The sequence below is a fragment of the Hyphobacterium vulgare genome (assembly GCF_042643335.1).
GTDB lineage: Bacteria > Pseudomonadota > Alphaproteobacteria > Caulobacterales > Maricaulaceae > Hyphobacterium > Hyphobacterium vulgare.
Map to the genome: position 1 here is coordinate 167,120 of NZ_JBHRSV010000028.1, position 54,738 is coordinate 221,857.

The window sequence follows — 54,738 nt, forward strand, 5'->3', positions numbered from 1 at the left end:
GCTATGCCGAGCTCATGGAAGGGCTTGCACTACGCCTGTTGCGGATCCTGCGGACGGAACCGCTCGCACTGCAGTCCACCCTGTGGGAACTCACGGATACGTCAGGGCTGGCCAGAACCGTGTCCCAAGCGCGGGGTCAGGCGCTCGGTGCCTGGATGGCGTCGGTGAGGGGGAGCTTGCAGCCCCCGCCCGGCATTGATGCACCGGCGGTCAATGCCCTGATCGTGGCGTCGGTCAGCTATCTCGTTCTGGCGAGCCGGACGTCCGACAATGTGATCGGCCTTCCGACAGCCGATCCGGCCACGTGGGACCGCATTGAGCGAACCCTGGTCCGTGTCGTGCGGGATGCCTATCGCTCCGCCTAGACCGTGCCGACTGTCACAACGTCCTCCGGTCACCGGGCCTCGATATGGCCGCGTCGCACGCGGCGGCGCTGTCCGCCGACCGCCGGGCTTGACGCTGACCGGGCGGCCGGTGCTATATGTCACCGCACGGTGAATTATGCTTTCGCCGTGTGGCGGCCGATAGGCCGGCCCGCTCCCCATCAAGCGCTGGAAACCGGAATGCGGATTGCGACGAAATCGGGCATGGGTGCGTTGCCGACCGGGGCCACACGATGACCCGGATTACGATCAACGGGGCCGACCTGTTCGTCTCGGACTCGGGCGGGAGCGGTACGCCGATCCTGTTCATCCACGGTCTGATGCTGGCCAGTCAGTCCTGGGAGGCGCAGATCGCACGGTTTTCCGCGGCGCATCGCGTGGTCGCGTTCGACCTGCGCGGGCAGGGACAATCCGAGAAGACCCGGGACCGGTTGGACCTCGACTCGCTCGCCGAGGACGCCGGGGCCGTGATCGACCGCCTGAAACTTGGCCGGGTCCATGTGGTGGCCTTCTCCATGGGCACGTTCATAGCCCTGCGGCTCGCGGCCTGGCGCCCTGAAATCGTCCGCTCCCTGACCCTGATCGGGCCAAGCGCCGACGCGGAGGAACCCGCCAATCTGCCCCGCTACCGCCTTCTGATCGCACTGGTCCGGATGTTCGGAACGCGGGTGGCCATTGGCCCGATGATGAAAATCCTGTTCGGAGATACCTATCTCGCCAATGCGGCTGCGAAGCCGGCCCGGGAGCGCTGGCGAAGGGAATTGCTCAGCCTGCCCCGGTCGCTGCATCGCGCGGCCGCGGCATCGGCAAGCCGGGAGGCGGTGGATCATCTTTTGTCGTCGATCCGTATGCCGACCCTGATTGTGTCGGGAGACGAGGATCGCCCAATCTCGCCGGAACGGGCATTCCGGGTTCACCAGGGGATTGCCGGGTCGCGCTTCGTGCCGGTTGCGCGGGCGGGCCACGCGGTGATGATCGAACACGCCGAGGCGTTCAACGGCATCCTCGAAGACTTCCTCGCCGAGGTTGAGGCTCTGGATGCCGACACTGAAGGACCGGCATTGCCTCGCATACCGTGACCCGATGACCGTACGGCATTGCCTGTTACGGCCCGGGCCTCAACGCTGGCCGGGCAGGGCGGCGCGCTCGACATAGCCTTGGCTTTCCAGCGTCCCGAGCAGCTGTTGCAGATGCTCGGGTGCGGCCTGCGGGAAGCGGGCGATCAATTCCTCCTCGGAAAATTGCCGCTGGCGCAGCAGCCAGTCGACCGCCCGGTGCGCCGCGCCGAGCGCGATCTCGCCGCCGGGTCCGACAAGGACATAGCCCGCGTCGCGCCGCGACATCTCGCAGGCGAGCCCGGCCACGGCGTAGAAATGCGGCGCGCGGGTTTCCGGCAGGCCGTATCCGGCGAGACCGATCCGCTTCTCGCGTTGTTTGCCGGCGATCTCCTCGGCGATCAGCGGCGAGGCGGCAATTTCGCGGATCCGGTCGGCGAGGCGTTCGAGATGCGCGCGCATCGCGCCGCCATGGTCGACGTCGTGGCTGGGGATGTAGTCGCGGAACAGCGCGTCATGTCGCGCTTCCTCCTTCAGCATGTCGAACAACACGAAACCCGTCAGCGGGGCGATGGAAAAGGTGACGTGCAGCGTTGCCCCGTCTTCCGCCAGCGCGTCGTGATACTGGCCGCGCGGCAGGTAGAGCACGTCGCCGGGCTTCATCCGGATCTGCCACATCAGCGAGCCACGCTGGCGCATCAGATAGGCCGCGCCGGCGTCGCCGGGCCCGACATGGCTGATCGGCCGGTCCTCGCGGCCGGTCCAGATATTCCAGGTCTTTTCGCCTTCGACCTGCACCACGAAGACGTCGTGAAGGTCGTAATGGCTCTGAAAGGCCTGCACGCCCTTGAAACTGCAATACACATTCGCCGCGATCGCGGCCTGCGTCCGGTCGTGGATCGCCTTCGCGGCGCGGCGCACGCCGGGACTGACTTCGTGAATGCGATTGGCGACGAGGGTTGCGCCGACACCGACAAGCGCCTTCACGCGCGCCGGGTCGGCGCGGTTGATCGTGTGGCCTTCCAGTGTTTCCACCGGCGTGCAGAAACTCTCCGGCGGGGCCGGGTGATTGTTGAAGGCGATGCGCAGCGACTGGTCGGTCCAGAACGGCGTCTGTTCCAGCGCGTCGTTGAAACTGTCCCAGGTCAGGATGGACGACACGTCAGCGCCCGGCCGCTGAATGTGCAGCGGCTTCTTGCCGTAATACTCGGCGAAGAATTCGTCTTCACTGAACGGCGCGATGAGGTCGGCAAACTGGCTCATGACGAAAGGCTTACCATGCCCGGTGCGGGCGGCAAGCGCGGCCCGGTGACACCCCTCCGGACGGTGTAGGAAAACCGTAACGCTCGCTGCGCTATCCTGCACGCATGGAAACCCTGATTCACAACGGCCCGGCTCCGGTCTTCGACCGCGATCACCTGGCGCAATACACGTCCGGCGACGCCGCGCTCGAGGCGGAATTGTTCGGCCTCCTGAAGGATCAGGCCGAGCGCTGTCTCGGCGCTCTTCAGGCTGCGAACGACGCCAATGCCTGGCGCGCCGCTGCCCACACGCTGAAAGGCGCATCGCGAGGCGTTGGGGCTTTCGAACTGGCCGAGGCCTGCGAGCGCGCCGAAGATGCCACCGAAGCCAGCTGGCCCGCCGCCGTCGCCAACGTTCGCGCCGCCGCGAACCGCGCCTTTGCGGAGATGAAGCGGGTATTGGGCTGAACCTGAATTGCCGACTTGGTACCTCCCTTCTCCCCTTTTTGAAGGGGAGAAGGTGCCCGTCAGGGCGGATGAGGGGTTCTGCTCCGTAATCGCGGTGAGGCGTTTGCCCCCTCACCCGGTCCTTCGGACCACCCTCTCCCCCAAATGGGGGCGAGGGGAGTAACGATCGGAAGTTCACACCCGCGTGCGGTCCCAGACCTCGAATTCGTACTGGATCGAACGCTCGACCAGTTCGCGCCACACGGGCTCGGCGATCGAGACCGGCAGACCCGCTTTTGCCGCTTCCGCCTTCACCTTGGTCAGCACGTCATTGACGCGCCAGTCGTCGCGCACCGTGTCGCGTCCCGGCTTGATCCGCGCGGCGGCTTCCATGTAGCGCGCGCGTTCGGCGATCAGGGCCACCAGCTGGCGGTCGAGCGCATCGACCCCGTCTCTCACCTCGGCCATGGTCTGACAGTCTTCGGGCGCTACGGGCATGTCGGTTCGAACTCCGGCAATGTGACTCGGGTGTTGCCTTATAGGCGTCCCGGACCGCTTCGCCCAAGGACGAGCTGCCGCACCCGCCTTCGTGTTGGGATTGTACCGGCGGCAGCCTAGACTGCGGGCAGGCGATTCCACGGGAGAGACGGGCATGACGACGGCACCGGTGACGATCTATGGCGACTCCCGCAGTGGCAATTGCTGGAAGGTCCGCTGGGTGGCCGAACGGCTCGGCGTGCCGTTCGATTGGCGCGAGGTCGACGTGACTTCCGGCTTCACCCGTACCGAGGAGTTTCTCTCGATCAACCCGGCGGGCCAGGTGCCCTGCCTGGTGCGAGAGGACGGGCGCATCCTCGCCCAGTCGGCGGCCATCATGCTCTACCTCGCTGAAGGCTCCGACCTGATCCCGGACGATGCGTTCGACCGCGCGAAGATGATGGAGTGGCTATTCTGGGAACAATACAGCCACGAACCGGCCATCGCCGTACGCCGCTTCCAGAAGGCTTTTCTCAAGAAGCGCGAAGAGGAAATCGATCCCTTCCTGATGAACAAGGGCCGCCGCGCGCTGGGCGTCATGGAACTTCGCCTCGTTGCGCGCGATTACTTCGTCACGGACCAACTCACCCTCGCCGACATCGCGCTTTATGCCTACACGCATGTCGCGGACGAGGGCGGGTTCGACCTCGACGATTTCCCGGCGGTGCGGTCCTGGCTCCACCGTGTGGAACGGGACCTCGCCGCGCTTTAGCCCCGCCCGCGGGGAGACAGCCGAGAGAGCACATGCCCGCCCCGACCGGCATCCCCACCTTTGGTGAGAAACAGCCCGAACTGAGTTACGCCGAACGCCCCTGCGCCTTCGGCGTTGCGGCCGGTCCCGACGGCCGGATCCTCTGCGTGCGCGTCAGCCGCGCCGGACAGACCTGGACCGACCTGCCCGGCGGCCGGATCGAAACCGGCGAGACCGAGACCGGCGCCCTGATCCGCGAATTCGAGGAGGAGACCGGCTCGACCTGCCAGCCCGACCGCCTTCTGGTGCGGACGAGGCAGTATCTCGTCACGGCGAAGGGCGAGCCGCGGCTCAACCAATCGGCCTATTACGCGGTCGAAACCACTGGCCCGGCCCGCCGTGACATCGATCCGGACCACCGGCCCGTGTGGCTGACACCCGAAGTCGCGATTGTCGAACTTCGAGACGAGGCAGCCGCGCTCGCAGTCATGCTGTGGATGCGGCGGCCGGACGCTTCGGCCGGCTGATCGGGCGGTGTGCGCGGACGCAGTCCCTCTTGGCCGCACGCAGGAGCAGTCTATTTTGTCTCGTCGGACCGGCAGGGGGCAGCGATGAAACACGCGTTTTTGGCGGCAGCGATCGCCGCGTTCAGCGGATCCGCCTGGGCGGATGGCGCGATCGAATTGCGAACCGCGCCCGGCGCATTTGCATCCGATGCCGCCGCCCGGCAACACATCGAGCAAACCCTGCGCGGTGCGGATGCCGATATCGAATTCGTCGACGCCGCCAACGGCGTCGTCCGGCTCGAGGGCGGTGAGGCCGCGGCGCGCGCGCTGCGCGCCGACCCGGTCTTTGTCTCGGTCCGTCATGACGGCGAAGCAGACCGGCAGACCCGCCTCTTCTCCGTCCTGCTGTCGGACGAAGGCATGCAGGTGGGCGTGGAGCCTGGGGGGCGCGGCGACCGGATCGAGGATGTCCCGCTGGGTTGGCCCGGCGAGTTCGTCCAGGTCATCGCCCGTGACGCATCCGGCACCGTGATTGCCGAGGGCTATGTCCGCGACCATCGCTTCATTCGCTATGAAGGCTGGAATGAGGATGGCACCCACCGGGCCGGATCCAATTATTCCGACGTCGATGAAACCCAACCGCTCGACATCTGGCTCGAACTCCCCGCCGCGACCGCGCGACTGGAGGTGATTGCGCCGGCCCGGCCGGCCGAAAACCTGCCGGAGCGCACACTCGGTGTGGCGGCGATCAATGCGGGAGAGGCACAATGATCCGCGCCCTGCTCGCCGCAGGTGCGGCCCTGTTCGGCGCGGCCTCTGCCTCCGCACAGACCCTCGTTCCGATCCACCTGACCGGCGACCCGGACACGCGGATCAATTATGTCATCATGGCCGACGGGTTTACCGCCGGCGAGATGGACGCCTTCCGCACAGCCGCGGACGGGTTTCGCGACTTCCTGCTCGGCGGTGCGCCCTATGTGCGTTACGCGGACCATTTCAACGTCTACCGGCTGGAGATCGCGTCGAACCAGAGCGGGGTCAGTCGTCCCGGCAATCCGGTCGACACTGCGCTCGGATCGGAACTTGGCTGCTTCAATATCGACCGGTTGCTGTGCGCCAATAACCAGCTCGCCAACGCCGCTCTGCAGGCTGCCGATCCGACCATCAGCTTCCACATCCGTCTGATCGTCGTGAATACGACGGACTATGGCGGTGGCGGCGGGTTCTATGCCACGACGACGCTCAACCAGTTCGCGCCGTCGGTTTTCCAGCACGAGATCGGCCACTCCTTCGCGAACCTCGACGACGAATATGTCGACGCCAATATCTGCGCCCAGCAACCCGGCCTTTACGGCCCGCCAGGCGAGATCAACACCACGGCGCAGTCGACGCGCGAAGCCTCGCCCTGGTCGGTGTGGATCGATGCGGCGACGCCGGTCCCGACAACCGGGGCGGCCGATGCGCTGCCCGGCATGTATCAAGGCGGTCATTATTGCCCGACCGAGGTCTGGCGGCCGACATTCAACTCGCTGATGAATTCGCTCAACCGCCCGATGGAGCAGATCAACACCGAGCAGTTCGTGCGGGTGTTCAACCGCACCGCTCCCGGAATCGACGGAGCCAATCCGGCACCGGGCGCGGTTTCGATGACGCGCAATGGCCGCATCCGCTTCAGCGTGATCCCGAAAACGATCGATGATCAGGCCTATGGCGTGACCTGGCGGGTTGACGGCAATGTGGTTCAGGTCCCCACGGCGGCCGATGACGGGATCGGCTTCGCCGCAGACGGGTCGCGCTACACCTTCCACGGCGTCAATTTCGCCCCCGGCACCTATCAGGTCACGGCAACGGTCCGCGACGTGACCGAACTGGTCCGCAATGATCCGGCATCCGATCTGACCCACGAGACGAGCTGGACGGTGACGGTCGAGGACCGGGACACGCCTTCTGCGGTGCTCGGCGGGGCGGTTCTGCCCTTTGCCCGCTCGGTGACGACCGGGACGGCTGCGACCGCCTTCGCCAGCTTCATCAATTCCGGCAGTACTGAAGCCACGAATTGCTCCATCACGCTGCAGCAGGGTGATGGCAGTGCGTCTCCGGCTGGCTTTGGCTACCAGGCCACGAATCCGGCCACGAACCTGCCTGTGGGCGGCATGAATCCGGTCTTCTCCATTCCGGCGGGACAGTTGGCGACTTTCGTGTTCTCGGTCGATTTCGCCGCGGCGACCGACAGTGCCGAAGTGTTTGCCGTGGCCGACTGCGACAATTCCGATCCGGCGCCGCGCGGCTCGGGTGTCAACTCGATGATCGTCTCGTCCTCGGCGACGGCGCAACCGGACATCGTTTCGATCGCCGCGACGATCACCACGCCCGGTGTCGCCGACATGCCGTCCAACGGTGCCCGCACGGCGGTGGCTCTGTCCGCGATCAATATCGGCACCGCGGGCGACGTGACGCTGCGGGCCGATCTCGGCGCGGGCAACCTCCCCGTGGAGGTCGAGATGTGCGAGACCAATCCGGCAACCGGTGTCTGTCTCACAGCGCGCACGCCTTTCGTCACGGTGAATTTCGCGCAGAACCAGACGCGGACCTTTGCGGTCTTCCTGCGCGCCCACGGGCCGGTCCAGTTCGCACCGGAGCGCTTCCGGACCTTCTTCGTCTTCGAGGATGCGGGGCGGGTCCGGCGCGGCGGAACGAACGTGGCGGTCAGGACGGTGCAATAGCGCTAGCGCGCCAGCTCCTTCATCGCCGCGTCGACGCCTTCCAGCGTTAGCGGGAACATGCGGTGCGCGCCGACGATTTCCTGCACCAGCCGGATCGAATAGGTGTGCTGCCACCACTTCTTCGGTTCCGGATTGATCCAGACCAGATCGGGCCATGTGTCGACCAGGCGTTTCAGCCAGACCGCGCCGGCTTCCTCGTTCCAGCCCTCCACCGACCCGCCGGCATGGGTGATCTCGTAGGGTGCCATGGCGGCGTCCCCGACAATGATCACCTTCCAGTCGCGCGGGTATTTGTGGATCAGGTCCATCGTCGGCACGGTCTCGGCGCGCCGGCGCAGGTTTGACCGCCACACGCCCTCATAGGGGCAGTTGTGGAAGTAGAAATATTCGAGATTCTTGAACGTGCCGCGCGCCGCGGAGAACAGCTCCTCGCAGGTCCGCACATGCGGGTCCATTGATCCGCCGACATCGAACAGGCACAGCACCTTGATCGCGTTGCGCCGTTCCGGGCGCATGCGCACATCGAGCCAGCCCTGCCGCGCCGTGGCGTCGATCGTGCTGGACAGGTCAAGTTCTTCCTGCGCGCTGTCGCGGGCGAATTTCCGGAGACGGCGGAGCGCGACCTTCAGATTGCGCGTGCCGAGTTCGCGCTCGCCATCGAGATCCTTGTAACGGCGTTCCTCCCAGACCTTCGCCGCCTTCTTGTGGCGCGACTGGCCGCCGATCCGAACACCGGACGGGTTGTATCCCGAATGACCGAAGGGCGAGGTGCCGCCCGTGCCGATCCATTTCGACCCGCCCTCATGGCGCTTTTCCTGTTCCTCGAGCCGCTTCTTCAGCGTCTCCATCAGCTCCTCGAAGGATAACGCCTCGATCGCCGCGCGCTCTTCCTCCGTAAGAAGACGCTCGATCATCGCCTGCAGCCACTCGTCCGGGATTTCCTTCTCCTCGAACAGCGCGCCAAGCGTCTCCACGCCCTGGAACACATGGCCGAACACCGCGTCGAACTTGTCGAAATTCTTCTCGTCCTTCACCAGGACGGCGCGGCTGACCGAATAGAAATGGTCGATGTCGGGATCAATCGCACCCTTCTCCAGCGCTTCGAGCAGGGTGAGATATTCCCGCGTCGTGACGGGGATCTTGGCGGCGCGAAGCTCTGAAAAGAAGCGGTGCAGCATGGCCTGGAGGATAGTGTGCACCGCGGAAAAGAAAACGGGCGCTGCCATCTCCGGCAACGCCCGCTTCTCGTGCGCGAACATGTGGCGACGGTCTAGCCGTCCACGCGCTCCAGCGCCGGAACCACGACCTTCTTGCGGGCGTCGAACCGTTCGCCCAGCTTTTCGGCCTCTTCCTTGGAAAATTCCTTGCGGCCGAGGGCGAAGAATTCCTCTTCCTCCTCGTCCATGTGGTGCTCGATCAGCTCGCACATGGCGTGGAATTTCTGGCCCCACTCCTGGGTGTCCTTGGCCATCGTATCGAGCTCTTCCAGCATGGAATTGACCATGTGGTGCTCGTTCTTGGCCTCCAGGGATTCGTCGCGCTCACCCTTGGTTTCAAGCTTGGTGTAGAAGGTCGCCTCCTCGATCTTGTGGTGCGCCCACAGGTCGAGCTTGAACGCCTCGAACAATTCCGCGCGCGTCTTGGCGGCGCGGCCGGTCGTGTCCTTGATCTGCTGCATCAGGTCGCGGGCGGTGTCGTGGTCCTGTTTGATGCGGGTGAAAATGTCGGTCATTGCGGGGCTCCTCGTGTTTCGGGGATTCCCGGAATGAACGCCGGCCGCAGCGACCGGTTCCGCAAAAGAAACGGGGGCCGCACTGCCGCCCGGAGGGATCGGAAAGTGCGGCCCCCGCCAGACAGCCCTTCAGGGGGATGAGGGGTTCGAGGGACATCGAAGGGCTGTTATTCCGTCAGTTCATTCACACGCCATGCAGCGGGAATTTCAGGTTGGACCGGCGCAGCTTGCGGCGGACCCGGCTGCGTGCGGCGAGGACCAGCTCGTCCTTTACCGCGAGCTTTTCCTTCTTCATCCGGGTCAGGGTCACCGTGTCCGGCGCGGGCCGGGCCTGTTCGGTTTCCACCGCCGCGTCGAGCGCGGCATGCCGGCGTCGCAGGGAGAGAAATCGGTTCAGCATTTGATCGGCGTCCTTTCAGTTGGGAGGGCCTTGTTTTTGTGTTTGGCCTCAATCGACATCCCCGATATGGGGCCCGGCTTGAATTCGGTCCAATCGAATTATATTGGGAGTTAGTTCGGAAAAATGGATTGAAACGCCCATGGCCCAACCCACGCTGAAGCAACTGGAAGCCTTCATCGCCGTGGCCGATACCGGCCTGTTCCGGCTCGCCTCCGAGAAGCTCAATCTCAGCCAGCCGGCATTGTCGGAACAGATCGCCCAGCTGGAATACCGGCTCGGCGCCCGCCTGCTCGACCGCGACCGGCGCGGCGCGCGGCTGACCCCGGTGGGGGCACGCGTCGCCGAACGGGCCCGGCGCATCCTCGCCGATGTGCGCGGCCTCGACGCCATCGTGCGGTCCGCGGCGGGTAATCTCGGCGGGTTGGTGCGTTTGGGCGCGCTTCCCACGCTCGGTCCCTATCTCATGCCGCACGTCGTACCGGTACTGCACAAGCGCTATCCGGAGCTTCGCCTCTATGTTCGCGAAGGCGCGGGCGAGGCGCTGGAAGAGGGGGTGCGGTCGGGCCAGTACGATGTCGCCCTGTCGGTGAAGCCCTACCGGCCGGAAGGCCTCCACGTCCTGCCGCTCATCGAGGAGCGGCTGTTTCTCGGCGTGGCGCGTGACGACCCGGCGTCGGGGCAGGGCGCAATCGGCCCGGACGCCCTGGCGGGACGGGATGTGCTGACGCTGGAGCACGGCCATCGCCTGTCAGAGCTTGTGCGGACCTTCGCGCGCGATGCCGGCGCGCGTCTGCTCGAGGACTATCAGGGCACGTCGCTTGACGGTCTCCGCCAGATGGTCGGCATGGGGGTGGGGGTGTCGCTTTTCCCGGCGCTCTATGTGCGTTCGGAAATCCGCAATGACCGCGCCGTCACAGCCTTGGCGCTCGACAATGCCGATGCGCGCCGCCAGATCGTGCTGCTGTGGCGCGAGGGCAGCCCGCGCGAAGGCGATTACCACGAACTGGCCGGCATCATCCGCGACCGCGCCGAAGCGCTGTTGAAGGATATGGGTTAGGGCCTACTCGGCCGCCCCGGTCCGGCAAGCCGGATTGTAAGCGACTCGATAGGGCTCGCCGAAACAGTTCAGCAAGCCGGTCAGGACGTCGCGGTTGGTGTGGGGGCCAGACGGAAGCGAATTTCGAGCCAATTCCAGAGCTTGGCGGTCGTTCACAAAAAACGCGATCGTGCCATCGACATAGCGATTCCAGATTTCAGCGGGCATTCCGGTCTCGTCGCCGTCGCGATAGGAAAGCTGCAACTGCGCCACGGCCCGCTCGCCTTCGCCAGCCATCCCGAACATCTGCCCGGCATGCCAATGGGCGAGGTAGCCGCGCTCAAGCGCACCATTGTGCCGAGCGACATAGTCGAGGATCAGTTCGGCCGCCGCGACCATGCATTCCCCGTCATGCCGCCCGGCGATCATGCGCCACCCGCCCTCCATGTCCTGATCGAAGGCGTCCTCATCGAGTTGCAAGAGCGCTTCGGCCTCGTTCCGGCTGTGGAAGCACGCCGGGGCAGGGGGATCGGTTGCGATCAGGGCAAGCGCGAAGCCGAGCAACTCAGACCGCTCCCGGGCCTGCCCCCGGTCCGCCGCTGCGGCGGGCCATGAAGGCCAGCTTCTCGAACAGCATCACGTCCTGCTCGTTCTTCAACAGAGCGCCGTGCAGCGGCGGGATCAGCTTGCGCGGATCGCGTTCGGCCAGCACCGCCGGGTCGATGTCTTCCACCAGCAGCAGCTTCAGCCAGTCGAGCAATTCGCTGGTCGAGGGCTTCTTCTTCACGCCCGGCACAGCGCGGATCTCGTAGAACAGCTTCAGCGCCTCGGCGAGCAGGCGGCTTTTGAGGTTCGGGAAGTGAACCTCGACGATGGCCCGCATCGTCGCCTCGTCCGGGAAGGCGATGTAATGGAAGAAGCAGCGCCTGAGGAAGGCGTCCGGCAATTCCTTCTCATTGTTCGAGGTGATGATGACGATCGGCCGCTGTTTCGCGGTGATCGTCTCGCCGGTCTCGTAGACATGGAATTCCATCCGGTCGATCTCATGCAGGAGATCGTTCGGAAACTCGATATCGGCCTTGTCGATCTCGTCGATCAGCAGCACCGGGCGCTCGGCGCTGGTGAACGCCTCCCATAGCTTGCCCTTGCGGATGTAGTTGGAGATGTCGTGAACGCGGTCGTCACCCAGCTGGCTGTCGCGCAGGCGCGCCACGGCGTCGTACTCATAGAGGCCCTGATGGGCCTTGGTGGTCGACTTGATATGCCATTCCAGCATCGGGGCACCGAGCGCCGCCGCGACCTGGCGCGCCAGCTCGGTCTTGCCGGTGCCCGGCTCGCCCTTCACCAGCAGCGGCCGCTCCAGCGCGATCGCGGCATTGACCGCCGCCTGGAGCTCATTGTCGGCGACATAGTGCTTTGTGCCCTCGAAACGCATGCGCGACCTCCTGATGCTGCGATGCAGGATAGGGCGGTTCGGGGCGGGGTAAAGCCGCCCTCGTGCACAGCTTCCACTCCAGACACGACGAGGACGGGTTGATCTCGATTACTTCTGTAGAATACAGACTAAAGGTCATATCGAACGACAATAAAGCGAACTGAATCGCTGAATCTCATACCAATCATTTGATATGTGCGATGAATGGATTTGAAGAAACAGTATCGAAAGCCTTGATTGTCAAAGCATTCAAATGCGGACTCATCGTCGGCATCATCGAAGATATCGAAGTTTTCTCGCCCATCGAAAGCGATTTCGAGGCGGTATGGTGTCGCTTGCGACCAGCGGCCCGTCACGACGATCTCTATATCGAACAACGAGCGCCAGTGCGCGCGCCTGGAATCGGCGGGAATGTCTAGAAAGTCGATTCGCGGTCTATCGCCGCCAGTTTCCGGAACAACAAGATACTGACAGCTACCCGGACGCAACTCGCCGGCTGAGGGGTCATAGTAAAACCCGCCGGATCCTGCGATGGAGTTGACGACAATGAGGAACACCTGGCCTTGATGTTCGACCCGCTCGACGCGATTGAGACTGTTCTGGAATGCGCGAGCGGTTCTCGTGATACCGCTTCCGCTTATCTCGACATCAGCGCGACAAAACGTGTCGGAGTCATTTGGGTTCGGTCGGTCGCGAAAAATCGCGATGACCCGGTCTTCGAGTTCGATTCTTCCATGGCCTTGGCTGAGCAGACGCGTTTGCGGAACATTGAGGATATACGCTTCGCCCGAACCGGCCAGAGCAGAAGCAAGGGTGCGCGGTGGGTCGGCTACGAGCTGCAGAGCGAATGCCGCCAATACGATCATAAGCCAGATCGCCTTTCTGCAAGTATTCTCCGTAACTTGCCATACCGCTACCAAGTCAGCAACCGAAAGCAGATCAAAGCTCGAAACACATGCGCGACCTCCTGATGCTGCGATGCAGGATAGGGCGGTTCGGGGCGGGGTAAAGCACCGGGCGGCAGGACATTTATCCCTCCCCCACTGGGGGAGGAGAAAAGGTTGGAGCGCCAGTGAGGGGTAAAGCCGCCACTACTTCTCATTCTCTGACGTTTCCCGGACGGCGACCCCCGCATTCACGGGGGCAGGAGCCGATCCGGGATCCAGATCTGCGTGATCGTTTAGACCCCGGTCTTCGTTTCCCCGCAAATGCGGGGACCCCGAAACCGGTACGCGACAGGAAAGCGCGAACCGTTTTCCTCCCCCGTTTACGGGGGAGGTGTCAGCGAAGCTGACGGAGGGGGGAATGCCGGTCTTCGCGACGCGATACCGGGGAGCGTGAAGGAAAACGGAACCCCGGGGTTCCCGCGAAATCGGGAATCCGAATTTGAGTGCGAAAGTCAGGCCCCCATTTTCATGGGGACCCCATGGAAGTGTTTTAAGCCGCCTTCTTTTCCTTCACCCGTTCGGCCAGCGCCGCCGCTACGTCCGCCATGATCGCCGTCCAGTTGGCGAAGCCTTCCGAGGTGAACAGGCGCGAGGTCGGATACCACGGGCTGCGCCCCGTCCCGAGCAGCGTCCAGTTGCGGTGCTGGCCGGCGATGATCCAGCCTTCACCGCCGACCGCGCAGGCGAGGTTCAGCGAGGCATTCATCGGCCCGATCGTGACATCGAGCGCCTTGCCCAGCGCCGCGATCCGGTCGAGGTCCTGCTTCAGGTCGAGACCGGGCGGTGTGTGGATTTTCACGCCGAACTCGCGCTCGGCGAAGGCGATGTCCTCGGCTGTGTCGCCGTACTGGAGATTGACAAACACCGCGCCCGGCGTGGTCAGGACCGGTTTCCAGCGCTCGAAGGCCGAGAAGTATTTCGACCGCTTCGCCGTCATCTTCAGCGACTTCCACAGAAGGCCGACCTTCGGTCCGGGACCGAGCGTCGCCAGCCAGTCCTGCCAGTGCTTCACCTCGTCCGGGTCGGCGGTCAGGATCGCCTTGCGGTCCGGGAAGGCCTCCGCCGTCCTGCGGAAGCAGCGCAGCGGATTGCCGATCGGCGTCCAGTAGTCGAGCTTCGGCAGATCCTTGATCGCCTGCGGCGCGACCCGCCAGTCACGGCCCTCCAGCCGCGCGGATGCGTGTGGCCGGACCAGGATGCCGGGGAAGGAGCGCTGGATCAGCGGCACCAGCCGCTTCTCGCACGCCAGGCGCACCTCACCCTCGGGGCCAACCGCCTCGATCACGTCGGGCAGGGTGTTGAGGAACATCACCTCGTCGCCAAGCCCCTGCTCGCCGACCAGCAGCAGGCGCTTGCCGCGGATCTGTTCGGGATCGGCCCCGTCCCAGCGTGCCTCGTCGAAGGTGAACAGCGTGGCATCGGGATAGTCGGGGTTCAGCCGGACCTGGTATTGCTCCCAGCCTTCCGCAATCCGCCCGGCCCCGAGCAGGGACAGTGAATAGCCGTGGCGCATCGACATCTCGTCGCTGCGCGACCCCGGATTCTTCAGCGCGATCTCGAACGCCTTGATGCTGTCCTCGGTCTGGCCGCACAATTCGTGGGCGAAGGCGATATTGTTCCAGGCGCGCGCAAAGTCCGGCTCCAGCCGCAGCGCTTCGGAATAGAAGGTGATGGCCTGCACCGGATCGCCGGATTCCAGCAGGATCGTGCCCAGCGCATTCCACAGATCGGCGTGCTCGGGCATGCCGTAAATGCCGGTGCGGACAACCTCGATCGCATCGTCGAACCGGCCCTGGTCGCGCAGCACACCGCCCAGATTGACGAGGCCGCTGGGATCGTTCGGCGCGCGCTGACAGTAGATGCGCAGGAATTTCTCGGCCGCCGGCAGCATGTCGAGCTTCCACGCCGTCATCGCCATCGACTGGTAGATGTCGGGGTTTTCGGGATTGATCTTCCAGGCGCGCTCGAAGAAGTCGAGCGCCAGCGACAACCGGCCCATCTTTTCCATCGCCACGCCCATGATGTGGTTGGCGATCGCGGTCTCGGGATTGTTCTGCAGGATGTCGAGCGCGATGAGCGCGCCCTTTGGCGCCTGGTCCTCGTTGCACAGCTTGATGGCCCGCTGCATCTTCGCGGTCATCTTGCGAAGCGCGGTACGCTGCTTGACGGGCGCGCTCCGGATCGCGTCGGAAATTTTCGGGTTGATCGCCCCGGATGCCGCATCGTGCGCATCGCGCTTCGCCGGCTCCACGGGCTGGTTCAGAAGGTCGTCGATCGAGAGCGTCATCGGCCCGTCCCGCATTGCAATACCAATGGGGCATGGGGACCTTATTCGCTTAACGGCGGGCTAACGCAGAAGCGCGTCCGGCGCGAAACCCTTTGTTCACGCTCCCTTGACTAACCTGTCGCTTCACGGCCCCAAAAAGGGTCCTGTGAAGGGGGAAGTTGCTCCATGCCGCTGAAACTCTCGCTCAAGCCCGGCGAACGCTTCGTGTTGAACGGCGCGGTTGTCCAGAATGGCGAGAAGCGGGCGACGCTGGTGCTTCAGAACAAGGCATCCGTCCTTCGCGAGAAGGACATCATGCATGCCGAGGAAGTCACCACGCCGGCGCGGCGGATCTATTTCCCCGTGATGATGATGTACCTGTCAGAGAAACAGGACAGTGGCGTCTACGACGAATTCGTCATGCGAATGACCGAATTCATGGGAGCCATAAGCGACACCGAGGCGATGGCCGAATGCGTGTCGGTATCCAGGGATGTGATGGCGGGCGAGTACTACAAGGCTCTGATCCGCTGCCGGAAACTCATCGAGTTCGAAGACAAGAGGCTGAGCAGTGTCGGTACAGGCATACCAGACCGCGGCGACTCGTAGCGAAGACCCGCGCGCAACCGAATACCGTCTTTTCGCGCAGGTGACGCGCGCGCTGATGAACGCCAGGCAGGCCAAGGCCGACGGCGATCTCCGCGCGCTGGCCGATGCGCTCGACTGGAACCGGCGCGTCTGGAGCGCTCTGGCGCTCGACTGCTCCGACCGTGACAACAAGCTGCCCGACGCGCTGCGCGCCGGCATCATCTCGCTGTCGCTCTTCGTATCGAGACACTCTTCCGCCGTGATGCGTGGCGGCGCCGACATCGACACGCTGATCGAGATCAACCGCACCATCATGCAGGGGCTCGAACCCTCTCCGGCGGCCCAGCGCCAGCCCATGGCCGCGGCGGGCTGACCTCCCGGCAATTTCTGCACGACTGACCCGAACGGCCCGGCAGCTTTCGCCGGGCCTTTTCGCATATCGCCCAGGCTCAGAAAAAAGTCATTTGAAACAACGGGTTCCGGTTGCGTGTTTGCGGCGGAAATGGCGCGGGAATTGCGCCTTCGCCCGCAGGACAAAACGTCCATTCGGCGGCGCACGAACGCGCCGCCGGTTTCTGCTTCCAGAATGGAGGAACCCAACGATGACGAATTCCGTCAACACCAATGCCGGGGCGATGGTCGCCCTGCAGAACCTGAACCGGACCAATATGGAGCTTGAACAGGTCCAGTCGCGCATCAACACCGGCCTCTCCGTGGCCGGCGCGAAGGACAATGGCGGCATCTATGCCATTGCCCAGCGGATGCGCTCGGAAGTGAGCGGCTACAAGGCCGTTCAGGACTCGCTCAACCGCGCGGTGTCGACGGTAGACGTCGCCCTCGCGGCGGGTGAGGCCATTTCCGACCTGATCATCGAGATGAAGGAGAAGGCCCTGGCAGCAGCGGACACGTCGCTCGACGCTGCCAGCCGGACCGCGTTGAACGAGGACTTCAAGGCGCTGCGCGATCAGATCAGCACGATCGTCAGCAATGCCGAGTTCAACGGGACCAACCTGATCAACAACTCGACCGCCAGCATCACGGCCCTGGCCAATGCTGACGGCTCCAACACGATCACCGTGCTCGACGAGAATCTCACCCTGACCGGCTCGGTCATCACTATCGCAGCGACGGCGTCGTTCTCGACGGCGACGCAGGCCGATACGATTGCCAGCCAGCTGGGGACCTCGCTCGACAACGTCAACGCCTCACTGGCGCGCCTGGGAACGAAGTCGAAGGCTCTCGAGATCCACTCGACCTTCGTGACCAAGCTGTCGGATGCGCTGACCGAGGGGATCGGTAACCTGGTGGATGCGGACCTCGCGCGGGAGAGTGCCAAGCTTCAGTCGCTGCAAGTCAAGCAGCAGCTGGGGATCCAGGCCCTGTCCATCGCGAACCAGTCGCCGCAATCCATCCTGTCCTTCTTCCGGTAGGGACGAACGGGGCCGCCTTCCACCCGGGCGGCCCCGCCCCTTTTTGGGGACGGGTCACAGGGAAAATTCTGCCTGCCCGGCACATTCTGCCGGGCTTTTTCATGCAAAACCCGGCAATTCCTGCCGCTTCGGCGTTAACCGGAGCGACCGGAACGGAAAACGAATCACCCGGCCGAATCACGCGAATCGGGATTAACGCCCCCGTCAACCCCTTGTCTGGCCTCATTCTTGCGACGCTTCCCGACGGGTCAGAAGACCCTGCCGGCAAAACGCCGGTGCATAGGACCAGAAAGGGAGATGGCTAAAATGGCCACGATCAATACCAATGCGGGCGCTATGGTCGCCCTGCAAAACCTCAACAAGACCAATCAGCAACTCGAACAGGTTCAGTCCCGCATCAATACGGGTCTGGCGGTTTCGTCGGCCAAGGACAATGGCGGCATCTTCGCCATCGCCCAGTCGATGCGCGCTGACGTGGCCGGCTACAAGGCCGTCCGCAACTCGATCGACCTTGCCGTCTCGACGACGGACGTGGCCCTGGCCGCGGGTGAGGCGATCTCCGATCTTCTCGTGGAAATGAAGGAAAAGGCCCTGGCGGCGGCGGACTCCTCGCTGGATACCGCTTCGCGTACGGCCCTGAACGCCGACTTCGGTGCCCTTCGTGACCAGATCAAGACGATCATCTCGAACGCCGAATTCAACGGCACCAACCTGATCGACGGTTCCACCGCCGGCATTTCGGCCCTGGCCAATTCCGACGGTTCGAACACGATCACGGTCGCCGACGAGGATCTGGCGCTGTCCGGTTCGATCATCACGATCGCGACCAACGCGTCCTTCTCCACGGCCACTCAGGCCGACAACATCGTCAGCCAGATCGGGTCGTCGCTCGACAACCTGAATGCGTCGCTGGCCCGCCTGGGTACGGCGTCGAAGTCGCTCGAAATCCACAAGACCTTCGTCGGCAAGCTGTCTGACGCTCTCGAAAAGGGCATCGGCAACCTGGTCGACGCGGATCTGGCGAAGGAAAGCGCGCGGTTGCAGTCGCTGCAGGTCAAGCAGCAGCTGGGCATCCAGGCGCTCTCGATCGCCAACTCGGCTCCGAGCTCGATCCTCGGCTACTTCCGCTAATCGCGGTCACTCGAATTCGGCGGGGGTTTGATACCCCCGCCGGATATGGCCGGCAAAACGCTGGCGACATGAACCAGAATGGGAGATGGCTAAAATGGCCACGATCAATACCAATGCGGGCGCGATGGTCGCCCTGCAAAACCTCAATCGCACCAATATGGAGCTGGAGCAGACCCAGGCCCGGATCAACACCGGTCTGGCGGTCTCGTCGGCCAAGGACAATGGCGGCATCTTCGCCATCGCCCAGTCGATGCGCGCCGATGTGGCCGGCTATGCCGCGGTCCGCAACTCGATCGATCTTGCCGTTTCGACGACGGACGTGGCGCTCGCCGCCGGTGAAGCGATTTCCGATCTCCTCGTGGAGATGAAGGAAAAGGCGCTGGCCGGTGCCGACACCTCGCTCGACACCGCGTCGCGTACGGCCCTGAACGAAGACTTCAAGGCCCTGCGTGACCAGGTCTCCACGATCATCTCGAATGCCGAGTTCAACGGCACGAACCTGATCAACAACTCCGTTACCAGCATCTCTGCGCTGGCAAACTCCGACGGCTCCAACACGATCACCATCCTCGACGAGAACCTCTCGCTCGGCGGCGGTGTCGTGACGGTTGCGGCCACGGCCTCCTTCGGCACGGCAGCGGCTGCGGCCACTCAGGTTTCGGCGATCGAAACGTCGCTCGACAACCTGAACGCCTCGCTCGCCCGTCTGGGTACCGGCGCCAAGGCGCTGGAAATCCACAAGACCTTCGTCGGCAAGCTGTCTGACGCCCTCGAAAAGGGTATCGGCAACCTGGTCGATGCGGATCTGGCCAAGGAAAGCGCGCGTCTGCAGTCCCTGCAGGTCAAGCAACAGCTGGGTATCCAGGCCCTCTCGATCGCCAATTCGGCGCCGAGCTCGATCCTCGGATACTTCCGCTAAGCGGTCACGGGCGGCGGGGTGTTGGTTGGGTTCCTCCCCCGCCGCCCGCCCGTTAGCTCTGGAGGGTCGGCGGACATCCGCCGATGAACGGAGATGATAGAACTGATCAAACTGGCGACGGCCGCGGCCACGGTCGCCGAAAAGCCCGCCGCAGCACCGCGCGCCATCGAGGCGAGTGCGGCCGTGGCCACGCGAAATGCCGATGCCGAGGCAAAGTCGCAGGACGAGCGCAAGGCCGACATCGAGCGCATGCGCGAGGCGATTGACCGCCTGGCTGGAACCGCTCTCGAAGGATCGCGCCTGTCGATCCAGAAGCACGAGAGTTCCGGCATGTTCGTCTACAACCTGGTCGACAGCGAGACCGGCGAAATTGTGCGTCAATGGCCGCAAAAGGAGATGGTCGAGCTGAAGGAATACCTTCGCACGCGCCAGGCCGGACTCGTCGACAAACGCGCCTGATCGACCCGGTCTCGCGGTTGTTTCTGCCGGGCTGACCCGGCGAATTTTGCCTGCCTGCGTTTCGCCGGCAGGTTTTCATGTTTTTCAAGTCATTGAAATAAAACGAGTAAGGCGAATGCGCTCAACGGCACGCTGATTGCGACACCTCCTCCGAACGCGCCCGTGAGCGCAAGGCACAGAATGACGGCCAGGAGGGGGACCACCATGACCCTGTCGATCCATACCAACACGGCGGCGATGATCGCCCTTCAGAACCTCAACAAGACCAATGATCAGCTGAACGACGTTCAGAACCGGCTGAACACCGGACTCAAGATCGGCGGCGCGAAGGACAATTCGGCGATCTACGCCGTGGCCCAGAACATGCGGTCTGACGTCAAGGCGCTCGGCGCGGTCCAGACCAGCCTCGACCGGGCCACGACGATCGGCGATGTGGCGCTCGCGGCAGGCGAGGCCATCTCCGATCTCCTCGTCGAGATGCGCGAGAAGGCGACCGCGGCGATGGACCCGTCCATCGATACTTTTTCCCGCCAGGCCTATGACGCTGACTTCAAGGCGCTGATCGAACAGGTCCAGGTCATCCTGGCGAACGCCGAGTTCGACGGGGCGAACATGCTCAACGGTTCGATCACCGGTGGCATCGCCTTCCTTGCCGACGCAGACGCCTCCCGGTCGGTCACGCTGGGCGCCCAGAGCTTCAGCCTCGGGGGGTCGATCATCACCGTGCCGTCGACCTCGAGCCTCGGCACCGTCACGCTGGCCTCGGCCGCCGTGTCGCAGATCAAGTCGAGCCTCGACAACGTCAACCAGGCGCTGGCCAATCTCGGTTCCGACCTGAAGAAGATCGAGGCGCACTCGAAATTCGTCGGGAAGCTGATGGACTCCCTGACCGAGGGTGTCGGCAATCTCGTCGATGCCGACCTTGCGGTCGAAGGTGCCCGCCTGCAGGCGCTGCAGGTCAAGCAACAGCTCGGCGTGCAGGCCCTGTCCATCGCCAACTCGCAGCCGCAGATCATCCTCAACCTGCTGCGCGGCGGCTAGACCGAACGCCATCGAGAAGCATTGGGCGGCGCTCCGGGGACCCGGGGCGCCGCTTCGCTTTTAGCGCGCGGTTAAGCCCCGCCTCGCTAGCGTTGGCGCATCTGATTCGAGCCTGGACACAGCCCCATGCGGATATTCGAGGAAAGCTCGCTCGACGCGATGATCGCCGAGGCGAAGCGCTGGCGGATGGAACTCGACGCCACGCTCAGAAGCGAGTCCGCCGTCATTCGCGGGCTGTGGTCCCGCGACCGGCTGCTGGAATTGCGCGACCATGTCTTCCGCTTCCGGCAGGCCAATGGCCTGTCCGGCAACATGGCCTACAACGAAGGCACGCCGGATCACGTGAAGATCGTCGACAAGCCTCTGGGGTCGAACCGTCCGACGCGCTTTGTGCTGTCGCAATTCTTCCCGTGGAACACGCAGGCACACGCAGATATCCCCGCCATCTCGCAGGGCCTGATGCGGTTCCGCAATCTCGCCAGCGGCTTCGCGCCGGACACCGGCATGCGCGCCGGTTGCGAATATGTCTCCTGGCCGAGCGTGATCCAGTACCGCAGGGGCGGGGATTTTCTGGCCGCGCACCGGGACCAGTATGCCTTCCAGTGCATATTGATCCTGTCGCAGATGGGCGAGGACTTCACCGAAGGCGGCAACTACTATCTCTCTGCAACGGGCCACCATTTCGAGGAGCCCAATCTGCGCTTTGGCGATGTGCTGCTGCTGAAATCCGACCTCGTGCATGGCGTCCATCCGATCGATCCGCATCTCACGGATGACGGGGCCATGGGCGGGCGCTGGATGATGTTCTGCCCGCTCGCCAAGCGCTCCGAAGTGTTGCGCGCGGCATGAGCGGAAAGTCGGACAGCTGGGGCAAGGGCAATCTCGGTCTCAACCGGGCGGCCTTCATCCGCCACCACCCCAGCGAACTGATGATGCGGGCGCTGTTCGCCGGCCGCTATTCCGGCGTGAAGCTCGACATCGGCCCGGACACGCGCGTGCTCGATATGGGCGCGATGTATCTCAACAATCTCGTCCCCTTCCATGATCGCGGGGCGCAATGTTTCGGCGTCGAGGTGAATGACGCCATGGCGGCGATCTCGCGTGAAGCAGCGGAGATCCAGGGCCTGACGGTCGATGTGCGCACCGGCACCAACCGGTCCATCCCGCACGAGGACGGATTCTTCGACATCGTTCTGGGGCTGAACGTCATCCACTACGAGGACGACACCAAGGGGCTTCGGGCCGCCTTCGCCGAGTACGCCCGCGTCGTGAAGCCGGGCGGACTGGCCTTCATCGTCTCGGCGGGACCGGGGCATTATCTGCGCGAGCCATCCGAGCGTCTCGGCCCCAATCGCTACCTCATCAGGGATGGCGATTTCCGCACCGGACAGGTGATGGCGTATTTCGACAGTCTCGACGATCTCTCTGTGCTGGCACTCGGCGCGTTCGACAGCGTCATTCCGGGCCGCTCGGTCGAGGAACATGCCGAGGCGCAGATCGAGTTCTATTACGCGATCTGCTTCAAGGCGGAGTAGCGCCTACTTCCGGAACAGCCACCAATGGCCGTTGTCAGCGGCGCCGGCGCGCATCCACTGGAAGCCGTAATCGACAATGGTCAGCTCGGGGTGACGGTCGAGCATGAAGCCGCCGAAATCGCGCTTGAACAAGAGGCCCTGCTGGCCGCGATAGGTCTTCTCTTCCGGCTCGTGCGCGAAATACTCGCTCATCAGGATGTATTTGGAGGAGACGCGATGAAGCTCGTCGATCGCCGCCGGCAGCTCGCTTGGCGGCACATGGATCAGCACGCCCGTCGTGAACGTCATCTCGAACTGACCGTCCTTGAAGGGCAGGGACTTCGCCTCGCCCTCATGGATGTGCGACTTCGGCAGCACGCCCTCGTCGGCCAGCACCCGACGGGCGGCCTCATTGGGTTCCAGCCCGTGCAGCTCCGCATCTACCAGATTGTTGAGCGCCCTCAGATTGATGCCGACCGAACAGCCGACTTCCAGGATGGAGCGCGGCAGGTCGGGCAGGATGTTCTGAAGATAGCAGCCCCAGCTGCGCGTGCGCTGGCGCACGGCGGCGGCATTCGCCGAATTGCGGCCGATATATTCGGAGCCGAAATCTCCGCGCCAGAAATCAACGGGTCGGTGTTCAGCCAACGGCGCGCTCCTCTTCAGTGTCTGCATGCCCGGCCAGGTCGCGCGCGATGGCGGCCAGCTGGTCTTCGGTCAGGTCCAACCCGCCCAGCGCCGCACCGGCGGCGAGGGTGAGGGCAGCCGGATCGAGCGAGTATTCAGCAGCCAGCGCATCGATCCGGTCCTGCATGCCGGAATGGACATAGGCCATGCCCTGCACCAGGTCCGCCTCGTTCCATTCGGCGAGATCGGCATTACGCACATGCTTGTCGGCGAGCCGCGCCAGCCTCACCGGGTCGATCCCGGTGTCGTGACCGGCGCGATTGAGTGCAGCGGTGAGTGCCTCAAGCGAGGCATTGCCGGACGACCGGCCGAGGCCTTTCAGCGAGGCGTCGAGGATCGTCGCCCCGGCTTCGACCGCCGCGAAGGCATTGCCGACGGCGAGTTCCAGATTGTTGTGCCCGTGAAAGCCGCAGGGCTTTCCGGTGGTCTCGATCACGGCGCGGACATAGGCCCGCACGCTGTCCGGCGTCATGCCGCCGGCGCTGTCGACGATCAGGAAGCCGTCGGCCCCCCATTCCGCGATGCGCGGCGCGGCAATGCGAAGATCCTCGACCGGCAGCGTGTAGGACTTCATCAGGAAGCCGAGCGTGTGCAGCCCTTTGGCGCGCGCGCGGCGGACCAGCGCCTCGCCCTGTTCATAGCGCGCCGCATCCATGCCGATCCGGATGAAGTCCATTCCCGCCTCGGCGGCGGCATCGATGTCGTCTTCGGTGGCGAATTTCGGCATGGCGAAGACGCCGACCTTCGCGTTGCGGGCCGCCATCCGCGCGGCCTGCATATAGGTGAGGTCGTCTTCCGCCGAGGCGATGCCCGGCGCCCGGCAGGCTCCCAAGCCCAGCCCGTGACCCACTTCGACCGCCGGAATGCCGACGGCTTCGAGGCCCTGCACCAGCGCAAAGGTCTGTGCCCCGGTGAAGCCGAACCCGACCCGGTAGCTGCCGTCGCGAAGCGTGGTGTCGACGAGCGTGATCATCGCCTAGCCGTATTGCCTTCCGCCATTCGCCGCTGCGCCGGTTAAGACATTGCTGACGATCGCTGCACTGCGTTCGATCCGCGCCTCATCGGCGCGGTCATCGACCCAGAGATTGAGGATGCCGCGCTCGATCGCCTCGCCACCGGGGTACTGACCCCGGTCGCCGAAGAAGGGGGCGCAGGAGGGGTACCAGCAGCTGGCGTCGATCCCGGCTTCGCGCAGGGCGGTGGCGGCGGCATCGCGGACATCGCTTGTCAGCATCAACCCGTAGCGCCAAGGCACGCCCGCGCCGGTCCGTTTCAGGGGCGTTCCCATCCCGGCAAAGGCCCGGTCATAGGCTTTCGCACGCTCGCGGCGGCCGGCGATTTCCGCGTCGAGGCGTTCGACTGCCGAAAGGATCAGCCCGGTCTGCCCCTCGGCCAGGCGGTAGAGGTAGAGACCCGGTTCGGCCCGGCAGACCGCCCCGACCCATTCCTTCGCCTCCGGCGAGCCATCCCAGACCGATTGCGCGGCGTAATAGGTCGACCGATAGGTCTCCGCCCACGCCGAGGCCTTCGGCGACTTTTCCGGCAGGGCGTCGGCCTTGCGCTGCATCGCGGCAGCGAGAACCGGATCGCGCGTCAGCGCCGCGCCGCCTCCGCCCGCCTCGACGATCTTGGTGTGCCCGAAACTCAGGATCGTGACATCGCCATAGGTGCCGATGCCGTCAGCCCCGAGCGCCTGTGCCGCGTCCTCGACCAGGAAAACGCCAGACCGGTCGCAAGCCGCGGCGATGGCCGGCATGTCCGCCGGTTCGCCATAGAGATGCGCCGCGAGGACGCAGAGAATGTCGTCCCGCTCCGCCAGCAGTTTCGAAAAGGCTTTCGGGCAGAGATTGCCCGTCTCCGGATCCGTATCGCAGAAGACCGGGTTCAGCCCTGCATGGATCACGACCGCCGGCGGGCTGGTGCAGAGCGTCACCGGCAGGATGACGCCCGTGCGCTCAGGTGCGCGCTCGGCGAAGGCTTTCAGCGCCAGCCAGATCGCCGCCGCCCCCCGTCCGGTCAGCACGCAATGGGGCCGGCCGGTCAGGCCGGAGAGCCGGGATTCAAGCCGCGTCCGCATCGCGTCCCAGCTCCTCTGCGATCCGGTCACCCAGCGCACCCAGCGTCGTGAAGGTCAGTTCGCGGCACTTCGCCGCCGCCGTCTCGGCGAGCAGGCGCAGCGTCCGCGTCATGTTCTCAAGGTCGAACGACAACAGGCCATGCCCGCCCATCGGCGCGAAGTCCGGCATCAGCGCGCTCGGATGCGTTACCGCCACCAGATAGGGGGCTTCAGAGACCAAACTGTCCATGCCACAGGCAACAGCTTCGGTGCGGTAGGACAGGTCGAGATATCTGAGGAAGGGTTCGGCATCGTAGTCGGCCTTCACCTTCAGCATCGACATCGGGATTTCGATCACGTCATGTGCAGGGCTCCCCGGCACGCGGTGATCGGACTTCGACGGGCGGTAGGCGGTTCGTGGCGTGTCGAGCCAGTCGATCGAGCGTTCGCCATCGATGCGCTTGCGGCCTGACATGGCGGTGGAATCGTAGGGAATGCCGCAGGCATCGAACGCCGCCATCAGCCCGGTCGAGCCATAGGCCTCCCCGATCCGCCCGCAGCGCGGCTCGAACCCCAGCGCCCGCATGTCGGCGATCGCCGCCTGCATCGCGGTCAGGAGGGCAGCGTCGTCGGTTTCCTGCTCCCAACCTTCATCCTTGCGGCGATAGAGGTGAGGGTGCCAGGCGATTTCGTCGCCGCGGGCGCGCAAATCCTCGAACAGGCCGCGGTGCTGCTCCAGCAGATGTCCCGGCCGCCCGTAAATGTCGGCGATCTGGTTGTCGACGCGGACAAACCACGTCACCGGAATACCCGGCGCGAAGACGTCGAGCGCGGCGCGGATCGCCGGAACCCCCTCGGAAATGCCGCGCCAGCTGAGGCGCGTCCGCGCATTCGAGGAGGAAATCGACTCGTCGAAAATATCCGGGTCGAGGTCAAACGTCAGCGCTGCGGGAAGCTCACGCATGGGCCTGCGCCACGGACCGTACGGGCCGCGTCACGAAGTCGAGGGTCTCATAGAAGCCGTCGAGCGTCGCCTGCGCCGCGCTGGCGGTTTCGCCGCGTACGGCGATCGCGGCGACCCGGTCCGCGCCGGAGCGCAGCGGTTCGACGGTGTCGCCAATCCCTTTGAGCCGCATCGCGAACAACGTGTCGGCGTGGCGGGTGACCCGCTCCCAGCCGTGAACGGCTTCGAGCCGTCCCGGTTCGACCTTCGGGAAGTCCAGCACCGCCCCGCGCAGCGGCGTGTCCGGTGCCCCGAACGTCTCGCCCAGAGCGAGCGCCAATTGCAGGCCGAGCGTATCGACGCCCGTCACCCACGGCACGATCTCGGCGAAGACGTGGAAGCCCGCGCCGCGCGCGGCGACCTCGACGAGGTGCGGCCCGCCGTCGGTCATCATCAATTCCATGTGCACCGGCGCGTTGTCGATGCCGAGTGCAGTGACGGCGCGCGTGGCGACGTCGGTGATCGCGGCCTGTTCGGCGGCGTCGCGCCAGGACGGGAAGTGAATGCGCGTGTCGAGCAGGAAGGGCGGACCTGTGCGGATCTTGTCGCTGATGCACATCAGCCGGAACACGCCATTCTGGACGAAGCCTTCGACCGCGACTTCGCGGCCCGGCATGAAGCGCTCGACCACGACCGGCGCACCGCGGGTCAGCGCCTTGGCGGCGAGGAAGGCGGCGGCGACCTGTTCGCGCTTGCCGACATAGGAGACCCCGCGCGATCCCGCACCGTTGGAGGGTTTCACCACGCAGGGGCGGCCGATCCGGTCGAAGGCGGCGATCGCCTGGTCCGGCGTGTCGCAGCCATGAAATTCGGGGGAGGGCAGTCCGGCCTCGGCAAAGCGCGTGCGCATGACGAGCTTGTTGGTCACCGCTGCCGCCGAGGCGACAGGCAGGCCCGGCAGGCCCAGCGTTTCCGCGATCAGCGCCGTGGCGGGCACGCCCGCTTCCGTCGCGAACACGGTCACCGCGTCGATGGCGTGGCGCTTTGCGGCTTCAAGACAGGCCTGGCGGTCGAAGATATCGACCGGTTCGAACACGTCGCACAGCGGTGCGCCGGCGGCGCTGGTGTCCCGGTCGCAACCGATCACGAAATGACCATCCGCCTTCGCGCGCCGAATGGCGGGAAGTTGAAACGCTCCGGCGCCTATGAATAGGATTCGCGCCAAGCGCGGCCCCCCAAAGTGAGTCGGTCCAGTGGACCAGTTGGGGGTGATCCGGGTTAACGATTTCTCACGGAGTCTGCTCCGGGAAGGCGATTATGACCGTCACGGCGATTATCCAGGCGCGCATGACCTCCTCGCGGCTGCCGGGCAAGGTGTTGATGCCGGTCCTCGGAGAACCGCTTCTGCTCCATCAGCTTCGCCGTCTGCAAAGGGCGAACACCATCGACAGGATGGTTCTGGCCATCACTGAGAAAGCCGCCGACGACCCGCTCGAGGCGTTCGCGAAGCGTCAGGGCCTGCCGGTGTTTCGCGGGTCGGAGAACGACGTACTCGCCCGCTTTGCCGGCGCCGCGGAGACCTGCACCCCGGAAGCGGACGTGATCGTGCGCGTCACCAGTGATTGCCCCTTGATGGACCCTGGCATCGTCGACAGCCAGGTCGGCTGGTTCCTCGATCATCGCGATGACTACGACTACGCGACGGTCGGCCCGGAGCTGCGCCTGCCGTGCGGGACCTCGGTCGAGGTTTTCACACGTGAGGCGCTGATGACGGCGCACGCAAAGGCCGTCACGAAGCATGACCGCGAGCATGTCACGCCGTGGATCAAGAACCCGGACAATGGCCTGCGGAATGGCATCACCCCGATCGACATCGACGCGCCGGACGTGCGTCTCTCGGTCGACGAGGAAGCCGATTTCGAGGCCGTATCCGCCATCATCGAGGCGCTTTACCCGGTCAATCCGGACTTCACGCTCGGTGATGTGTTAGCCTTCCTGGAAGCCCATCCGGAGATCGCCGCGATCAACAGCGACGTGACGCAGACCACCGGCCCCTATGCGGTCAAGCCGGTCCGGGCGAAATAACCCTACGCCGCGTGCGAGATCACGCGCCGCATGGTGTCCGCTGACGGATCATGATTTAGAGGAAGCTAAAGCAGACGCGCGAGAGGCACGCCATGGAATTCGACGCCCTGTTGCTGTCGCGGCTCCAGTTCGCCTTCACCATTGCCTTCCACATCATCTTCCCGTCCTTCACGATCGGGCTGGCGAGCTTCCTCGCCGTGCTGGAAGGGCTGCATCTCTTCACCAAGCGGGAAAGCTTCCGCACGCTCTACCGCTTCTGGGTGAAGGTGTTCGCGCTCGCCTTCGGCATGGGTGTCGTCTCCGGCGTGGTCATGAGCTACCAGTTCGGCACCAACTGGTCGGTCTTCGCGGATCAGACCGGCAGCGTGCTGGGGCCGCTGCTCGGATATGAAGTGCTCACCGCCTTCTTCCTCGAAGCCTCCTTCCTCGGCATCATGCTGTTCGGCTGGAAGCTGGTCGGACCGCGCCTCCACTTCGCCTCGACCGTGATTGTCGCGCTCGGCACGCTGGTCTCGGCCTTCTGGATCCTGTCGGCGAATTCCTGGATGCAGACCCCGCAGGGTTTCGCCATCGAGGACGGTCGCTTCTTCGCGACGAGCTGGATGGAGGTGATCTTCAACCCGTCCTTCCCGTCGCGTTTCGCGCACATGGTGACGGCAGCCTACCTCACGACCGCGCTGGTTGTGCTCGCAACGGCGGCCTGGCAGTGGATCCGCAAGCGCCCGGGCGAGGAAGTCACCATCATGGCGCGCATGGCGATCCTGACGATCGCCGTCCTGGCTCCGGCCCAGCTCCTCATCGGCCACGAGAGCGGCACGGTCGCGCACGAATACCAGCCCGCCAAGGTCGCAGCGATGGAAGGCTGGTGGGAGACCCGCCCGGGTCAGCCGACCCTGCTCTTCGCCTGGCCGGACCAGGAGAACGAAACCAACCATTTCGAACTCGGCATTCCCGGCCTTGGCAGCTGGGTGGTCGCCGGTGACGCGTCGGCCGAACTTGAAGGACTGAACGCCTTCGCCGCCGAGGACCGGCCGCCGGTCTTCATCACCTTCTGGGCCTTCCGGGTCATGGTGGGTCTTGGGCTGCTGATGATCGCACTCGGCTTGTGGGGCGCCTGGACATGGTGGCGCGGTACGACGCACAAGGCGAGCCTGCTGCACTGGGCTGCGCTCGCCATGGGGCCGTCGGGCTTCATCGCCATCCTGGCAGGCTGGATCACCGCCGAGGTCGGGCGCCAGCCCTATGTCGTCTACGGCGTCCTGCGCACAGCTGATGCCGTGTCCCCTGTCGAGGCAGGACAGGTCGCCGCCTCGCTGCTCGTCTTCATGGTGGTCTACGCCATCGTGTTCAGCGCCGGGGCGCTGTTCATCCTACGCATTCTCGGAAACGGTCCGGAAGCGGAAGGCCGTGACCACCCCGAACCCCAGAGCGCGCCTGCCGATGCGCTCGCCGCCGGCGCACAGGAGAACTGACCATGGATCTCCCTCTCATCTGGGCGATTATTATCGCCACGGCGGTAGCGCTCTACGTTCTGCTCGACGGGTTCGATCTCGGCGTCGGGATTCTCTTCCCGCTGGCCAGTCCGAAGGAACGCGACACCATGGTCGCCTCCATCGCGCCGGTCTGGGACGGCAACGAGACCTGGCTGGTGCTCGGCGGCGGCGGCCTGTTCGCGGCCTTCCCGCTCGCCTACGCCATCATCATGCCGGCCCTCTATCTGCCGGTCGGCATCATGCTGACCGCGCTCATTTTCCGCGGCGTCGCCTTCGAATTCCGCGCCCACGGCCGCAAGTCCGGCAAGAAATGGTGGACGGTGGCCTTCGCGGCCGGCTCGACCGTCGCGGCGATCGCGCAGGGCTTCGTGCTCGGCGGCTTCCTGCAAGGCATCACGATCGAGGGCCGCAGCTTTGCCGGCGGCCCGTTCGACTGGCTGACGCCCTACACCCTTCTGGTCGCGGCAGGACTCGTCGCCGGCTACGCCCTGCTTGGCGCAGCCTGGCTGGTGTTCAAGACCGATGGTGAATTGCAGCGCCGCGCCCGCGTCTGGGTCCGGTCGCTGCTCGTCGGCGTCGCGATTGCGCTCGGTGCGGTCAGCCTCGCGACGTTGTCCCTCGGCGGCGACATCATTGCGCGCTGGGGTGTGTCGCTCGAAGGTGGACTGGATCTGGGCCAGTTCGCGAAATTCGCGGTCATCCCGATCCTCGGCGCGATTGCGTCGCTCGCAATCTGGCGCTTCGCGATGAAGGGTCCGGACTACATGGCCTATCTCGCGACCGTCGGCGTCTTCCTTTCCGGCTTCGCCGGGCTCGCCGTCTCGATCTTCCCGCACATCGTGCCGTTCAGCATCACCGTTCATGAGGCGGCGGCGCGGGACAATGCCCTTTCCCTCATGCTGGTCGGGACCGTCGTGCTGTTGCCGATCATCCTTGGCTACACCGCCTATGTGTACTGGATTTTCCGCGGAAAGGCCGAGGCCGGTGCCTATCACTGAGCGCCGCAGGAGGCTCGCCAGGCGGCTGGGGTGGTTCGCCCTGTTGTGGGTCGGTAGCCTCCTGGTGACCGGTGCGGTGGCCTATGCACTGCGCGGCCTTCTTCTGCTCGCGCAATAATCCGGTCCGCAGGCGGACCTTTACCCCTCGTTAGCGCTCCGGCGCGACACTTCGCTTGGCAACGGCGGAGGGGGAAATGTCGCTCGCCGTAATCGTTCAGGCGCGCATGGGGTCGCGCCATGTCGAGGGCAAGATCCTCGAAGCGCTGGGGGAGCGCAGTGCGATTCTGCGCTGTCTCGACCGGTGCGCTCGCATTCCGTCCGCCGGCCTCGTCGTGGCGGCCATTCCCGATATCGAAAGCGATGACGAGCTGGCCGAGGAAATCCTCGATTCCGGCTACATGCTCGTGCGCGGCCGCGAGAATGATGTGCTCTCCCGTTACGCAAAGGCGGCACGCGAAGCCGATTGCGAAACCGTCATGCGCGTGAACGGCGACAGCCCCTTCATCGATCCGGAGATCTGCCAGCGCGTCGTCGATCTCTACGCGCAGTCGGGCGCGGACTATGCCGCCAACACCATGCCCGCGGCCTTTCCTGACGGTCTCGACTGCGAGGTGTTCTCTGCCCGCCTGCTGGCGCGTGCCGATCGCGAAGCGGAATGGGCCCGCGACCGTGAGCAGGTCACGCCCTGGATGCGAAGCCATCCGGAACTGAGAACCGCCAATCTCACCGGCCCCGGCGGGGCGGTCGCCCGCATGCGCTGGACGATCGACTATCCCGAGGATTTCGGCTTCTGCGCCGCGATCTATGCCGAGCTCGGGGAACGCGCGGCGGAGGTCTCGGCCGCCGAACTCGTGGCGCTGTGTCTGCGCCGCCCCGACCTGGTCGCGATCAATGCCATGCATGTCGATCCGGAGCGGACGGCCGCCTCCGAGACGGCCGCAATCGTCACCGAGCCGATGTCGTTGAAGCTCGCCGTCTGATCGCTTTGGCTGCAGGCAATTAACCGGCTTTCTCAACGCTTTCCTAAGGCGTCCGCGCGACACTGTTCCTTCATGGGCGAACGGAGTTTTCCGTGGCGGACATTATCGGCTTCGATCTGACGGCCCTGCAGGGCTGGTATCAGGCCAAGAACGCGGTGCGTCTGGCGAACGCATCTCCGCGCCCGTCCGGCGCCTCCACCGGCAATGGCCAGCAATCCTCCAGCGCGTCCGCGGTTCTGCCGCCCTGGGACGTGCGCGGTGAGATTGCCGACGCCGAGAGCCTGTCGCGCAAGGCGTTGGCGACCGGCATATTCTTCGAGAAAAATCTCGGCAGCTTCGCGGATCTTGACGCGCCGGATGACTACAAGAACCTCTTTTCCATGTATCAGGGCCTGCGGCGCATGCACGCGCTCGCACTGGAAGCGGCCGACAAGACCACGACAGACACCCGCCGCAACTTTCTCGACAACCGCTTCGCGCAGGGCTTGTCGCAGTTCGAGGATGTCTTCAACGAACTCGATCTCGAAGGCGTCACTCTTCTGAAGGGCGAGCAGCTCTCGAAGGTCGAGAGCGGTGTCGCGATCAATCGCGGCACGTCGGAATATACCACCGGCATCATTCACACCGGAGATTTCGACGCCGAGGTCGCGAGCCTGACCGGCAATGTGCAATTCACCGTCTCGGTCAAGAAGTCGGGTACGACCCAGGATATCAACATCGATCTCGCCGATATGGGCGCGACCGTTCGCAACCTCGACAACATCGCCGCCCACATCAACACGCAGCTCGAGGCCGCCGGCATCCTGACCCGGTTCGAGCGCGTGAAGATCGGGGAGAAGGACGACAGCGGCGTCATTCCCGGAAACGATTTCGGCTTCCACATCCAGGGCGTTCTGACCGAGCAGGTCAGCTTTTCCACCTCGACCTCTTCGCCGGCGGTCTATCTCGCAGGCGTCACGGGAATCGGCGAGGACAGCGCCGGCCAACTCGTCCGCCTGACCGATCTCGGTTCCGGCACGCCGGTGGTCGACTATACGCGCCGCATCGAAGCCACACCCGACTCGACCGAGACCACGAACGATGCCGGCGAGACCAAGACCACGACCGAGACCAATCCGCTGACCGTCCGGGCCACCGCCGTGTCGAGCGATGGCGGGGTCTATGTCGTCGGTGAGACCGCTTCTGGCATCGAGGGGCAGACGATCAAGGGCGAGACCGATCTTGTCCTGCAGAAGCGCGACTCCACCGGCCGGGTGGTCTGGACGCGCACGCTGGGCGCCGCCGGTGAAGCCGAAGGCGCGTCGATCGCCGTCGATGCCTCGGGCAATGTCGTCGTGTCCGGCACGGTCAAGGGCACGCTGGGAACCACCACGAATGTCGGCGGCGAGGACAGTTTCGTCGCGAAATACAATACTGCCGGCGTCGAGCAATGGCTGCAGCGTTTCGGCGGCACCGCGGACGACCGCACAACTTCGGTCACGCTCGGCAGCGACGGCACGGTCTATGTCGCGGGCGAAGCCAAATCGGGCTTTGGCGACACCGCCCATGCCGGCGGCGCGTGGGACGGATATGTCCGGGCGATTTCCGAAGACGGCACGCATCAATGGACGCGCCGCGTCGGCGATACCGGCGAGGAGCGCGCCAAGGCGATCGCCGTCGCCGACGATGGCGGCCTGCTGGTCGCCAGCGAGGAAGATGGCCGCGCCATCCTGCGCAAATATTCCAGCGCTGACGGCACGGGTGCGGCGCTCTGGGAAACCGATCTCGGCGATCTCGACGGCGGGCGCATCGGCAGCATCGCGGTCGACGGAACGGATATCTATCTGACCGGCGCGGCGGGGTCCGCCTTCGCGCCGTCCGCGCCGCTCGCCGCCAATGCCGGCGGACGCGACGCCATGGTCGTGAAGCTGACCGACGGCGCCAGCGCCAGCGTCGCCTGGACGACTTTCATCGGCTCCGATGCCGACGACAGTGCCGCCGCGCTTCAGGTGTCCGGCGGCAAACTCTACGTCTCCGGCAAGACGACGGGCAGTCTGCCGGGCTCCACTCTCAACGGAACGCGCAACGCCTTTGTCGCCGAAATCGACGGCGCGACGGGCGGGCTTGGCTGGACGCAGCAGATTTCCGGTCGCGGCGGTATATCCGAAGCGACCGGTATCGCCGTCGACGCCGAAGGCGACAGCGTGCTGTCCGCGCTCGGCCTGCCGCGCGGCGCGCTGACCTATTCCGACTCCCGTGTCGTCACCGACCGCACCTCGGTGCGCGATGGCGACCATTTCTTCATCTCGGTCGATGGCGGGCGCCGCAAGAAGATCACCATCGACAGCGACGACACGATCCGGTCCCTGACCTTCAAGATCAACGCCGCGCTCGTGCTCGACGGCACGGCCGATGTGCGCCGGTCGTCTGCGGGCGACCAGCTGCGCATCACGCCGAAGGAAAACGTCACCATCGAGCTCTTCTCCGGTGTGGAGGGGCGCGACGCCCTCAAGGGCCTCGGCATTCAACCCGGCGCGGTGCACAAGAAGCCGTCGCTGCTGAACGCGGACACGACCTCGGATGCGCCGCCCCTGTTCGCGCTCGGCCTGCCGGCCACGATGAAGCTCGACACGCGCGACAAGGCGGCGACTGCGGTCAAGGCGCTCGAAGAGGCGATGAGCGTGATCCAGCGGGCCTACCGTGACCTGACCACGCCGCAATCGGTCAAGGATTTGCTGAACGGCAACAAGAAGGGCAAGGGCGGCGGCACGGTTCCGGCCTATATCCAGGCGCAGTATGCGAATTATGCGGCCGGCCTGTCCCGCCTGACCGGTGGCGCATAGCCGCTACCCGCTGAAACATGAATTGCCATTCAGGTTTCAACTTCCCGCCGGAAACGTGTCACCTTTCTGCCCGAATGCGCGCCTAGATCGCGCCCATCACCTGATCGAGGCGTGGTTGCGCCCGGAACAGGGCGCGTGATGGCTGCCGGGAACGGTCAGCAGCGCCTGTCGTTGAGAATACGAGACAGATTCGGACCGGCGCCCTGAACCGTACGGCGTGTTGGGCCGTAAGCCGTTTAGCGGGTGCGTTTGTGTCATTCATGCCGGAGCACGGGTCATGCCCCACGGAACCGTAAAATTCTTCAATGCCGATCAGGGCTTCGGTTTCATCACGCCGTTTGGCGGCGGGCGCGATGTCCTGGTCCAGGCCACGGAAGTCGTACGCAGCGGTCTTGGTGAATTGCTCGTCGGTCAACGTATCCGGTTCGAGATTGCCGACCGTGGACACGGACACGGCGACGAAGCCGTCGAGCTCAGCCTGATGGCCGCCAACGAGGACGACGGACGGCTCAAGCGGTTCGGTTGACCGCCACGGCAGGGGCTCCCGCCGTCCTGGGCGAGGGCGAAATGCCCGGCCCGTATCCATTCAGAGTATCGCGCTGGCGTCCCGCCTCTTCGGCGACCGAACGGATCACGCCTTCCGTCAGGACGCGTAGCGTATCGACCGCCATGCCATTGGCATGAAGCGCTTCGGTAAAGCGCTCCGTCACCTCTTTCAGCGTCCGCTTTGCCGTTTCCGGAATTCCGGCGAGACGTGACGGGTCTTCCTTCACCGCGCCGATCTCGCGCCGGTAGAGCGTCGCAAGGCGCGTCTTTTCGTGCTGGAAATCCTCGGTGTCGAGCGGCCGCCGCGCATTGAACAGCGCGGTTTCCTTCTCCAGCAATTCGGTCAACCGCCGCGTCAGGCGGATCAGGGCGTCGGCGCGTTCGCCAGGCGTGTCGGCTGCAAGCGTGCTCATGCGTCGCCTCCCGCTTCCTGGTAGCGCAGGATTTCGGTGGTGAGATTGTCGCTGAGGCCCAGCCCGCCGGCGCGGGCCATCACCTTGGCGTATTCCTCGTTCAGCAGGCCGCGAAACGCCTGTTCGCCCGATCCGCCGCCGAACGGATTGTTCTCACCGACGCCGGTGAACATCTGCTCGAGTATCTGCGACAGGAAGAAGGCTTCGAACTCTTCCGCGACCTGGCGCGCCTCGGCTTCGTTGGCGACCTGGCGCATTTCCGGCGCGCGGCCACTGCCGCGTCCCGCCAGGACCTGGGCCAGTTGTGCGTCGGCTGAGGGCATACCGGTCATCGTGTTACAGGACCTCGATTTCGGCCTGCAGGGCCCCTGCAGCCTTGATGGCCTGCAGGATGGCGATCATGTCGCGCGGGCTGACGCCGAGTGCGTTGAGCCCGTCGACGAGATCGCGCAGAGAAGCACCTTCCTCCATCACGCCGAGCTGGGCCATGTCCTCGACGACATCGACCTGGGTGCGCGGCACCACGACAGTTTCCCCGTCCGACAGCGGGCCGGGTTGGCTGACCTGCGGGGCCTCGGTCACGGAGATGGTCAGATTGCCCTGCGCAATGGCAACGGTGGACACGCGGACATTCTCGCCCATCACGATCGTGCCGGTGGATTCGTCGATCACGACGCGGGCGGGCAGGTCGGGGCGGACGCGCAGCTGTTCAATCTCGCTGATCAGCGCGATCATGTCGCCTTCGAAATAGTCGGGACGGCTGAGTTCGACCGTGGCGGGGTCGGTGGCCCGGGCGGCGGTGGCGCCGAGATAGGCGTTGATCGCCTCGGCCATGCGGCTGGCCGTGGTGAAGTCCGGATTGCGCAGCGCCAGGCGGATGCTCGGCAGATTGGCGATGTCGAAGCGCAGCTCGCGCTCGATCAGCGCGCCGTTCGAGATCCGGCCTGACGTCGGCACACCGCGAGTGACGCTGGCCGCATCGCCGCCGGCATCGAAGCCGCCGACCGCAACCGACCCCTGCGCCACGGCATAGACCTGCCCGTCCGCGCCCATCAGCGCGGTCGCGATCAGCGTGCCGCCCTGCAGCGACTGGGCGTCGCCGATAGCCGACACCGTCACATCGATCCGCGAGCCGGCAGTGGCAAAGGGCGGCAGGTGGGCAGTGATCATCACCGCCGCGGTGTTTCGGGTATTGAGATTGGCGTCGCGGGTATTGACGTCGAACCGCTCCAGCATCGCCGACAGGGACTGGCGGGTGAAGGCGGCATTGCGGAGCGAATCCCCGGTGCCGTCGAGGCCGACGACGAGGCCGTAGCCCACCAGCTGGTTCTCCCGCACGCCTTCGACATCGGCGATGTCCTTGATCCGGGTCTGGGCGTGGGCCGGAAGGGTCAGCACGAAAACCCCGGCGATGGCCAGGGCGAGGGCGAGGATGGGTTTCGCAAGACGCATGGTCGGGTTTCTCCCGTGGATCCGGAACATGCTCTGCGAAGTGCGTGCCATCGCGGGTGTGACGAAAAACCAAGGAAAAACAGCACTGAAGCCGTTCAGGAGCCGGTCGGACAGGGCGGCAATATCCGCCGCTCCGCGCGCAATCCGGCAAATTCTGCCGCCTCGCGCAGCGCGCGTTTAGCCCCTGTTAACGCGGCGCACGTCAAGGCTTCAAACGAGGCATTAACCATTGAACGGCGACACTGACCCGCGATGAAAATCACTGGCCCCCGTCCGACCGAACAGACCAGCGCGGCCCGCCGCAAGGGCGGTTCTTCCTCGTCCGGAGACGGCTTCTCGATCGAGACGCCGCAATCGGCACGTGCCGCCGTCGCGACGAGCAGCGCATCGGCGCTGGGGTCGGTCGACGCGCTTCTGGCCCTCCAGTCGGTCGGCGATTTCCGCGAGGCGAAGAAGCGGGCCACCGAACGGGCGATGAGCCTGCTCGACGTGCTCGACGATCTGAAACTGGCCCTGCTGGAAGGCGGAGTGCCGCGCCAGCGCCTGGTCGCCCTGATGGATATTCTCAAGAGTCGGCGGGATGAAACCCAGGATCCGCGTCTTGAGGCGATGCTCGACGAAGTCGAGGTCCGTGCAGCCGTCGAATTGGCCAAATACGACGCCTGATCTTCCTGTTTTTGTTGACGTATTTGTGACGGCACGAAGTATGCGTGCAACAGCGCCTGCGCGTTGACTTGAAGCGCTGCGTGACTTATTCCCGCCCCGCCTCACGAGGGAGGGGCGAGAGTCGAAAGGGGAGAGGACGATGACTTCTGCGGTCAAGGAATCCCGGATCGAGCTTCCGTCCGGCTACATGCCGAGCTCCGACGAGCCGTTCATGAATGAACGCCAGAAGGAATACTTCCGCCGCAAGCTGATGGCCTGGAAGGAAGAAATCCTTCGCGAGAGCAAGACGACGCTGTCCGTACTTCAGGAAGACATGGGCACCCAGCCGGATCTGGCGGATCGCGCCTCCACCGAAACCGACCGGTCGCTGGAACTGCGCGCCCGTGATCGCCAGCGCAAGCTGATCGCCAAGATCGACTCCGCGCTGCGCCGCATCGACGAAGGCACCTACGGCTATTGCGAGGAGACCGGCGAGCCGATCGGCGTCGCCCGCCTCGACGCCCGCCCGGTCGCGACCCTGTCGATCGAGGCCCAGGAACGCCACGAACGCAACGAGCGCGTCCACCGCGACGACTGATCCGCTCCGGCGTTACGAGATTTCAAAACCCCCGGCCATCGGCCGGGGGTTTTTTTGTTCAGCACTCCTAACGCAAGTCCGGTGCGTACAGACCGAACTCCCGCATGCCATTCCCGCGCAGTATCGTCATATGCGCGACCGTCACCCTTCCGGTTTCGCGTGAAAACTCGAGCGGATAATAGGCTGCGACCTGGCGGTTCAACGTCAGCGAACATCCGGACAGATTGATCCCGGAATAGAGATTGCCGCTGATCGTGCACAAATCGCCTGTCGGCGGCCGGTTCGGCGGCACGTCGGGAATCTCGCCCGAAATATCGCCGGTCTCGGAAATCACGACGCGGGGCCGGTCCGGGTCGAACGGCGCGCGATGGCTGTGGGTCTCTTCCCGAACGACATACTCGCCGGCAATCGAGACGTCCGTCATCGAACGGGTCATGACGGCGCGCTGCGTGTCTTGACGGTGCGCGAGCGTCATCATGCCGTCGCTCACGCTGATGGTGGCTGAAAAGCCCTCATCGTTGTCGAATTCGACATCGGGTGTACCAGCGATGGAAATGATCGCATCACCCGGACTGGCGACGAAGGTTCCGGTCGACTCGATCGAATATCCGGCTGACCGGCCCGGATTGTAGTTCGATGAGTAGAGGATGTAGCGGCCGTCAGGGGTCAGCCTGAGGGACATTGCCGTATCGCGCCGCCCGGTCCGCCAGATTCCCGTAACCGCGATTGGTTCACCCGACACGCCGTCGTCAGTGACCGCGACGGACGTACTACTCAGACTGCCGATGTCGGTATCCGACAATTCGTCGAAACGAACCCAGAGCCGGACGAAGGCCGGGGCGAGGGGGATACGAGACCGGGCGCGATCCCTGACGACAATGCTGAAATAGGCGATTTCGTTGGTGGCCAGCGACAGCGGCACGGCGGCGCCCCGCGAGGTCAGACAGGCGCCGTTCGCATCGGACCGGCAGGCAAGAACGTCCAGGTCTGCGAATGCCTCGAGATTGAAGATCAGGTCGGCGGACTCACCGAGATTTATCGCTGCAACACTGGCAAGGCCGATTCCCGTTTCCGGATCGATGCGCAGGATGCCGTCGCCGCTCGGGGTGACGATCACGGGAAGGATGTCCGCGGGCGCCCGCTCGCCGAATCCGAAAATGTCGAGGAGGGCGGCGTCTGTACTCAGTGCCGATGAAACTGTCCCAGACGCTGTCTCGGTACAGTAATGATAGAAGTATGGCCCATAATTGATGACATCGCCGGTGCCGAACCAGTCGCTGTTGAACGCACCAGGCCGGGGCCGAATTCCGATGATGAAGTGCCGGGTGGTCCCTGCCGGCAAATCGAAGACCTGTCGTGTCTGGTTGAGCAGGAAAGCCCCGTTCTCATCGATTTCGTGCACGAAGAATTCGTTCGGAGGCGTCAGTTGCGACGGGTTCATCCGGATCGTGCAGTTCGCCGCAACCCCGTCCCCCGCATTTGTCCAGGCCATGAAAACGGTTGCCCAGTCATCTGCCGCGACCGACCGGGACGACGGCAGGAAGGACCGCACAAGCAGCTCCTCCTGAGCGTAAGCCGATGCGCCGAGCCACAAGCCCAGCAAAGCCAGTATCAGAGTTCTCGTCACCGCAGCCTCCAGTGCCGTTGCTGCCGTGCAAGTATAAGTGATCGATGGAGTGCTCTGAAACCGTAAAATGCCCCGACTGATCGTCGAACAGCGGCGATCTCGTCTTAACGCAGGCTCGGCGCGTGCAGTCCGAATTCGCGGCGGATCGTGCCGTTGTCGAGGACAAGGTATAGCGAAAGTGCGCTTTGCGAATCCGCGCTGTCCTCGATGACGTGGAGGCTGGCCGAGTGCCCTGCGCCGGCAATGGCGCAACCGTTCAGTGTCACCGGCCCGCCGATGGAGCCGGTAATGGCGCAGGTCCGCCCCCGGTCTGCGTAATCTGACAGGGAGTCGATGAAGCTGCCGGAAATCTGTCCGTTCGCCGTAACTGTCACGCGCGGATAGTTCGGGTCGAGCGGGGCGGAGATCGAGCGGCCCTCGGGAATGCCGATATATTCGCCTGCCAGGGCCGTCGGCAGGCTCGCATCAATCTGGAATGCGCGATGCTGCACGCCGGTCTGCCGGATCATCAGGCCGTCGGAACGTCGGACCGTGGCGGTAAATCCGGTGTAGGTGGGAAATTCGGCGTCGGGCGTCGCTGTCAGCGAAAACGCATCGGCAGTCGCGGAGACCGTGTAGCGGCCCATCGACACGGCGTGGAACCCGGCCTGCTGTCCGGCGACGTGAAACGACATGAATGTGATGTAGCGACCGTCCTCCTGCAGGTTCAATATGTTGTTTCCGTAGTCGGAACCGAACCGCCATTGGCCGACAACAGAATCCAGGGGCTGGTCCTGACCCAAATCCGTCAGGGCGATCGAGGTTCGGTTGCGCGTGCCGGAACCGCCCTCGCGAACCTCGTCGAAATTGGCCCACAGCCGGGCCGTCGCCGGCAGGAAGGGCGTGCGGGTCGTCGGGCCGTCCGTGACGAGAATGCTGATCAGCACGCTCTGCCCTGTCTCCATCCGGAAGCTCAGCGTCTCGGAGCGCGGCGCAAGGCAGGTGCCGCTGCTGTCGGTGAGGCAGGCCAGCGCCTGCATGTCGGCGATCACATCCATGCTGAATGTGACGTCGGCAGGTGAGCCGGCATTGATCGCCGCGATCGCAGCGACGCCGCGGCCGGTCTGCGGGTTGATCCGCACCACGCCGTCGGCGGTTGGTGAAACGATCACCGGGATGATGTCGGGAGGACGCCGGTCGCTGTGAACGGAGAAGTTCAGCACCGAAACGCTGTTCTCGACAGCTTCGACCGCCAGGCCAGGCGCGCCGCATACCGCATAGACGGCACCGCCATACTCGATCGATGTGGCTCCGCCATCGAAATGGTGTGCCGGCGCGCGAAGGCCCAGAAGGAAGTGGCGGGTCTGCCCCCGATCAAGCGAGAACGCCTGATAGCGTGTCCCCGGAATGATCGCGCCATTGATGTCGATCTCGTTCAGATCGATGTCTGGCGTCGGTCCCTGCCAGAGACCGTCCCGGCCAATTGCGCAACTGGTAAAGTCGACATCGCCGGAATTCGTCAGCGCCACGAACACCGTGCCCCATTCACCGACATAGATCGTACGCGTTGCCGGAAGGTAGGAGCGCAGCAATTGCGCCTGCGCCAGGGCGAAGGCCGGGAAGGCCATGGCGAACGCAATCGCAATCAGGATTGGCCGGAACATGACGCACTCCGTGTATCTTTTCGAACCGCAAGCCTAGATCAGTTTCGGGGGCCGGGCCATCAGAATCCAAAAAATACCCCTGCGACCGAAGTCGCAGGGGCCAGGTGCGCCACTTGGGTGGTGGGCGTGTACCGGCGGTGCGCCGGGATTCGTGAAATCAGAAGGGCCAGAGGATGTCGTAGATTTCCTGGCCGATGCCGGGGCGCTGGACGTCGGAGATATGTCCGCGCCCGCCATAGGAGATGCGCGCTTCGGCGATCTGGGTGTGGCGGATCGTGTTGTCCGAATTGATGTCTTCCGGGCGCACGACGCCGGAGATCAGAAGCTCGCGGATCTCGTTGTTGATCCGCACTTCCTGACGGCCCGCAATGACCAGATTGCCGTTCGGCAGGGTCTGGGCCACGACCGCGGCGATCGAGAGGTTGATCGTCTCCGCGCGGTTGACCGAGCCGGTGCCGTTCACGCCGCTCGACCCGCCGAAGCTGGTGATCGAGGACGGGTCGATCGCGTCGTTGAAGAAGGATGACAGTGCCGCTTCCCCGCCGAGGAAATTGGTCAGGTCGCTGTCCGCGTTCGAGGTGCGGTTCCGCGAGGTCGTGTTCTGGACCTGCGCATTGTCGGCAATGTTGATCATCACCGTCAGGATGTCGCCCGGCGCATTGGCGCGCGGATCGCCGAAGAAGGTGCGGCTGCCCGCCGCCCACAATGAATTGCGGCCGCCGCTGGCCTGGGCGTTGGCCTGCCGCTGCGCACGCGACGGGCTGTAGTCCGGCTGGGCATAGGGCGCGATCTGCTGCGCCTGTTGCGGCTGATAGGCAGGCTGTTGCTGCTGATAATAGGCCGGCGGGACCTGGTATTGCGGCTGGCCATAGGCCGGGGCGCCGCCCGCGAACAGGGCCGGATTGTTGATCGGCGACAGGTCCGGCGTATCGCCGACTTCCGACAGGCGCTGCGCCGTGGCGCAGGCGGTCAGGCTGGTGCCCATCAGGAGAATGGCGAAGAGGCGTTGGGCGTTCATCGGTGTTCCCCCCGGATCAGGATGCGGTGCCGCCGGAGACGACCCGGGCGCGGCCCGGACCCTCGACCATGGCTTCCACGGTGCGGTTCGATTGCAGGTTCACGAAGCGGGCGATCTCGTCCGCCCCGGCGTTTTCCAGCGCGCGGGCCCGCGCCGTCAGCGTCATGCCCGGCACTGTGAAGACCAGCGCGACGATCTCGCCGCGCGCGACCACGACCGGCGCCTGCAGGTCATAGCCGCGGACCGGCTCGCCGGGTCTGAGGGCGCGGCGCGCCGCCATGTTCTCCATCGCACCGGCATCCATCACCGCGTCGGCGCGGATGCGATCGGCGCGGACGGGGAGCCAGTCGATGTCGGCCGGTTCGATCACCTCGCCGGCGGAAATGTGACGCGTCAGCACCGGGACGAGCGCCGTGGCATAGGCCCGGCCGGTCACACGCACCGGCTGGCCGCCTTCATGAGTGACGATCTCGGCGGTGAACAGCCCGCTCGACGTGTTGTGTTGAAGGTTGGCGACCTGAGGCAGGCCGGTCGCGCCGGCCGGGGCGTGAAGGCTTTGCGTGCCGGAGAATTGCACCTCGTACTCGTCGCCGGTGCGGGCAAAGAGCTCCGCCGCGACCAGTTCGGTGACGAGATCCATGCCGATCATGCGGCTTTCGCGGGTGACCGAGATCCGCCGGACGCCGCTGGCATTGGCCCATTCATAGCCGTGGCGCGCGGCCATGTCCCGGACATAGCCGGGGTCGATCGAGCCGCGCTGGCCCGGTTGCGGCGCGCGGGTGATCGGCGTGTCCGCTGCCTCGCCCTCGATCCCGAACAGATCGCCCAGCGTCACCATGTCGCCATCGACCGTGATCGCGTCGCGCAGGATGACGGGCTCGTCCGCGAAGGCGGGCGCGCCAAGGAGGGTGGCGGCGAGAAGAGCGGCTCTGAAACTCATGATCAGCCTCCTCAGCGCAGGTTCGAAGACGCGGCGAGCATCTCGTCCGATGCGGTGATCACGCGGGCATTCATCTCGTAGGCGCGCTGCGCCTGGATGAGTGCCGTGATCTCCGACACCGAATTGACGTTCGAGGTTTCCACGAAGCCCTGACGGATCAGGCCGAAGCCGGGCGATCCCGGCGTGCCACCGGTTGCCGAGCCGGAGGCCGCGGTTTCGAGGAAGAGATTGTCGCCGACCGCTTCGAGACCGGCCTCGTTGAAGAAGTTGACCAGTTCCAGCTGACCCACGACCTGCGGCGTCGGATCGCCGTCGAGGATCGCCTGCACCTGGCCCTGCTGGTTGATTGCGACATCGCGTGCGCCCTGCGGGATGGCGATCCCCGGCGCCACGGTATAGCCGTCCGTGGTGACGATCTGACCGTCCGGGCTGGTCGCGAAATTGCCCGCCCGTGTGTAGGCGTCCTCGCCCGAGGGCAGCTGGATGCGGAAATAGCCGCGCCCGGAAATCGCCAGATCGTAGCGGTTGCCGGTCTGGATCAGATTGCCCTGTTCGGTGATCCGGTAGGTCGAGGCCGCCTGTACACCGAGACCGATCTGCACCCCGGTCGGGACGATCGTGCCGGCATCCGACGAGCTGGCGCCCATCCGGTCGACATTCTGGTACAGCAGGTCCTGGAATTCGGCGCGCTGGCGCTTGAACCCGGTCGTGTTCATGTTCGCGATGTTGTGGGAGATGACTTCCACATTCATCTGCTGGGCCATCATGCCCGTCGCGGCGGTGGTGAGCGATCGCATGGCGTTTGCTCCTCGTTCTCTAGACGCGGCCGAGGCGTTCGATCGCCCGGCGGCTCAGTTCCTCGCCCTGGGACAGGACGCGGGACACGGATTCATAGGCGCGCATCGTCTCGATCATGCGCGTGAGTTCGACGACCGGCTGGGTATTCGACTGTTCGAAATAGCCCTGCCGGACCGAGGCGTCGGAAAGATCGGCCTGCATCCCGTCGGGTGCGGCGTAGAGCCCGTTGCCGAGCTTTTGCAGCGCGCCGCGCTCCTCGAAACTGTAAACGCCCAGCCGGGCGATCTCGGCGCCGTTCTGGATGATCGCGCCGGTGGACCGGATCTCGACCGGACCTTGCGCAATGTCGATCAGGATCGGTGCGCCGCCATCATCGAGCACCGGTGCGCCTGACGTGGACACTAGCAGCCCTTCGGCATTGGTCTGGAAGCGGCCGTCGCGGGTGTAGCGCAGATCGCCGTTCTCGGTTTCGACGGCGAAGAAGCCGTCACCTTCGATCGCGGTATCGAGCGGCCGGCCGGTGAATTCCAGCTCGCCCGGCCGGAAATCGCGGCCGACACCCCAGTCCTCGACATATTGCAGGCGCTGCGGACCGTCGTCCGAGCGTGCGCGGTTGGCCGGATTGGCCTCGAGCAGCAGCATCTCGGCCTGGAAGCCGGGCGTATTGGCGTTGGCGATGTTGTTGGCGAGCACATCCATCTGCCGACGCAGGGTCAGCTGACGGGAGAGCCCGATCATGAAGGCGTTTTCCATGGCGCGTCCGTCCGTTCATTGACGTTCGGTGTGTTCCGGCCCCGTCTGACGCGGGACTCGTCAGTCACGTTGCACCGACTGTGCCATAGTTAATTGTGAGTGTTTTCAATTACTTGCTGATACCGAGCCCCCGGCGGAGCCTGCCGCCCCGGCAGCTTCGCCCCGGCAACTGGGCAAAACCTGCCGGGAAGGGGTGTTTGCAAACTCCTCGTTAACCGGAGCGGACGTTAATCCTTGAGCAGGGCGAACAGCCTCTCGCGGAGCGTCGAATGGCCAAGAAAGACAAGCAAAAGCCGGAAACCGAAGCCCCCGAATCCGGAGCCGGATCCGAGGAGGGCGCGGAGGGCGATCAGCCGAAGAAGAAGGGCGGCATCATGAAGCTCGCCCTGTTCATCGGCCTGCCGGTCCTGATCCTGGCGCTGGGCGGTGTCGCGGCGATGCTTCTTCTCGGCGGCGGCGGTGACGAGGCTCAGGTCGCCGAGGCCGGAGAGCATGGCGAAGTGGCTGACGATCATGGCGGCGGAAGCGGTCACGGCAGTGGCGGCGGCGCGGCCGAGCACGCCTATTTCTATGAAATCCCGCAGATGCAGATCACCATCCAGAACGGGTCGGGCGGCTTTGCGCACGTCCAGATCACCTTCTCGCTGGAAATCTCCGACGAGGATCTGGCGCACGATCTCGACGAGAATCTGCCGCGCATTCTCGACCAGTTCCAGGGCTTCCTGCGCGAGCTGCGCCCGGAGGATCTGGCGGGCAGTGCGGGCGCCGAACGCCTGCGCCTTGAACTCTTGCGCCGCGTCAACCTCGTGATGGGCGAGGGGCAGGTGCGCGCCGTGCTCATCACCCAGTTCGTGATCGCATAGTCCATGGCTGATACCGCAGAGACCCAAGCCCAGGCCGAAGAGGACATGGCCGCGACGGCAGCCCCGGCAGATGCCGGAGGCTCGGACGGAGAGGACGAACTTTCCGCCGAATGGGAATCCATGGTCGGTGAGGAGGCGGGCGGTCAAAGCAGCGCCGCCCACGAGCGGATTCTCAATCAGGACGAGATCGACTCACTGCTCGGCTTTTCGGTTTCCGACGATGACGGCAGCGACCGGTCCGGCATCCGCGCCATCATCAACTCGGCGCTGGTCTCCTACGAACGCCTGCCGATGCTGGAAATCGTCTTCGACCGCCTCGTGCGGTTGATGACCACCAGCCTGCGCAATTTCACGTCGGACAATGTCGAGGTGAGCCTCGACAACATTTCCTCGATCCGGTTCGGTGACTATCTGAACTCGATCCCGCTGCCGGCCATCCTGTCGGTCTTCCGCGCCAAGCAGCTCGACAATTACGGCCTGCTGACGGTCGATTCGAACCTGATCTACTCGATTGTCGACGTGCTGCTCGGCGGCCGCCGCGGCACGTCCGCCATGCGCATCGAGGGGCGGCCCTACACCACGATCGAGCGCACGCTGGTGCAGCGGATGATCGAGGTCGTGCTCGGCGATGCCAAGCAGGCCTTCGAGCCGCTGACCGAAGTCGATTTCACCCTTGAGCGGATCGAAACCAATCCGCGCTTCGCCGCCATCGCCCGGCCGGCGAATGCGGCGATCCTCGTGAAGCTGCGCATCGACATGGAAGACCGCGGCGGCCGGGTCGAACTGCTCCTGCCCTACGCCACGCTCGAGCCGATCCGTAAAATGCTGCTGCAGCAATTCATGGGCGAGAAATTCGGCCGCGACAACATCTGGGAAAGCCATCTCGCGACCGAACTCTGGTCCACCCAGATGGACGTGAAGGCCGTGCTCGACGAGCAGCAGATGCCGCTTGGCAAGGTGATGAACCTCAAGGTCGGCGACACGATCATGCTCGATGTCACGCCCGAAAGCACGGTCAAGCTGCGCTGCGGCGCCGTTCCGCTCACCAAGGGGCGCATGGGGCGTCTCGGCCATTCCGTCGCGGTGCGTCTCGACGCGCCGCTCACACCCACTGCCCGCAAAGCGATGTTGAAACTCACATGACCCTGGCTGCCCTGGCATTCGAAGGCATTGTCGCCCTGCTCCTGCTCGCTGCCGCCATCATGATGTGGCGGGTCGACCGCAAGCTGAATGCGCTGCGCAACGGTCAGGACGGCGTGCGTCAGGCGGTCGTGGCACTGGACGAGGCGACGGACCGGGCGCGCGCCAGCCTGGCCGCGCTCAACCGCGCCACGCATGAAAGCGGCGCTGATCTCGAGCAGACGGTGCGCGAAGCCCGCAAGGTCGCCGACGAGCTGCGCCTTCTGACTTCGGGTGCGGACCGACGGTCTGAGTCGATCGCTGGCGTCCGTTCGCCGCGCAAGCCGATCGGGGATGTCTTCCCGCAGGGCGGCCGCCCCAACGTGTTCTCTGACCTCAAGGATGTGCGCTGATCATGGCCGCCCCCGTCCGCCTCCTCGCCACGGCCGGCATTCTCGCCGGCGGTCTCTTCGTCATGAAGGCGATGGACTTGGCGGTCGGCCTGCCCGACGCCTGGGCGGCCTGGGCGGAGGACAATCCGGCCCCGCATCAACAGGCCGAGCACCCTGAAGACACCGCCGAGCCCTATCTGCCGAACTTGGCGCAGGCCGAACAGGGCGCGGACGCGAACTGCCCGGCCGTGTCGAATGATGTGTTTGCCGAACGCGTTGGCGCATCGCCCAGCGAACTCGAAGTGCTGCGCGCCCTGTCCGAACGGCGCCGGCTGCAGGATGCCCGCGCCGACGAACTCGATACACGCGAAGCCTTGCTGGAAGCCGCCGAGCAGCGTGTCGACGGACGGATCGCCGAATTGCGCGAACTGCGCGACGAGATCGAATCCCTGATCGGCTCGCTGTCCGAGGCCGAAGAAGCCGAGATGGAACGCATCGTCGCCTTCTATCGCGGCATGGACCCGGCCGATGCGGCCGAGCGCATCGCGGCGCTGGCGCCCGATACCCAGGTCCAGATCGCGGCCCGCATGCCGGCCCGCAACTTTTCCGCCATTCTCGGCGAAATGCCGGTGCCGCAGGCCGCGCAACTGACCATGCGGATCGCCGCGCGCAACGACCTGCCTGACACCGTGGCCGAGCTGGAGACCCGCCTTGGCGAGGAGGGCTGATACCACGGCCCTGGTCGGCGCGCTGGCCGCGCTGACCTTTGCGGGATCGGTGCTGGCCGCCGAGCCGGTGGAATTCCGTGTCGAGACGATCGGCAACACGGCGCGGCTTGTGATCACCTATCCCGAAACTTTTGGCGGTGAAGCCCCGACGGCAGAGATCGAATCCGCGGCTGGCGGAACGGTGCTGATTGCCCGCTTTTCCGAGCCGGTCGAAGGCAGCACGGACACGCTCGCGGCGGCACTCGGCGACCGGGTCGCCATGGTGCGGCTCGATCCCGACGGATCGGCACTGCGCCTGGCCATGCGCGGCGCTCAGGAAGCCCGCGTCACGCGCAGCTGGAACATGGTCGCCATTGATCTGGTGCCGCCGGGCGGATCGCCGCCGCCGCGTATCATTTCCCCTCACGAGCAGGCTGAAATCGACGCCGCGGCCGCGGCCGCTGCCGCGCCGCCTCCGCCGCCTCCACCGGCCCTGCCGGTTGCGCTGCGTTTCGGCACCGCGGCCAGCAATACACGGATCGAATTCCTCTGGCCGGAAGAGATCGGCTATTCGCTCGAGCAGGACGGCAACACGATCTCGGTGCATTTCGAAGCGCCCGGCGAGATGGACCTGGCCGAGTTGCGCGCCTCTCCTCCGCGCCTCCTGCAGATGATTTCCGCTGCCCGCGGGGACACCGACCACGCGCTCGAGCTTCTGGTCGATGACGGCGTCACCGCGCGCATCTGGAACGAGGAAGGCCGGATCGTGCTCGACCTGCTCGATCCCGACCGGACCGAGGCCGCCGACCTTCTCAACGCGCTGGCCGGGATGGGCGAGGTCTCGGGCAGTCTCGATGACCCGGACGCCGTCGCCGAACCGGAACAGCATGCCGATGCCGGCGATCACGTTCCGGGGCCGGACGAAGCCGCCACGGAGCATGTCGCCCCGGTCCAGCATCATGAAGATCCGGAACTGCCGCCCGAGACCGAACGTGAGGCGCCGGAGCATCTCGCCGTCGAACACGACGAACCGCGCGCCGACCCTGTGCCGCCTGGCGGTGTCGTGCATGTCGCGGCGACCGAGGCGAACGGAGATCTTTTGGCCCGCTTTGAATGGGCGGCTCCCGTGGGTCTGTCGGTCTTCCGCCGCGGCGAGGCGATCTGGGCGGTGTTCGATGCCGATGCGACGCTCGACATGGGTGAAGTGGCCCAGGGCGCGCGGGGGCATATCGTCGGATTCGAACTGGTCGATGGCGACGGCTACACCGCCGTGCGCATGGTTGCGCCGACGTCGACCAATGCGGAAGTCCGGTTCGATGGCGCCTACTGGACCCTGGCCTTCTCGGAACGCATCGAGACCCCGCCCACGCCGGTCGTGGTCGACCGTCAGACTGCGCCCGGTGCGCCGTCCGGTGTCGTGCTTCGCGTCGCTCATCCGACCGCGATTCACTGGGTCGACGACCCGATCGTCGGCGACCGCATTGCAGTCGTGACGGCGCTCGCCCCGATCGAGGGACTGCTCGCACCGCGCGTTTTCCCGGGCGGTTCGCTGCTGGCATCAACGCAGGGCGCTGCAGCGGAAACCTATGCCGACGATCTGCTGGCACAGATTGGCGAGAATGGCGTGCGTTTCGCGCGGCCAGACGCCGCCAGCGGTCAGCAGCGCGCGGTCACGACGCTGGCGATGACGGCAACGGCGCGCCACTCGCCGGCCTTCATGGATTTCGAGGCCTGGCGCGGCAGCGGCAATTACTGGCGCGACCTGACCCGGCGTCAGAATGCGGCGTCGCAGGAAGATGCAAACGCCCGGGTCGATCTTGCGCGCTTCTATCTCGCCAACGGACTCGCGCCCGAAGCGCTGGGCGCGCTGGACGCAGCGCTCCAGATCCGCCCGCAACTGGCGGACGACCCGCACGTGCATGCGCTGGCCGGCGTCGCCAGCTACATGATGGGCCGGATCGAGGACGCGCATACCGCCTTTGCCATTCCGGTCCTGATGAGCGACCCCGACGCCGCGCCGTGGCGCGCCATGATCGCCGCCGATCAGGAAGAGTGGGAGGAAGCGAGCCGCCGTTTCGATGCGGGCAATGAGTCGATCTACGGTTACACCCCGGAATGGCGCGCGCGTTTCCGCGTCGCCCGGGCCCGCGTCGCGCTCGAGAACAACGACTTCGCGGCGGCATCCGCCTATCTGCGTGACCTGTCGCGTGACGAGCCAGGCCCGCACGACCTCGCCGAGGCGGAATGGATTGCTGCGCGAATCGACGCCGAAAGCGGCGAGGAAGACCGCGCCATCGAACGCTTCCGGGCGCTGAGCCGTTCCGGATATCCCGGCGTCGAGGCTGCGGCATTGCTCGAACTTTATAGGCTTGAACTCGCCAATGGCGAGATGACGGCGGAAGAGGGCGTCGAGGCGCTGGAGAATCTGCGCCTGCGCTGGCGCGGCGATGCGCTCGAACTCGATACCATCCGCCTGCTGGGTCATATCTACATTCGCGAAGGGGCTTACGCGCAAGGTCTCGAAACCATGCGCACCGCCCAGGCCCGCTTCCCCGACAGCCGCGCCAGCCGTCGCATCGGCAGTGAGATGGCGGAGGTTTTCCGCGCGCTCTTTCTTGAGGGCGAAGCCGACAATCTCGATCCGATCGAAGCGGTGGCCCTGTTCTACGAATACCGTTTCCTGACGCCGATCGGTTCCGATGGCGACCGAATGGTCCGCCGTCTGGTCGACCGTCTGGTCGCCTTCGACCTTCTGGGACAGGCTGCCGACTTGCTGGAATACCAGGTCGAGAACCGCCTGCGCGAGCCGCAGGCCCGCGCCCAGGTCGCGACCGACCTGACCGTGATCTACCTGACCGACCACCGCCCCGCCGATGCCTTGCGTACGCTGCGCAATACGCGCGTCGCCGGCCTGCCCGAAGACCTCGTCGCGGAACGCCGCATGCTCGAGGCGCGCGCCCACGCCGAACTCGGCCGTTTCGAACATGCGCTGGAACTGGTCGCCGGGGACGAAAGCGCCACCGCGCGCCGCCTGCGCGCCGATGTCGCCTGGGACCGCCGCGACTGGCCCGATGCCGGCCGCCGCCTCGAAAGTGCGCTTGGCACCCGCTGGCAGGACGATACCCCGCTGGGCGAAAGCGAGCAGGCCGACGTGCTGCGCACCGCCATCGCCTTCAACCTCGCCGGGGACCGCGATTCCATCCGCCGCCTCGACCAGCGCTATGGCGCGCTGATGCGCGCAACAGCGCAGGCCACGTCCTTCGATGTGCTGACCAGCGAACTGACCGTGACGGGCGACGCCCGGGTCGGCGATCTCGCCCGCCGCATCGCCGACATCGATACGCTAGACGCCTTCATGCAGCGCTATCAGACGCGGTTTGAAACGGGCGGTGAGAGCTAGGGCTCCCTCCCTCCCCTTGAAGGGGAGGGACACGAGCGGCGACCTTCAGGTCGACGGGAGCGGGGTGGGGTGAACGCGCAAACAAGACACCCCCACCCCGGTCGGCTGGCTATCGCTCAGCCTCCCGGCCCTCCCCTCAAGGGGGAGGGCGAAGAAGCAGGGTCTAGTTGACGGTGGACAGGTCCCGGCACATGGCCGGGACAGGTGATTTCCTTGAACATCACCCCGGTGGCGCGCCACTCCCGATCGTGCCGAAACTCTCCACCAGCGATCCGGCGACCAGCCGCCAGCCGTCCACCAGGACGAAGAAGATGAGCTTGAAGGGCAGCGAGATCACGATCGGCGGCAGCATCATCATGCCCATCGACATCAGGATCGAGGCCACGACCAGGTCAATGATCAGGAACGGGATGAAGAGCAGGAAGCCGATCTCGAACGCCCGCCGCAGCTCCGAAATCATGAAGGCCGGGGCGATCACCCGGAAGGGCGTGTCCTCTGCCGTGGCCGGGCGGTCTTCCGGCGGCAGGAAGGAAATGAACAGGCCGAGATCGTCCTCCCGGACATGCGCCATCATGAAGTCCTTCACCGGCGAGGACGCCCGGTCGAAGGCCTCGTCCATCTCGATTTCCTGGTTGATCAGCGGCTGGATGCCCTCCTCGTAGGCCTCGGTGAAGACCGGGGCCATGATGAAGGCGGTCAGGAAGAGGGCGAGGCTGGTCAGGACCACGTTCGGCGGGCTCTGCTGCAGACCGACCGCGGTTCGCAGCAGCGACAGCACCACCACGATCCGCACGAAGCTCGTCGTCATGATCACGATCGACGGGGCCAGCGACAGGATGGTCAGGAGCGCGGTGAGTTGCAGCACGCGCTCTGTCAGCGTGCCGCCATCACCGAGATCGAGCGAGAATCCGGGCCCGGTTGTTGGCGCGGCGGCCTCTGCAGATGATCCGAAGATCGCGAAGATGACGGCGAAGACCGCGAAGATGACCGGAAGACGCTTCATGATGCGGTCTCCGTGGTGGTTCTGGCCGGCCGCCGGTCGAGGACGATTTCCGTTCCGGCCCCGAGTAGGAGGACCTGCTCTTCATCATCGATCTTCACGATCACGACGCGCCGCCGCGGGTCGAGCACCAGCGACTCCATGACCCTCAGCCTGCGCTCGCGTTTGGTACGCTCCAGCCCCCGGGTTGCGAGGCCGTTCACCAGCCGGGTGAACCAGCCTTGCGTACCGGCGAGCGCGAACAGGCCGAGCAGGCCGAGCACCACGGCGAGGGCAGCGAAATACTGGGCGAAGTCAACGACATCCATGGCGCATCTTTACGACTCGGAAAGCTTGGTTAACGCCATTGCGCTTTGTGCCCGTTAACGCCGCGTTAAACGGCGCGGCGCAGCTTCACTCCCAACGATAAAAAACCAACAGGTGCGCCATGCGTCCCGGAGACGCCCCGGTACTCACGCTCTTGCGGGAATCCCTTGGATTTCATTCCGCACGGCAAAGCGTGCTGGCCGACAACATCGCCAATGCCGACACGCCGAATTTCGTGCCGCGCGACATCGAGGAGGCCCAGTTCCACCGGGCGCTCCAGAACGAGCTGCGCGGGTCCGCCTCGGCCTCCGCGGCGGTCGCCATGGCGGCGAACCGTCCCGGTCATATCTCGCCATCCGGCGGTGATGCCGGTATCGGCCGCACCTATCGCGCCGTGTCCTCGCCCGACAGCGAGACGACCGTGAACGGCAATGCCGTCTCGCTCGAGGAGCAGATGGTCCGCGCCCAGGACAACCGCATTCGCTACGAGACCGCACTGGGGCTCTACGAAAAGAGCCTGGGCCTGATCCGCATGGCCGCGCGGCCCGTGGCACGCTGACGGAGGATAGACGATGAGCGAACCTTCAGACGCCCTGACCATCGCCGCGGCAGGCCTGCGCGCCCAGTCCGCGCGCATGCGGATCATCGCGGAAAACCTGGCCAATGCGTCATCGACCGCGCGCGAGCCGGGCGGGGATCCCTATCGCCGCCAGATCCCGGTTTTCGAATCCGAACTCGACCGCCAGAGCGGTCTCGAACTGGTTCGCATGGGACGCGTCAGCGCCGACCAGAGCGAGTTCAACCTGCGTTACGAGCCGGGCCATCCTGCCGCCGACCAGGAGGGATATGTCCGCTATCCCAACGTCCAGACCCTGATCGAACTGATGGACATGCGCGAGGCCCAGCGCAGCTATGAAGCCAATCTCAACATGGTCGAATCGAGCCGCGCGATGATGCAGCGCGCGCTCGACCTGCTGCGCCGTTAGGGAGGGGATAGATGGCTGCCGATCTTTCCGCGCTTCGCGCCTACGCCGCCGCCGCGCAGAACATGGCGCGCGCCGCCGAGGGGCCTCAGGCCACCGAGGCCGCCGGTGCCTCCGACTTCTCCGCCATGGTGTCGAGCGCGGTCCAGAATACGGGGACTTCCCTGGCCCAGGCCGAACAGTTCACCGCCGGCGCGGCAATGGGCCAGACCGAGCTGATCGACGTCGTCACCGCCGTGTCCGCCGCTGAAGTCCAGCTGCAGACCGTCATGGCGGTCCGCGACGAGGTGATCCGGGCCTATAACGACATCCTGAAAATGCCGATCTAGATCATCCCGGTCTTCTGAACGCATCTTCGTCATCTTCGACATGAAAAACCCCGCCGGATCGCTCCGGCGGGGATTTCTTGACTCAAGAAGCGGGGATTACTCCGCCCCGGCCTGTTCGGCCTCGATCCAGTTTTCGACCCGTCTCTCCAGAACCGAGAGCGGCAATGCGCCCTGGCGCAGAACCACATCGTGATACTCGCGGATGTCGAAATCCTCGCCGAGTTCCTCCCGCGCCACTTCACGCAGGCGCACGATCTCGTTGCGGCCGATCATGTAGGCCGTCGCCTGACCCGGATAGACGATGTAGCGGTCGATCGCGTTGACGATATCGCCCTGCGGGTTGGGCGTGTTCTCGGCGAGATAGTCGACCGCTTCCTGACGGCTCCAGCGGTGATGATGCAGGCCCGTGTCGACCACGAGGCGGCAGGCCCGCCACAGCTCCATCGCCAGTCGTCCGAAGTCGGAATACGGATCATCATAGAAACCGAACTCGACCGGGAAATATTCCGAATAGAGCCCCCAGCCCTCGGTGTAGGCGGTGTAGCCGCCGAACCGGCGGAAGGACGGCACGCCCTCCAGCTCCTGCATGATGGCGAGCTGCATGTGGTGGCCGGGAATGCCCTCGTGATAGGCGAGCGCTTCCATCTGGTAGGTCGGCATG

General features: G+C 65.1%; 59 protein-coding genes (2 of these 59 only partly in view). 33 read left to right on the top strand and 26 right to left on the bottom strand.

The window, feature by feature from the left end:
* Both ACFOOR_RS13205 and ACFOOR_RS13210 read left to right on the top strand, forming a co-directional pair.
* Positions 1–365 carry the 3' portion of a TetR/AcrR family transcriptional regulator gene (locus ACFOOR_RS13205; protein WP_343163058.1) on the top strand. 361 nt of this gene lie to the left of the window's left edge, so the window shows 365 of its 726 coding nt (coding positions 362–726); its start codon lies off the left edge, out of view; the stop codon is at positions 363–365.
* Between the two features lie 251 nt (positions 366–616).
* Entirely contained in the window at positions 617–1,462 is an 846-nt protein-coding gene (locus ACFOOR_RS13210; RefSeq protein WP_343163059.1) for an alpha/beta fold hydrolase, read from the top strand.
* A 39-nt stretch (positions 1,463–1,501) separates the two neighbouring features.
* Here the strand turns inward: ACFOOR_RS13210 and ACFOOR_RS13215 are convergent, their stop codons facing one another.
* The gene (locus ACFOOR_RS13215; RefSeq protein WP_343163060.1) at positions 1,502–2,701 is read right to left on the bottom strand and encodes a JmjC domain-containing protein; all 1,200 of its coding nucleotides are present in this window, start codon (positions 2,699–2,701) and stop codon (positions 1,502–1,504) included.
* A gap of 104 nt (positions 2,702–2,805) precedes the next feature.
* Between ACFOOR_RS13215 and ACFOOR_RS13220 the strand changes: the two genes are divergently transcribed.
* A complete protein-coding gene (locus tag ACFOOR_RS13220; RefSeq protein WP_343163061.1) occupies positions 2,806–3,147 on the top strand; it encodes an Hpt domain-containing protein in 342 nt (113 codons plus the stop codon).
* Positions 3,148–3,321: 174 nt separating this feature from the next.
* On the opposite strand, the gene ACFOOR_RS13225 is transcribed toward ACFOOR_RS13220, so the two are convergent.
* Complete coding sequence (locus tag ACFOOR_RS13225; protein ID WP_343163062.1) at positions 3,322–3,624, bottom strand: chorismate mutase; 303 nt, start codon at positions 3,622–3,624, stop codon at positions 3,322–3,324.
* 154 nt (positions 3,625–3,778) lie between these two features.
* On the opposite strand from ACFOOR_RS13225, the gene ACFOOR_RS13230 reads away from it, so the two are divergent.
* The 4 genes from ACFOOR_RS13230 (at position 3,779) to ACFOOR_RS13245 (ending at position 7,583) form a co-directional block, all read left to right on the top strand.
* Positions 3,779–4,375: a glutathione S-transferase family protein gene (locus tag ACFOOR_RS13230; protein ID WP_343163063.1), complete on the top strand. Its 597-nt coding sequence runs from the start codon at positions 3,779–3,781 to the stop codon at positions 4,373–4,375.
* Between the two features lie 32 nt (positions 4,376–4,407).
* Entirely contained in the window at positions 4,408–4,881 is a 474-nt protein-coding gene (locus ACFOOR_RS13235) for an NUDIX domain-containing protein (protein ID WP_343163064.1), read from the top strand.
* Positions 4,882–4,965: 84 nt separating this feature from the next.
* Positions 4,966–5,631, top strand: a complete 666-nt coding sequence (locus ACFOOR_RS13240; protein WP_343163065.1) for a hypothetical protein — start codon at positions 4,966–4,968, stop codon at positions 5,629–5,631.
* Entirely contained in the window at positions 5,628–7,583 is a 1,956-nt protein-coding gene (locus tag ACFOOR_RS13245) for a M64 family metallopeptidase (RefSeq protein ID WP_343163066.1), read from the top strand. The genes ACFOOR_RS13240 and ACFOOR_RS13245 overlap by 4 nt, the downstream gene beginning before the upstream one ends.
* Positions 7,584–7,585: 2 nt before the next feature.
* Here the strand turns inward: ACFOOR_RS13245 and ACFOOR_RS13250 are convergent, their stop codons facing one another.
* The 3 genes from ACFOOR_RS13250 to ACFOOR_RS13260 form a co-directional block, all read right to left on the bottom strand.
* A complete protein-coding gene (locus ACFOOR_RS13250; RefSeq protein WP_343163369.1) occupies positions 7,586–8,761 on the bottom strand; it encodes a vWA domain-containing protein in 1,176 nt (391 codons plus the stop codon).
* Between the two features lie 92 nt (positions 8,762–8,853).
* Positions 8,854–9,315 carry a hemerythrin domain-containing protein gene (locus tag ACFOOR_RS13255; protein WP_343163067.1) on the bottom strand — a complete coding sequence of 154 codons (462 nt, stop codon included), beginning with the start codon at positions 9,313–9,315 and terminating at the stop codon, positions 8,854–8,856.
* Between the two features lie 184 nt (positions 9,316–9,499).
* Positions 9,500–9,715, bottom strand: a complete 216-nt coding sequence (locus ACFOOR_RS13260; protein WP_343163068.1) for a YdcH family protein — start codon at positions 9,713–9,715, stop codon at positions 9,500–9,502.
* 139 nt (positions 9,716–9,854) lie between these two features.
* Between ACFOOR_RS13260 and ACFOOR_RS13265 the strand changes: the two genes are divergently transcribed.
* Positions 9,855–10,772 (top strand): hydrogen peroxide-inducible genes activator, encoded by a 918-nt coding sequence (locus ACFOOR_RS13265; protein WP_343163069.1) that lies wholly within the window; start codon positions 9,855–9,857, stop codon positions 10,770–10,772.
* Positions 10,773–10,775: 3 nt separating this feature from the next.
* Here ACFOOR_RS13265 and ACFOOR_RS13270 read toward each other — a convergent pair whose 3' ends face one another.
* The 4 genes from ACFOOR_RS13270 to ACFOOR_RS13285 form a co-directional block, all read right to left on the bottom strand.
* Positions 10,776–11,315, bottom strand: coding sequence for a hypothetical protein (locus ACFOOR_RS13270; RefSeq protein WP_343163070.1), 540 nt, complete (start codon positions 11,313–11,315; stop codon positions 10,776–10,778).
* A gap of 1 nt (position 11,316) precedes the next feature.
* Complete coding sequence (locus ACFOOR_RS13275; protein ID WP_343163071.1) at positions 11,317–12,186, bottom strand: AAA family ATPase; 870 nt, start codon at positions 12,184–12,186, stop codon at positions 11,317–11,319.
* 128 nt (positions 12,187–12,314) lie between these two features.
* Positions 12,315–13,052, bottom strand: a complete 738-nt coding sequence (locus tag ACFOOR_RS13280) for a hypothetical protein (RefSeq protein WP_343163072.1) — start codon at positions 13,050–13,052, stop codon at positions 12,315–12,317.
* 571 nt (positions 13,053–13,623) lie between these two features.
* Positions 13,624–15,420: a tetratricopeptide repeat protein gene (locus tag ACFOOR_RS13285; RefSeq protein ID WP_343163073.1), complete on the bottom strand. Its 1,797-nt coding sequence runs from the start codon at positions 15,418–15,420 to the stop codon at positions 13,624–13,626.
* A gap of 165 nt (positions 15,421–15,585) precedes the next feature.
* Between ACFOOR_RS13285 and flbT the strand changes: the two genes are divergently transcribed.
* The 9 genes from flbT (at position 15,586) to ACFOOR_RS13330 (ending at position 22,502) form a co-directional block, all read left to right on the top strand.
* Complete coding sequence (gene flbT, locus ACFOOR_RS13290; protein ID WP_343163074.1) at positions 15,586–16,008, top strand: flagellar biosynthesis repressor FlbT; 423 nt, start codon at positions 15,586–15,588, stop codon at positions 16,006–16,008.
* Positions 15,971–16,360 carry a flagellar biosynthesis regulator FlaF gene (flaF, locus tag ACFOOR_RS13295; RefSeq protein ID WP_343163075.1) on the top strand — a complete coding sequence of 130 codons (390 nt, stop codon included), beginning with the start codon at positions 15,971–15,973 and terminating at the stop codon, positions 16,358–16,360. Before flbT ends, flaF begins: the two co-directional genes overlap by 38 nt.
* A gap of 229 nt (positions 16,361–16,589) precedes the next feature.
* Complete coding sequence (locus tag ACFOOR_RS13300) at positions 16,590–17,417, top strand: flagellin (RefSeq protein ID WP_343163076.1); 828 nt, start codon at positions 16,590–16,592, stop codon at positions 17,415–17,417.
* A gap of 306 nt (positions 17,418–17,723) precedes the next feature.
* On the top strand, positions 17,724–18,548 hold the full coding sequence (locus ACFOOR_RS13305) for a flagellin (protein ID WP_343163077.1): 825 nt from the start codon (positions 17,724–17,726) through the stop codon (positions 18,546–18,548).
* Between the two features lie 94 nt (positions 18,549–18,642).
* Entirely contained in the window at positions 18,643–19,467 is an 825-nt protein-coding gene (locus ACFOOR_RS13310; protein WP_343163078.1) for a flagellin, read from the top strand.
* Positions 19,468–19,560: 93 nt separating this feature from the next.
* A complete protein-coding gene (locus tag ACFOOR_RS13315; RefSeq protein ID WP_343163079.1) occupies positions 19,561–19,926 on the top strand; it encodes a flagellar protein FlaG in 366 nt (121 codons plus the stop codon).
* Positions 19,927–20,130: 204 nt separating this feature from the next.
* A complete protein-coding gene (locus tag ACFOOR_RS13320; RefSeq protein WP_343163080.1) occupies positions 20,131–20,967 on the top strand; it encodes a flagellin in 837 nt (278 codons plus the stop codon).
* A 126-nt stretch (positions 20,968–21,093) separates the two neighbouring features.
* Positions 21,094–21,816 carry a hypothetical protein gene (locus ACFOOR_RS13325; RefSeq protein ID WP_343163081.1) on the top strand — a complete coding sequence of 241 codons (723 nt, stop codon included), beginning with the start codon at positions 21,094–21,096 and terminating at the stop codon, positions 21,814–21,816.
* Entirely contained in the window at positions 21,813–22,502 is a 690-nt protein-coding gene (locus ACFOOR_RS13330) for a class I SAM-dependent methyltransferase (RefSeq protein ID WP_343163082.1), read from the top strand. The genes ACFOOR_RS13325 and ACFOOR_RS13330 overlap by 4 nt, the downstream gene beginning before the upstream one ends.
* 3 nt (positions 22,503–22,505) lie before the next feature.
* Here the strand turns inward: ACFOOR_RS13330 and ACFOOR_RS13335 are convergent, their stop codons facing one another.
* Genes ACFOOR_RS13335 through ACFOOR_RS13355 form a run of 5 tightly spaced genes read right to left on the bottom strand, consistent with a single transcriptional unit; the run spans position 22,506 to position 27,314 of the window.
* Positions 22,506–23,129: a pseudaminic acid biosynthesis-associated methylase gene (locus ACFOOR_RS13335; RefSeq protein ID WP_343163083.1), complete on the bottom strand. Its 624-nt coding sequence runs from the start codon at positions 23,127–23,129 to the stop codon at positions 22,506–22,508.
* The gene (locus tag ACFOOR_RS13340) at positions 23,122–24,141 is read right to left on the bottom strand and encodes a hypothetical protein (RefSeq protein WP_343163084.1); all 1,020 of its coding nucleotides are present in this window, start codon (positions 24,139–24,141) and stop codon (positions 23,122–23,124) included. Before ACFOOR_RS13340 ends, ACFOOR_RS13335 begins: the two co-directional genes overlap by 8 nt.
* A 3-nt stretch (positions 24,142–24,144) precedes the next feature.
* Complete coding sequence (locus ACFOOR_RS13345) at positions 24,145–25,245, bottom strand: DegT/DnrJ/EryC1/StrS family aminotransferase (RefSeq protein WP_343163085.1); 1,101 nt, start codon at positions 25,243–25,245, stop codon at positions 24,145–24,147.
* Positions 25,229–26,188, bottom strand: coding sequence for a hypothetical protein (locus ACFOOR_RS13350; protein WP_343163086.1), 960 nt, complete (start codon positions 26,186–26,188; stop codon positions 25,229–25,231). The genes ACFOOR_RS13345 and ACFOOR_RS13350 overlap by 17 nt, the downstream gene beginning before the upstream one ends.
* Positions 26,181–27,314, bottom strand: a complete 1,134-nt coding sequence (locus tag ACFOOR_RS13355) for an ATP-grasp domain-containing protein (protein WP_343163087.1) — start codon at positions 27,312–27,314, stop codon at positions 26,181–26,183. Before ACFOOR_RS13355 ends, ACFOOR_RS13350 begins: the two co-directional genes overlap by 8 nt.
* Positions 27,315–27,484: 170 nt before the next feature.
* Between ACFOOR_RS13355 and ACFOOR_RS13360 the strand changes: the two genes are divergently transcribed.
* The 6 genes from ACFOOR_RS13360 (at position 27,485) to ACFOOR_RS13385 (ending at position 35,071) form a co-directional block, all read left to right on the top strand.
* Positions 27,485–28,252 carry a glycosyltransferase family protein gene (locus ACFOOR_RS13360; RefSeq protein ID WP_343163088.1) on the top strand — a complete coding sequence of 256 codons (768 nt, stop codon included), beginning with the start codon at positions 27,485–27,487 and terminating at the stop codon, positions 28,250–28,252.
* A 92-nt stretch (positions 28,253–28,344) separates the two neighbouring features.
* Complete coding sequence (locus ACFOOR_RS13365; protein WP_343163089.1) at positions 28,345–29,724, top strand: cytochrome ubiquinol oxidase subunit I; 1,380 nt, start codon at positions 28,345–28,347, stop codon at positions 29,722–29,724.
* Positions 29,725–29,726: 2 nt separating this feature from the next.
* Positions 29,727–30,743 (top strand): cytochrome d ubiquinol oxidase subunit II, encoded by a 1,017-nt coding sequence (cydB, locus tag ACFOOR_RS13370; RefSeq protein WP_343163090.1) that lies wholly within the window; start codon positions 29,727–29,729, stop codon positions 30,741–30,743.
* Positions 30,744–30,937: 194 nt separating this feature from the next.
* Positions 30,938–31,723 (top strand): glycosyltransferase family protein, encoded by a 786-nt coding sequence (locus tag ACFOOR_RS13375; RefSeq protein ID WP_343163091.1) that lies wholly within the window; start codon positions 30,938–30,940, stop codon positions 31,721–31,723.
* A gap of 92 nt (positions 31,724–31,815) precedes the next feature.
* Positions 31,816–34,545 (top strand): hypothetical protein, encoded by a 2,730-nt coding sequence (locus ACFOOR_RS13380; protein WP_343163092.1) that lies wholly within the window; start codon positions 31,816–31,818, stop codon positions 34,543–34,545.
* 277 nt (positions 34,546–34,822) lie between these two features.
* The gene (locus ACFOOR_RS13385; protein WP_343163093.1) at positions 34,823–35,071 is read left to right on the top strand and encodes a cold-shock protein; all 249 of its coding nucleotides are present in this window, start codon (positions 34,823–34,825) and stop codon (positions 35,069–35,071) included.
* Here the strand turns inward: ACFOOR_RS13385 and ACFOOR_RS13390 are convergent.
* Genes ACFOOR_RS13390 through ACFOOR_RS13400 form a run of 3 tightly spaced genes read right to left on the bottom strand, consistent with a single transcriptional unit; the run spans position 35,055 to position 36,956 of the window.
* A complete protein-coding gene (locus ACFOOR_RS13390; RefSeq protein ID WP_343163094.1) occupies positions 35,055–35,504 on the bottom strand; it encodes a flagellar basal-body protein FlbY in 450 nt (149 codons plus the stop codon). The two genes, ACFOOR_RS13385 and ACFOOR_RS13390, sit on opposite strands and share 17 nt — an antisense overlap.
* Entirely contained in the window at positions 35,501–35,836 is a 336-nt protein-coding gene (locus tag ACFOOR_RS13395; protein ID WP_380214776.1) for a rod-binding protein, read from the bottom strand. Before ACFOOR_RS13395 ends, ACFOOR_RS13390 begins: the two co-directional genes overlap by 4 nt.
* A gap of 4 nt (positions 35,837–35,840) precedes the next feature.
* The gene (locus ACFOOR_RS13400; RefSeq protein ID WP_343163096.1) at positions 35,841–36,956 is read right to left on the bottom strand and encodes a flagellar basal body P-ring protein FlgI; all 1,116 of its coding nucleotides are present in this window, start codon (positions 36,954–36,956) and stop codon (positions 35,841–35,843) included.
* Between the two features lie 252 nt (positions 36,957–37,208).
* Here ACFOOR_RS13400 and ACFOOR_RS13405 point away from each other — a divergent pair, with 252 nt between their 5' ends.
* Together ACFOOR_RS13405 and dksA are read left to right on the top strand one after the other, a co-directional pair.
* On the top strand, positions 37,209–37,622 hold the full coding sequence (locus ACFOOR_RS13405) for a flagellar assembly protein FliX (protein WP_343163097.1): 414 nt from the start codon (positions 37,209–37,211) through the stop codon (positions 37,620–37,622).
* Positions 37,623–37,761: 139 nt separating this feature from the next.
* Positions 37,762–38,199: an RNA polymerase-binding protein DksA gene (gene dksA, locus ACFOOR_RS13410; RefSeq protein ID WP_236954331.1), complete on the top strand. Its 438-nt coding sequence runs from the start codon at positions 37,762–37,764 to the stop codon at positions 38,197–38,199.
* 67 nt (positions 38,200–38,266) lie between these two features.
* Here the strand turns inward: dksA and ACFOOR_RS13415 are convergent, their stop codons facing one another.
* The 6 genes from ACFOOR_RS13415 to flgF form a co-directional block, all read right to left on the bottom strand.
* Positions 38,267–39,826: a hypothetical protein gene (locus ACFOOR_RS13415; protein ID WP_343163098.1), complete on the bottom strand. Its 1,560-nt coding sequence runs from the start codon at positions 39,824–39,826 to the stop codon at positions 38,267–38,269.
* A gap of 104 nt (positions 39,827–39,930) precedes the next feature.
* Positions 39,931–41,469 carry a hypothetical protein gene (locus ACFOOR_RS13420; RefSeq protein WP_343163099.1) on the bottom strand — a complete coding sequence of 513 codons (1,539 nt, stop codon included), beginning with the start codon at positions 41,467–41,469 and terminating at the stop codon, positions 39,931–39,933.
* A gap of 157 nt (positions 41,470–41,626) precedes the next feature.
* Positions 41,627–42,487 carry a flagellar basal body L-ring protein FlgH gene (gene flgH / locus ACFOOR_RS13425; protein WP_343163100.1) on the bottom strand — a complete coding sequence of 287 codons (861 nt, stop codon included), beginning with the start codon at positions 42,485–42,487 and terminating at the stop codon, positions 41,627–41,629.
* A gap of 16 nt (positions 42,488–42,503) precedes the next feature.
* Positions 42,504–43,427 (bottom strand): flagellar basal body P-ring formation chaperone FlgA, encoded by a 924-nt coding sequence (gene flgA, locus ACFOOR_RS13430; protein WP_343163101.1) that lies wholly within the window; start codon positions 43,425–43,427, stop codon positions 42,504–42,506.
* Between the two features lie 11 nt (positions 43,428–43,438).
* On the bottom strand, positions 43,439–44,224 hold the full coding sequence (gene flgG / locus ACFOOR_RS13435; RefSeq protein WP_343163102.1) for a flagellar basal-body rod protein FlgG: 786 nt from the start codon (positions 44,222–44,224) through the stop codon (positions 43,439–43,441).
* 19 nt (positions 44,225–44,243) lie between these two features.
* Positions 44,244–44,963: a flagellar basal-body rod protein FlgF gene (flgF, locus tag ACFOOR_RS13440; RefSeq protein ID WP_343163103.1), complete on the bottom strand. Its 720-nt coding sequence runs from the start codon at positions 44,961–44,963 to the stop codon at positions 44,244–44,246.
* Between the two features lie 284 nt (positions 44,964–45,247).
* Here flgF and ACFOOR_RS13445 point away from each other — a divergent pair, with 284 nt between their 5' ends.
* The 5 genes from ACFOOR_RS13445 to ACFOOR_RS13465 are packed head-to-tail and all read left to right on the top strand — an operon-like array spanning position 45,248 to position 51,459.
* On the top strand, positions 45,248–45,841 hold the full coding sequence (locus tag ACFOOR_RS13445) for a flagellar basal body-associated FliL family protein (protein ID WP_343163104.1): 594 nt from the start codon (positions 45,248–45,250) through the stop codon (positions 45,839–45,841).
* Positions 45,842–45,844: 3 nt separating this feature from the next.
* A complete protein-coding gene (gene fliM / locus ACFOOR_RS13450; RefSeq protein ID WP_343163105.1) occupies positions 45,845–46,984 on the top strand; it encodes a flagellar motor switch protein FliM in 1,140 nt (379 codons plus the stop codon).
* A complete protein-coding gene (locus ACFOOR_RS13455) occupies positions 46,981–47,373 on the top strand; it encodes a DUF6468 domain-containing protein (RefSeq protein ID WP_343163106.1) in 393 nt (130 codons plus the stop codon). Before fliM ends, ACFOOR_RS13455 begins: the two co-directional genes overlap by 4 nt.
* A 2-nt stretch (positions 47,374–47,375) precedes the next feature.
* Positions 47,376–48,080: a MotE family protein gene (locus tag ACFOOR_RS13460; protein ID WP_343163107.1), complete on the top strand. Its 705-nt coding sequence runs from the start codon at positions 47,376–47,378 to the stop codon at positions 48,078–48,080.
* On the top strand, positions 48,064–51,459 hold the full coding sequence (locus ACFOOR_RS13465; protein WP_343163108.1) for a hypothetical protein: 3,396 nt from the start codon (positions 48,064–48,066) through the stop codon (positions 51,457–51,459). Before ACFOOR_RS13460 ends, ACFOOR_RS13465 begins: the two co-directional genes overlap by 17 nt.
* A 220-nt stretch (positions 51,460–51,679) precedes the next feature.
* Here the strand turns inward: ACFOOR_RS13465 and fliP are convergent, their stop codons facing one another.
* On the bottom strand, positions 51,680–52,462 hold the full coding sequence (gene fliP, locus ACFOOR_RS13470) for a flagellar type III secretion system pore protein FliP (RefSeq protein WP_343163109.1): 783 nt from the start codon (positions 52,460–52,462) through the stop codon (positions 51,680–51,682).
* On the bottom strand, positions 52,459–52,767 hold the full coding sequence (locus ACFOOR_RS13475; protein ID WP_343163110.1) for a flagellar biosynthetic protein FliO: 309 nt from the start codon (positions 52,765–52,767) through the stop codon (positions 52,459–52,461). Before ACFOOR_RS13475 ends, fliP begins: the two co-directional genes overlap by 4 nt.
* 119 nt (positions 52,768–52,886) lie before the next feature.
* Here ACFOOR_RS13475 and flgB point away from each other — a divergent pair, with 119 nt between their 5' ends.
* From flgB to ACFOOR_RS13490, 3 genes are read left to right on the top strand one after another with little or no spacing between them, the layout of a single operon-like run.
* A complete protein-coding gene (gene flgB, locus ACFOOR_RS13480; protein ID WP_343163111.1) occupies positions 52,887–53,324 on the top strand; it encodes a flagellar basal body rod protein FlgB in 438 nt (145 codons plus the stop codon).
* A gap of 13 nt (positions 53,325–53,337) precedes the next feature.
* On the top strand, positions 53,338–53,751 hold the full coding sequence (flgC, locus tag ACFOOR_RS13485; protein WP_343163112.1) for a flagellar basal body rod protein FlgC: 414 nt from the start codon (positions 53,338–53,340) through the stop codon (positions 53,749–53,751).
* A gap of 11 nt (positions 53,752–53,762) precedes the next feature.
* The gene (locus ACFOOR_RS13490) at positions 53,763–54,077 is read left to right on the top strand and encodes a flagellar hook-basal body complex protein FliE (RefSeq protein ID WP_343163113.1); all 315 of its coding nucleotides are present in this window, start codon (positions 53,763–53,765) and stop codon (positions 54,075–54,077) included.
* 96 nt (positions 54,078–54,173) lie between these two features.
* Here ACFOOR_RS13490 and ACFOOR_RS13495 read toward each other — a convergent pair whose 3' ends face one another.
* Positions 54,174–54,738 carry the 3' portion of a DUF885 domain-containing protein gene (locus tag ACFOOR_RS13495; protein WP_343163114.1) on the bottom strand. It continues 1,331 nt past the right edge of the window, so the window shows 565 of its 1,896 coding nt (coding positions 1,332–1,896); the start codon falls outside the window, past its right edge — the gene reads right to left on this strand; it ends in the stop codon at positions 54,174–54,176.

Bases quoted from the DNA above. Each gene is read 5' to 3' on its own strand.
- ACFOOR_RS13230 (WP_343163063.1), top strand. From the start codon at position 3,779: ATGACGACGGCACCGGTGACGATCTATGGCGACTCCCGCAGTGGCAAT.
- ACFOOR_RS13255 (WP_343163067.1), bottom strand. From the start codon at position 9,315: ATGACCGACATTTTCACCCGCATCAAACAGGACCACGACACCGCCCGC.
- ACFOOR_RS13310 (WP_343163078.1), top strand. From the start codon at position 18,643: ATGGCCACGATCAATACCAATGCGGGCGCGATGGTCGCCCTGCAAAAC.
- ACFOOR_RS13275 (WP_343163071.1), bottom strand. From the start codon at position 12,186: ATGCGTTTCGAGGGCACAAAGCACTATGTCGCCGACAATGAGCTCCAG.
- flgC (WP_343163112.1), top strand. From the start codon at position 53,338: ATGAGCGAACCTTCAGACGCCCTGACCATCGCCGCGGCAGGCCTGCGC.
- ACFOOR_RS13445 (WP_343163104.1), top strand. From the start codon at position 45,248: ATGGCCAAGAAAGACAAGCAAAAGCCGGAAACCGAAGCCCCCGAATCC.
- ACFOOR_RS13215 (WP_343163060.1), bottom strand. From the start codon at position 2,701: ATGAGCCAGTTTGCCGACCTCATCGCGCCGTTCAGTGAAGACGAATTC.
- flgB (WP_343163111.1), top strand. From the start codon at position 52,887: ATGCGTCCCGGAGACGCCCCGGTACTCACGCTCTTGCGGGAATCCCTT.
- ACFOOR_RS13475 (WP_343163110.1), bottom strand. From the start codon at position 52,767: ATGGATGTCGTTGACTTCGCCCAGTATTTCGCTGCCCTCGCCGTGGTG.
- cydB (WP_343163090.1), top strand. From the start codon at position 29,727: ATGGATCTCCCTCTCATCTGGGCGATTATTATCGCCACGGCGGTAGCG.
- ACFOOR_RS13225 (WP_343163062.1), bottom strand. From the start codon at position 3,624: ATGCCCGTAGCGCCCGAAGACTGTCAGACCATGGCCGAGGTGAGAGAC.
- ACFOOR_RS13365 (WP_343163089.1), top strand. From the start codon at position 28,345: ATGGAATTCGACGCCCTGTTGCTGTCGCGGCTCCAGTTCGCCTTCACC.
- ACFOOR_RS13460 (WP_343163107.1), top strand. From the start codon at position 47,376: ATGGCCGCCCCCGTCCGCCTCCTCGCCACGGCCGGCATTCTCGCCGGC.
- ACFOOR_RS13330 (WP_343163082.1), top strand. From the start codon at position 21,813: ATGAGCGGAAAGTCGGACAGCTGGGGCAAGGGCAATCTCGGTCTCAAC.
- ACFOOR_RS13260 (WP_343163068.1), bottom strand. From the start codon at position 9,715: ATGCTGAACCGATTTCTCTCCCTGCGACGCCGGCATGCCGCGCTCGAC.
- ACFOOR_RS13250 (WP_343163369.1), bottom strand. From the start codon at position 8,761: ATGCTGCACCGCTTCTTTTCAGAGCTTCGCGCCGCCAAGATCCCCGTC.
- flgA (WP_343163101.1), bottom strand. From the start codon at position 43,427: ATGAGTTTCAGAGCCGCTCTTCTCGCCGCCACCCTCCTTGGCGCGCCC.
- fliM (WP_343163105.1), top strand. From the start codon at position 45,845: ATGGCTGATACCGCAGAGACCCAAGCCCAGGCCGAAGAGGACATGGCC.
- ACFOOR_RS13265 (WP_343163069.1), top strand. From the start codon at position 9,855: ATGGCCCAACCCACGCTGAAGCAACTGGAAGCCTTCATCGCCGTGGCC.
- ACFOOR_RS13300 (WP_343163076.1), top strand. From the start codon at position 16,590: ATGACGAATTCCGTCAACACCAATGCCGGGGCGATGGTCGCCCTGCAG.
- flgF (WP_343163103.1), bottom strand. From the start codon at position 44,963: ATGATCGGGCTCTCCCGTCAGCTGACCCTGCGTCGGCAGATGGATGTG.
- ACFOOR_RS13245 (WP_343163066.1), top strand. From the start codon at position 5,628: ATGATCCGCGCCCTGCTCGCCGCAGGTGCGGCCCTGTTCGGCGCGGCC.
- flgH (WP_343163100.1), bottom strand. From the start codon at position 42,487: ATGAACGCCCAACGCCTCTTCGCCATTCTCCTGATGGGCACCAGCCTG.
- ACFOOR_RS13320 (WP_343163080.1), top strand. From the start codon at position 20,131: ATGACCCTGTCGATCCATACCAACACGGCGGCGATGATCGCCCTTCAG.
- ACFOOR_RS13235 (WP_343163064.1), top strand. From the start codon at position 4,408: ATGCCCGCCCCGACCGGCATCCCCACCTTTGGTGAGAAACAGCCCGAA.
- ACFOOR_RS13350 (WP_343163086.1), bottom strand. From the start codon at position 26,188: ATGCGTGAGCTTCCCGCAGCGCTGACGTTTGACCTCGACCCGGATATT.
- ACFOOR_RS13405 (WP_343163097.1), top strand. From the start codon at position 37,209: ATGAAAATCACTGGCCCCCGTCCGACCGAACAGACCAGCGCGGCCCGC.
- ACFOOR_RS13240 (WP_343163065.1), top strand. From the start codon at position 4,966: ATGAAACACGCGTTTTTGGCGGCAGCGATCGCCGCGTTCAGCGGATCC.
- dksA (WP_236954331.1), top strand. From the start codon at position 37,762: ATGACTTCTGCGGTCAAGGAATCCCGGATCGAGCTTCCGTCCGGCTAC.
- fliP (WP_343163109.1), bottom strand. From the start codon at position 52,462: ATGAAGCGTCTTCCGGTCATCTTCGCGGTCTTCGCCGTCATCTTCGCG.
- ACFOOR_RS13490 (WP_343163113.1), top strand. From the start codon at position 53,763: ATGGCTGCCGATCTTTCCGCGCTTCGCGCCTACGCCGCCGCCGCGCAG.
- ACFOOR_RS13455 (WP_343163106.1), top strand. From the start codon at position 46,981: ATGACCCTGGCTGCCCTGGCATTCGAAGGCATTGTCGCCCTGCTCCTG.
- ACFOOR_RS13395 (WP_380214776.1), bottom strand. From the start codon at position 35,836: ATGACCGGTATGCCCTCAGCCGACGCACAACTGGCCCAGGTCCTGGCG.
- ACFOOR_RS13280 (WP_343163072.1), bottom strand. From the start codon at position 13,052: ATGATCGTATTGGCGGCATTCGCTCTGCAGCTCGTAGCCGACCCACCG.
- ACFOOR_RS13305 (WP_343163077.1), top strand. From the start codon at position 17,724: ATGGCCACGATCAATACCAATGCGGGCGCTATGGTCGCCCTGCAAAAC.
- ACFOOR_RS13400 (WP_343163096.1), bottom strand. From the start codon at position 36,956: ATGCGTCTTGCGAAACCCATCCTCGCCCTCGCCCTGGCCATCGCCGGG.
- ACFOOR_RS13210 (WP_343163059.1), top strand. From the start codon at position 617: ATGACCCGGATTACGATCAACGGGGCCGACCTGTTCGTCTCGGACTCG.
- ACFOOR_RS13385 (WP_343163093.1), top strand. From the start codon at position 34,823: ATGCCCCACGGAACCGTAAAATTCTTCAATGCCGATCAGGGCTTCGGT.
- ACFOOR_RS13340 (WP_343163084.1), bottom strand. From the start codon at position 24,141: ATGATCACGCTCGTCGACACCACGCTTCGCGACGGCAGCTACCGGGTC.
- flgG (WP_343163102.1), bottom strand. From the start codon at position 44,224: ATGCGATCGCTCACCACCGCCGCGACGGGCATGATGGCCCAGCAGATG.
- ACFOOR_RS13220 (WP_343163061.1), top strand. From the start codon at position 2,806: ATGGAAACCCTGATTCACAACGGCCCGGCTCCGGTCTTCGACCGCGAT.
- ACFOOR_RS13390 (WP_343163094.1), bottom strand. From the start codon at position 35,504: ATGAGCACGCTTGCAGCCGACACGCCTGGCGAACGCGCCGACGCCCTG.
- ACFOOR_RS13360 (WP_343163088.1), top strand. From the start codon at position 27,485: ATGACCGTCACGGCGATTATCCAGGCGCGCATGACCTCCTCGCGGCTG.
- flbT (WP_343163074.1), top strand. From the start codon at position 15,586: ATGCCGCTGAAACTCTCGCTCAAGCCCGGCGAACGCTTCGTGTTGAAC.
- ACFOOR_RS13285 (WP_343163073.1), bottom strand. From the start codon at position 15,420: ATGACGCTCTCGATCGACGACCTTCTGAACCAGCCCGTGGAGCCGGCG.
- ACFOOR_RS13420 (WP_343163099.1), bottom strand. From the start codon at position 41,469: ATGTTCCGGCCAATCCTGATTGCGATTGCGTTCGCCATGGCCTTCCCG.
- ACFOOR_RS13325 (WP_343163081.1), top strand. From the start codon at position 21,094: ATGCGGATATTCGAGGAAAGCTCGCTCGACGCGATGATCGCCGAGGCG.
- ACFOOR_RS13375 (WP_343163091.1), top strand. From the start codon at position 30,938: ATGTCGCTCGCCGTAATCGTTCAGGCGCGCATGGGGTCGCGCCATGTC.
- ACFOOR_RS13345 (WP_343163085.1), bottom strand. From the start codon at position 25,245: ATGCGGACGCGGCTTGAATCCCGGCTCTCCGGCCTGACCGGCCGGCCC.
- ACFOOR_RS13315 (WP_343163079.1), top strand. From the start codon at position 19,561: ATGATAGAACTGATCAAACTGGCGACGGCCGCGGCCACGGTCGCCGAA.